Here is a 57,671-nt window from a genome sequence, read left to right as displayed (position 1 = left end):
CAGCCGCCTCCCTGAGCAAGCGCTCGATCATTTTTTAGCCGGCCAAGAGGACAACTGATAATCCAGCGGTTGAGCCTGCGACTGGTCATTTTATTCCTTATCTTACAGAGAAAAACAGATTGAGAATGTCACCTTCTGAGCTGTGAGGGTCTTTAAAACTGACCCTCGACTTTTTCATTTACTTATAGATCAATGATCACTCAATCTCTACATCTGATCAGCTTTGCTACAGAACATCAACTTCATGGGATTGTAATCGACTGGGAAAACTGATTATTGTTTTCATCGGTTTCGGCAAAGCGGTTTATGTCGTCAGCCTTAACCGTAATCGTGTGCGTGCCCGTTGGAATGATAAAGGCCTTGCAGCCGGAGCCGATGGTTGCAGTGGCGCCTGCAGCCAGGGGACCATCTACCGCGCCGCATGTTTGCTTGACCCCATCCACCAGGTAGGCTACGCCGACGAGCGTGCCTTCGGGCGTTGCTGCCGTGCCCTGGTTTTTCACCGTGCTGGTGAAAAGGCCATTCGCATAAGTCACCGAGGTGGCAATGACATCAGGTAGATCTGGCGGCGCAGCGCCTACCGTAATCGACTGAGAAAACTGATTATTGCTTTCATCCGATTCCGCAAAGCGGTTTATGTCATCCACATAAGCCGAAATCGTGTGCGTGCCGGATGGAATCGTATAGGCTGGACAGCTGGTGCTAATGGTCACAGAGGAGCCTGCGGCCAGGGGACCGTCTACTACACCACAAGTTCTCCACACATCATCCACCAGGTAGCCTACGCCGATAATGGTACCTGCGGGCGTTGCTGCCGTGCCCTGGTTTTTCACCGTACTGGTGAAGATGTTGTTTGCATACGAGACCGAGGTGACGATGACATCAGGTAGATCTGGCCCTACCGTAATCGACTGGGAAAACTGATTATTGCTTTCATCCGATTCCGCAAAGCGGTTTATGTCATCCACATAAGCCGAAATCGTGTGCGTGCCGGATGGAATCGTATAGGCTGGACAGCTGGTGCTAATGGTCACAGAGGAGCCTGCGGCCAGGGGACCGTCTACTACACCACAAGTTCTCCACACATCATCCACCAGGTAGCCTACGCCGATAATGGTACCTGCGGGCGTTGCTGCCGTGCCCTGGTTTTTCACCGTACTGGTGAAGATGTTGTTTGCATACGAGAGCGAAGAAATAATGACGTCGGGGAAAATCGGCGGCGGCGAATCGCCGCCGAGCTGGACCACCTTCGCGACCGATGGAACACCACTCTCATTCAGGATAAATAGCAGGTAGTGGCCCGGAGGAGCAACCCTGCTATTGGGAGGGGCTATGATAGTAAGGCCGCCCGCGGCTTGTGAAAAGGTTAACGGATTGATGTATGTGCTCATGTTAAATGCGTGAGTCACGGAGGAAAGTCTTAGCATCGTGACTTTAAAAGTTGCTATGGCATCCGGTGATTTAATGAAGAAAGACTGCCCATAGCTGACGCTGGGCGGCGCCGAGGTAATCGTCGGCCTGGCTCCCTTGAAAAGATAAGGCGGAGAAAAGATCTCAGTATCGGGGTAGCCGTTACCGCCTGTGCTCAAGACCCGCCCATCCGGCAGCAGGAGCGCCGTAGAATGATACACGCGCGGAATTCCCGAGCTGCTGGCGAGCGTCGTCCAGTTTTCGGTTGCAGGATCCCACAACTCAGCCGCATCCACATGGCCGGTGGCATCGTTGAAGCCGGGCGCGGCAGTGCCGCCGGTGACCAGTACCTTACCATCGGGCAATTGCGTTGCATTGACTTGACGCCGGACATATTGCATAGAGCCGACAGCGCGCCAACTCGGCGCCGGCTGATTGAGGTCAATGACCTCGGCCGTATTCGTGGGCGGATCGCCGCCGCCCATTACCAGTACCTTGCCTGGCGCATACATTACCGCAGACCCGAAGTCACGGAATCCACCGATCCTATTCGCCACGAAGCTCCATGCCCCCGTTCCCGCAGTATCGAGATAGCGGGTTGTCCGCGACGGCGATGCATCGAACACCTTGCCATTCGGCGCCACCATCATTCTGGGATATAGATCCTGCCCAAGAGAGGCGTTAGTGAGGCTGCGAAGCGTCCCCGTCGATGCCTCAAACACCTGGGGCAGCGCGTTGTTGCCAAGCGTTAGATCAATACTGCCCGAGACCACCAAAACATCGCCATTAGGCAGGGTTGTGGTGGTCGGGTACCAGCGGCCGGCATTCATGTCGGGCAAGCCGCTCCACGTGTCGGTGACGGAATTGTACTTGCTCATCCGCGACAGACCTACACTATTGGCGATGTGGCCGCCGGCTACGAAAAGCTCGCCATCTGCCAGAAAGGTGTGACCGCTGCAGAAGAGGTCGTAGCCCGGCTTGGTCAGGCTCGACACATTCTCACTGGCGGGATCCCATGACCAGGGATTGTCCCCCGATACACCGCCATCGCCCGGCCAGATCATCATTTTTCCCGTAGGCAGCAGGTGGCTGTGAACGGGGAAAAAAGGCAGCGGATTGACAAGTGCCCACTGCCCGACGACATCGGCAGTCGGTGCAGCGCTGCTCGGGGCGTCGAAACTGCCCAACATTAGGAGGCCCATAAGGAAGAGAACCGGATGTTTATGAATCGGATGTTTATATTTCATGGATATGGGCTCACTGAGTGGCTGGCACAAGGCGGAAAATCCTGGTTTGAAGATCGTGTTCGTGCTTTTCTCCCTCAGCAACTTCGTCCATGCCGATTGCGAGTATCTCGCCCTTGGCATTTATCGAGACTGCTTGGGTAAGCACAAAGCCGGATCGCAACGTGAGCAGGTCATTCAGATCCTGCATACCCTTTATGAGCGTCCACAGAAAAGCGTGATACCCGGCGCTGCTGTGCGACGTCCCGACCACCGCGCTATTATTGTTGATACTGAGCGCCCTGCTCGAAGTCCCGCCCTGAAGAGTGCCAAGCTCCAGAATTGTGTCCCCGCGCGGGGACCAGATAACGGCCCGGGTCTGTTCATTAGGGTTCCCGGAAGAACCGACTATCTCGCCTTTGCCATTTATATCCAGCGCTTCGCTCGCTCGGTCGCCCGGGAGGGCTCCAAGATCCAGTACATCTCCTCCGCTCTCCCAGAGCACTGCACGGGGACCAGGCGGGATCTCGGATACACCGATGACATCTCCCCGATCGTTGAGCGCAAAACCTCGGCTCGAGATGCTAATGGGAAGATTTGGCAGCGCCTTGATTGAACCTGCGCGGTTCCAGATAACCGCTCGAACACCGGCTTTTCCACTTGAATAACCGACCGCTTCTCCTTGTTGATTAATGGCCATAGCTGCGCTGCTGCTGTCACCTGGCAACGTGCCAAGGTTAACGATCCCGGCTGTCCGCCGCGAGCGGAAGGCTCGCATTCCCGTGTGAATATTCGAGGCGCCCACTACTTCGCCGTTACCGTTGATACCGAACGCGACGCTATAATCACTATTTGGCAAACCATCAATGTTCTGCCGGCCGCGGTCTTTCGCTAATATTCCTCGTTGGCGGCCGCTGACCCGCGCGCCTCCCACAACTTCGCCGTTATCATTCATTTTCCTCACAACAGAAACGGATTCTTCTGGCAGTGAAGACAATTCAGTGGCCACATAGTCGGCATGGGTTGGTATAGAAGCCAGCACGAGCCCAGCGAATAGCATAAGAGCTGCTAAAAAAGGGGTTAGCCACGACAAGCCAAGGAGCTTCAGCAGTGGCGATGCACGCTGGCCAATGTTTTGCATAACAGTTGGCAAAGAACAGAGCGAAGCATCGCTTTTTTTACCGCTCGAGTTGATGCGAGCATTTGACAGCGTTGCCAGTCGCCAATCAGTAACTATTTTTTGCCTACCAAATCTTAATGGCCGCTGATATGTTTTAATGTATCGGCGACCTTGGATATGTATAACGTCAGGGGAATGTATATCTTGTCGCGTTCTGTAGTAAAGCCATTCGTAAATGTTCTGGCTCCTATGTATTATGCTTGTGTTTCCTGTATGACATTTTAGATCTAGACTATATGCTGATCCATAGTAGGTTCTAGGACGACTACCGTTCAGAAACCATTGCAGGAAGGGGATTCTACAATGTTCTCCATGCCAAGCTTCCTTATCTGAAAATATATTCATAATCATGCCTCAAGGTTTAAAACCGGCTAATATCAGGCGAGCGCACTAACGAGATTCTTGATGCGCTCCATTAACTGCTTATTGATAATGAAGCACTATTAAATGCAATAACGCTTTCTTACCTGTTTATAATGATGTTGTCGGAAATGTAGAGGCAATTCCTGGCGAATAATCTTATTTTCCAGAGCAGCATTAATATCTCCCCGTCCTCCCTGTCGCAGCTCACTGACAATTTCGCCAGCATCGCAACGATAATCGAGAAAACGGACGTTCTTTGCGTGCTTCTGATCAAGAAGCCGCAATGTACAAAACGCATAGGATTTCATTTATTAATCTCCAGGATGAAACCGCGATCAGGGTTGTAGGCTCAAACAATCAATGTAAAACTTAAGAAAACGACCTTTTTAGTACTACCCAGTGATGTTATCAATACGGCTGAAGGTGAGGTAGCCACCGTAACCCGCTACTTTTCCTTTTACTATTCAATTACTTGCACAGATAAACCGCTTATTTATAACGCTTACTCATAAAGTTAATAATTTGCATTAATTAACCAAACAGGAGTAATCCTGAACCAGGCGCCAGATACTCTCAGGTGTTAATAGGCATTTTGTCCTATGATTACGACAAAGATTGTTTTTAAAATAATCTTTAAATCGAGGGTGATTGACCAATTATTGATATAATCAATATCGTAGTCGACGCGTTTTTGGATTTTTTCTTCGGTATCAGTATCCCCTCGCCAACCATTTATTTGAGCCCAGCCTGTGATCCCAGGTTTTACCTTGTGCCGTGCCGCATACTGATACACTACGTCCTCATACATCAAGCCAGCTGCCTTCGCTTCCATTGCATGTGGTCTTGGGCCAACAATGGACATTTCACCTGTCAATACATTAAGAAATTGTGGAAGCTCATCCAGACTGGTTCTTCGTAAAAAATGTCCTAATTTCGTGACTCGCGGATCATCTCTAGTAGTTAACTGCCTGGCATTGTCATCCTGTTGATTGATATACATAGACCGAAATTTGTACATATTAATCAGTTGATTGTTAAATCCATATCGCTTTTGGCGGAAAAGTACAGGTCCAGGGCTGTCCAGCTTGATGAGAACTGCAATTATCATTAATAGAGGAGCAATAAGAATAAGGACAAAAAGGGCGAATATCTTATCTTCAATGGTTTTTAATACAAGATTCCACCCTGATAGCGGTTTATCTAAGATATTTAAAGTGGCAATTCCATTGCAATAGCTATAGCCCATTTTAGGGCGCATATAACAAATGCTTTCCGGGCATAACCGAATATTTACAGGAAGAACTTGAAGCTTATGTAATATTGATAATATTCTCTCTTCAGCTCCCCAAGGCAAAGCTACAAGAATTTCGTCTATGCGTCCTACCCTCGCCATTAATATAAGGCTATCTACACTGCCTAACCTATGCTTTTGGTCTATAGCCTCGGAGATTCTGTCAGACCTATCATCAAATACCCCAACGATTTGTACCCAGGGGTGTTGCTGTTTCCTGACTTGTTCAATCATCAGAGCACCTTGGGTACTAGCTCCTACAATAGCAATATTCCGTGTAAGCTGCCCTCTTTGCACCCATGTCAATAAACACTGACGTGCCAGCAATCGAACCAGATATATCCCACTCAATGATGAGATAAACCAGTAAAATGCCCAAGCGGGCGAAAAGGAACTTGAAATTTTTAATACAAAGGCCAAAACCAAAATGACCATAAGTGTAAATATGCAAAATAGAAATATCTTTGAGAAGGATTTTCGTCGCTCAATTATCGATTCAACCTTGTATAAATTACCAAAATAAAATAATGCAATTGAAAACAGTGAGTAAGGCACGATGGCTGGAAGATCCATTGAAAGAGGCTCAATCGTTGCAAGAGGAGTACTTACTAAAATGAAGTAACCGGTATATAACAAAAGCATTGTGTCTGAGAATGCTACTAAACCAGCAATAATCCCAGGAGCTAGAGTAAAGCTAGGACGGTTGGATCTAATAATCTTACATCCTGCAAACGAACTGTTCATAGCGTTCATTAGAAGTCTCCAATAGTAGATCAATAACAATTTAAGGTTATAAATACCCAAAGCCTTATCTGATTACTACTCTGAAAAATAAACAGATAGGTTAATATGATTTAACTTCCTCCGACCCTTTGAGAATCTTTCTAGGCGGGTTTTGTTTTTGTTCCTTTTTAATATTCGGGATGAAGAGACGGCTGACAGTGGCTAGCCCGTAGAAAACCTCCTGCTTTTTTAACTCCGCTTTTTCGCTCTAGGCAATAACTGATTTTGTAATAGATGGCGAACATTAGCGGTTTAATTTCAATTTGTAGTGAAAAGCTATAAGCACATTTTATACCAAAATTTTTTTAGCCTGGAAAACTTGAATTTTATGTATATTCTGCTATAAGTCGCCTCCTCAAAAGGCTATTATCTGGTGCGCCTCTGTATAAATTTGGTGCGCATAACTACTATATTGGTTCTGGAGAAGGGCACCGAATGCGTAAAACCGCTATTAAAATATCGGCGTAAAAATTGCTTGACTATAAATATGCCAGTTTATTCTTCAGTGAACACATGTTGAAAAATTAACTCTGGTTTTAGAAAAATCTACAATCTGAAACGGGAGCGTATATGAACTACTGGACAGCAATTGAACAGCTTATGGACATTGTCGCTCCAGTAATCGAGTCCAATTGCTGGTTATGGAGTGTAATGGCCTGCGCCGTAACTCCTGATCATCGTTTCCTGTAGACTCAGGAAAATCTAATCAATAGTCTGTGCAGTAATAGTCTGTGCAGTAATAGTCTGTGCAGTAATAGTCTGCGCAGTGAATTTTTAACGCCGTGAGGATATTTATTTTTATAGATCGCCACACATTACGGAAATAGCACCAGGTCAGTCAGTGAAACAATTTATTGTTACAAAAAAATAGAATAATTACTCTAGATCTTGGATAGAGAGGCTATCGCAAAGTGGTCAGTTGCAGTCACCAGTAACATATGCGAGTGAATAAAAAGTCGGAGGATATATTCCAAGGGGCTCAGAGGCCAAACAATGGCATTCATGCAAGTCCAGGACACTCAGGGTCTGCGGCAGTAGTGAGAAATCAAAGCCTTCCCACTTATCGCAATCTGGAGATCATTAATTGCTTGCATAGGTGGGGTTGTTGGGGTGACGTATTCACCTTAAAAACTAATACCCGGATTGAACAGAATCATGGATTTCTCACGAAAATCACCCTTCTATAAGGGCATTTGACACCGTCCCTTCGCCCAGGCCGTTAGGGAGAATCTTAACTTGATTTGAAAGAACAACGGACTGATGAAGATATACCGTCTTATGCAGTTGGCTTTAGCAGACCAGCAGCGCCCTGGAGTTAAGCACTTTATGAAAAAGCGCGAAAGAACCTTTATTGATCACATGAAAATCAGCAGTAATTGTCAAGGATAAAAATGCGCGTTACCACAAGATTGCATGGATATGAAAAATACTATTCGTTGTGGCTGGCTTTATTGTTACTGGCGTCTATTCAGCCAAGCACGGCAGCCAATAACATTGGGCCGGACGATGTTATACGCATCTCTGTATATGGATATGAAGATTTAAAAACTGAAACCAGCGTTTCGACCGATGGGCGAATTACCTTTCCGTTAATCGGTGAAGTAGAGGCGAGCGGCAAAACAAGCAGAGAGCTGGAAAAAGCCATTGCAGGGAGTCTGATTGATAAGGGTTTTATTCAGGATGCCCAAGTAAGTGTCACCGTATTGGAGCATATCAGTCAACAGATTTCAGTGCTGGGCTATATCAATAAACCAGGGCGTTATACCCTGAACTCTGATAGTTCAGTAGTTGATTTAATCGCCATGGCCGGAGGCATTAATGATATGGGAGACAGCAAGGCAATAATAACCCGCAGTGTCGGCGGCAAACTGCAAAAGTACGAATTGAATTTGCGCGTTTATCTTGAAGATGCCGAAAGTATCCCGCCATTTAAGATACAGCAAGGGGATGTGGTGTACCTGCCTAAAGCGCCGATGTTTTATATATACGGCGAAGTGCAGCATCCGGGAGGTTATCGTTTAGAGCCTGATATTACGGTAGTGAAAGCTTTGCCAATCGCTGGTGGTCTGACCTTGAGCGGTACTGAAAACGGCATGGTTATTAAACGCAAGAACGAAAGCGGGGCTTTGCAGGAAATTGATGTGGATTTAAGCGATGCTGTATTAAAAGATGACGTGATTTATGTCGACAAACGTTGGTTTTAACATGTATCAAATCCTACTGCCTATTTATATTACTTTATATCAGTTGCTCAGGTCGAGGCAATAAAACAACGGAGCTGCATGAATTTTCATCAATTTATTAACATTCTCTGGGCGCGCAAATCTATTGCTCTGTCGGTATTGATGATGACGTCAATCATTACCCTTGCGGTGAATCTCTTGTTACCCAGGCAATACGTCGCCACAACTTCAATAGTAGTTGATCAACGCAGTATTGATCCGATGACGGGACTAAGCTTGCCGCTACAACAGCAGCCGGGATATATGGCGACGCAGGTTGATGTGATTACCAGTCATAATGTAGCTCGCAAAGTGGTGGAAAAATTGAAACTCAGCGAGAACCCGCAAATGCAGAAAGACTTTGCAGAAGCCGAGAGCAGCGCTGACATCAGGGACTGGGCTGCCGATTTATTGCTGAAAAAAAGCCTGGAAATCAGACCTTCACGCGAGAGTAGCCTGATTCAAGTTGACTTTACCTCAACCGACCCCGAATTTGCCGCGATTGCTGCAAATGCCTTTTCTGATGCCTACATACAAACCAGCATCGAATTGCATGCCCAACCGGCCAAATTGAATGCAGACTGGTTCGACTCGCAGATGGCTTCATTGCGAGGGCGCCTGGAGCGTGCGCAGTCTATACTGTCTAATTATCAACAACTACACGGCATCGTTGCGACCGATGATCGTCTTGACCTAGAGAATTCCCGTCTGGCTGAACTATCAAGACAATTGGTAGAAAGCCAGGTAAACACCAGCGAATTACAATCCAGAAAAGATTTACTGACGACCAACTTCGCAGCAGGCGGTTCATCCAAGTCGTTGCAGGAAGTATTGAACAGCTCATTGATTCAATCGCTCAAGACGGAATTAGCGCGAGCAGAAGCTAGGTTTGCCGAATTGTCCAAAGGGGTTGCTATAAATCATCCACAATATAAGCAAGCAAAAGCCGAAGTTGACAGCCTGCAACAGAAAATTCAGTCCGAAATAAAAATGATTTTAAGCAGTATCGCAAGTGGGCTTAGCTCCTCCTCCCAACGTAACAAATTATTGGCCGATGCACTGGCTGAACAGAAAGCCAAAGTGCTGGAGCTGAAAAAGCAGCGTAATGAAATAGCTGTGTTTAATCGTGAGGTGGAAAACGCCCAGCGAGCATACGATAGCGCCATGCAGCGTGCGATACAAACCCGTATGGAAAGCGAAATGAACCAAACCAATATTTCCATACTTAATTCTGCCCTTCCCCCGGCAAAATCCGCCAAGCCCAAAGTGCTATTAAACATAGTGCTGTCGATTTTTCTTGGCAGCATGTTAGGGGTATGCTTGGCGTTATGGGCAGAAGTTATGGATCGTCGAGTGCGATCTGCTTTTGATATTTCGGAAAGGTTAGCCGTTCCTGTTTTGGCCGTCGTTTCTTCCTCGGCCTCCAAGTCAAAGCAAATACCCCAACTGTTTAATCGTGACAACACCAGCGGTGACTCTAACAATCAAGCCCGCGAAATAATTAAAACAGCTAAATCTGCTACTATTGGCGCGCTATTACTGAATGAAGGAAAAATCAGTGCCAGCGATATTGAACGTATTCTCGTCTTGAAAAAACAAAAAGGCCTGCGCTTTGGCGAGGCAGCGAAGGCGCTCGGATTAATCAACGATGACGATATACAAAAAGCCTTATCGCGACAATTTGATTTTCCATTCCTGACATCAGGCGAAGAGAGTTTCAGCCGGGAACTGATTGCAGCTTATCAACCTTTTAGTGCTCAAGTGGAAGCACTGCGAGCTGTGAGGGGGCAATTGATACTAGGCTGGTTTATTGATGTTCATAAAACTTTGGCTGTAGTCAGCAGTTGCGGTGAAGGACGTAGCTACATGACGGCCAATCTGGCGATAGTTTTTTCTCAGCTTGGCGAACGTACCTTATTAATCGATGCGGATCTACGCCATCCGCGACAGCATGAATTATTCAAGTTACAAGATGACTACGGCCTGGCCGACGTATTAGCAGAGCGCACTGATCTAAAGGTTATTACACGAATTCCGGCGTTTCGGGACTTATCAATATTGCCAGCAGGCACAATACCCCCCAATCCCGCCGAATTGATCAGTCGAGGCTTAAAAAACTGTCTGCAACAATTGCAAACACAATTTGACGTAATCCTGATCGACACACCATCAGCAGAGCAGGCGATAGATGTGCAGATTATTGCCTCTTTGTGTGGCGGCGTCCTTTTATTGGCACGGCAAAATAAAACCCGGCTAAATGATTTACAACATTTAAAAGAAGCTTTGCAAAACACGGAAAGTCAATGCCTCGGCGCTGTATTGACAGATTTAACACCTTAAAAATAAGGATAAAACATTGTTATGAACAGGACCAACGCTCCCAGAGCCATTGTATTGCTTGGCTTATCGGTATCATAGCTGTGGCGGCAAAAACATATAGTCAGCGCCTTAATTATCAAATATTGCTGAACCAACGAGTTATGGTTTACAAAATTATTCACGATCCAAAAATTATATGAGTGCAATCAAACATATCAAGCGGCAGATATTGGCTCAGGCTGGGTTCAACAAGGTCATCCGTAACATGGGCCGACCTTCCGCACAAGGAATTGAGCAATATTATCAAGCGCACCCCCAGTCGCTATGTGCCCAGCATAATGCCTTTAAACTAAAAGAGGTTTTGATTGCTAAAATTGACGATAAAGGCAAGGACAAAGCAATTAATAAAAGCATTAACGACTTAATACCCTAAGGGTGTAGATAACGGTGCTTTTATGTTTGAGGTATGTACCGGATGGCAACAAAAAAAATTCCACTATAAATCGGTGCTTATTCTCATGTTTTATGCTACTGATAGGGGGAGAAATGCCAAGTAAAAGCTATGCTATACAGTTGCAAGATAGTACCTTTAAACCCTATGTTGCTTTCAACATGCTATATGATAGCAATTTTTTACGCCTATCTAACAATGTCGAGCCGGTACTGATTGATGAAAAAAGCGACAAAAACGAATTCATCAAACAGGTTTCAGCCGGATTTGATATGGATTGGACTATCAGCAGACAGCATATCATCATCAAAGCAAATGCTAATCAGAACTGGTTTCAAAATTTCACCACCCTGGATTATATCGGATGGAACACTCAGGCTCAATGGAACTGGCAAGCTGGAAATGATCTTAATGGAGAAATCGGTTACGCCAACATTCAAACCTTGGGCAGTTTTGCTTATTTGAATACCCTAGAATCCAACCTGCAAAATAACCAGCACTTTTTTGCCAATGCTGGATATTTATTTCATCCCAACGGCAAGATCAAGTTGGGGTTGTTTAGAAACGAGATACAATTTAATAATAAAAGTCGACAATTCAGCAATAACATAGAAGACAACGCCGAATTCAACCTGCAATATCTAAGCCCTACCGGCAGTATTTTGGGATTGCGGCTACTCTTAACCGATGGCCAATATCCACAACATCATTTTACTGCTAGCGATACCCAGGATAACGCCTACATGCGCTTCAACTATGCGCTGAACTGGGATTGGCATGCCTCCAACAAAACCCACTTCGATGGATCTTTTGGCTATATCCACCAACACTATTTGCATCTCAGCATTCGCGATTTTGATGGCATAATTGGAGGACTTAATCTGCACTGGCAAGCCAGCGACAAAATGCTGCTTGAGTTGTCCGCAATCCGCGATATTTATCAATCCCAAAATCTATCAGCCAACTTTTTGTTAATCCAGGGCGTGGGCTTTAATCTCATATGGCGGTCTAATCGCCATATTGCCTTGAAGTGGCTTATGTCTTACCAACAGCAACAATATTTAGGTAACGTTGGCACTAACGTCGTTGATTTTGAACAACAAAAAGATACTGTCGGCAATATCGGCTTTAATTTGATGTATTCTCCATCAGATAACATCAGCATCGGCACTATCCTGAACTACGAAAAGCGTGATTCCAACGACCCATTCAGATCCTACGAAACCCGGTCAGCCGGGTTAAATTTACAAGCGACTTTTTAGAATTCGAGTCTCGTAAAGCAGTAGCAAGTGTTTTATGCCAGTGTATCTGCCTATTCTGGTCCAATCTAAGCAGCTGTTTGAAAATTTCCCTCAAGCCAGGCGATTCCACATAATGCATGTCAGGGCGATGCAAATCCGGGTTGCGTCATGGTGAGTAAGCCGTTAATAGTTATTGCAGAGGCGCCGTGAGGGGTTTAGCCAAAGCGAAGGCGTGCTCAATCGCCCCACGGCGAGCCGCCAGCACCCATTCCTGGGTTTGCTTGAGACGCCATAGGACTGCCAGATAGAACTTGAAACGTTCGACGAGCCAGTCCACCTGATGACCGATATAACCAACCTTGACTTAAATCGTGCGTAATTTTTTACCGTGGGGGCGATGACTAACAGCCAGCGTATACCGTCCCGTTCTTGCACGTTCGCCGCGGTAACTACCACGGACTTGAGCTATCCGTGATATTCACGAGGAGATGGCATTTGCGGACATTGATTAGTTTCACAACCTCGAAACCGCCCACCCCGGCAACCGCGATGTACTTGATAATTGGCTATCCAGGCAAACCTGGCGCAAACTCATTTTGTGGGGAATGTCCAGGGCCGATAACGACAGATGCAGCTTCAGGTAACGTCCGCCATTACTCAGATTACTCCGATAATGCTTCTCGCTTCCTCCGCTTTTTTGTGCATCATCAGGTCAACCAATTCTAAAAATATCTATACAGTGAATTCAAAAACCGGAGTTTTCAAACAGCCTCTAAATGAGTTAGGTAGAGAGTGATTATCGTCCCCCTCTAAATTTGCCCTCAAATCCTTACCGTCACTATAAATAAAAATAGCAGAAAACCTAGCGTGTCGTCAAAGGAATTTCGTATACATGTATTTCCCATTGCAACACACGCACAACTTTACTCGTCAACTTCCTCAAATCAATACCGTCCGCAGTAAAAGCGCCCTGAGAGTCAGCTTGGTCAACTTCGCTGACAATAGCAGATGGATGATATTTAGTGAGAATATCACGATCGTTGAAATAATCTTTCCATACAGGCAGGGTGATAGCGCCAGTACCCCAAAATAAAGTTGGAGCCCAGGGTCCCATTACAACTTTTCTTTTCCACTTCCCATCTTTGGCAAACAAAGTTTGCGCATTAACAATTGTATAGCTTCGCTCCTGAAAAGCGCGCTGATAAAGTATTATATTAACTGTAAATGACAAGATTAAGGCTATAGCGCATACTCCATAAAACCACTGCCAAGTACTCGTAATATGCGATTTTTTAAACATAGACAGCCCTGCCGCCCCGAGCATTGCGAGTGCGATATAAAAAGAGACCAGGTAACGGCTCGGAAGATAAGGTAGAATAAATTTGTGGGATTCAAGCATCAACCATGCCAATAAGGGAGCTACCAGTGCAATCCAGGTTTGCCGAGATTCTTTATTATTCGTCAATGACCACCATTCTTGGCATGCCATAACTAGTGCAAACGGGAGTACTATGAAAATTGGCCAGTTACGAATATCACCTATCAATTTCAATAAATTGTTATAAACAACTTTGCGGATATTTGTTGCTGTTCGTTCTCCAACTTGATGAAAAATTGAGGAAGTCCAAAATTCATAATTTGGTAAAATCCATATCATAAAATATATTAAGGCAAAAATGCAGGCTAGAAAAATCGAGATTATTAAGTTAATCCAATCATTTCGTTCTGGACGTATGCCGCATGACATTTTAAAAATCATTGCCAAAAAAATTGTTAGCGAAGGAATCAAGGCAGCATATATAAATTGAATTTTACAAGCGTATGCTATAAAGATTAGAAAACTTGACAAAAACAATGTCTGCCATCTGCTACTCAATCCAGACAAATGGAAATATAATAACCTGCAGGCTGCCAGAATAATTAATGAGCAGAGTATTTCAGTCATGGCAAAATGACTATAGTGAAAGATGTAGAAACTAAGAAACCCTAGCGGAATTGCAATCAGAACCGTTCTAGAAAAGGCTCCGAAACCAGTAGCTAAAAATGCTAGCAAAAATGCCGATGAGATTATTACGGCACCTCGGCAAGACAACATTGAATCAACCAAATAATGGGTTACTAACCACATCCCTATGGCAAATAAAGGTTCTTTGATAATGCCGTCCATTTGAGTCAAGTCAAGATGCCCGGTGATCGTGGCATTACGAAACTGGGCGGTATAAAGGCCTTCGTCTGTAAAAGGTCCACGACTTCCGGAAAGATGATGGTCTGCATCGGCCGTCAGGAAAGGCAGTTGCAGTAATACTAAACCAAGAAATATTACCAACCAACGAAGAGAAGGAAAAAAGACTGATAAGTTAAATGGATTAATATATTTCATCTTAAAATTTTCTCAAAAAATTAATAATTATTATTCACTAAATAGTTTTCTCGATGATGTAACGAGGACGACGTTTAGTTTCTGAGTAAATTTTAGCTAGATATTCACCCATGATTCCGAGACTTAGTAGCTGTATACCGCCAAGGAAATAGATAGGCAAAACGGTGGATGCCCAACCTGGTATCGCATCTTGGGTAAACAAACGCACCGCGATTGCCCAAACCGTAATCAAGAAACTGATCAGAGATACTAGCAGCCCTAAACCTGTAATAAAGCGCAAAGGTAAATCCGAGAAGGAGGTAATGCCTTGCCACGCGAATGAGAGCATTTTTTTTAAGGGGTATTTTGATTCGCCGGCATAACGTTCGGCCCGGTCGTAGTATACAAGAGCATATGAAAATCCCAATTGTGGAATCATGCCGCGAAGGAACAAATTAACTTCACCGAATCCTCTTAGCGACTCAATGGCTTGCCGGCCCATCAAACGGTAGTCAGCATGGTTGTAGATGATTTCCACGCCCATGGCCCTTAACAGACGGTAATAGATTTTTGCTGTAAAACTCTTAAATAAGGTATCGGTCTTGCGGGAATCTCGAACGCCATAAACAATATCGTAGCCTTTCGCATAGCATTCAATCATTTTTTTAATGGCAGACAAATCATCTTGCAGGTCGGCGTCCACGCTGATTATTGCCTCTCCTTCTGCCGTTAACAGGCCGGCCAATAAGGCATTTTGATGGCCGCGATTACGTGACAACTTGATTCCGTGAACAAATTCGCGGGTTTCCGCTAGAGACTCTATGAGCGCCCATGTACGGTCACGGCTTCCATCATCCACATAGTACACACGGCTATTTGGCGTAATCCTGCCTTCAATGATAAGTTGCTGTAACAACTCTGACAATTGGCGGGTGGTTTCCATTAACACCGCTTCTTCGTTATAGCAGGGCACAACAATGCCAATATCTATCATTCGGAATATTGCACGTTTCTTGTTAAAAGCCGGCTCACTGAGCTCACTGACTACAGGATTTGTTGCCGCTTCCCTACGCTCCTCTGTACGAAAAGCGAAATAACGGCTGCCCATAAAGCCTATCGCTGTATAGGGTATAATACCTAGGGCTTGAGCCATGTAATGATTTAAATCGAAATGTGAGCTTACCAATACAACTGTAGCTAAATTAGCCGCGTAGGCTATGACAATCACCAGTAAATAGCGCAGGAAACTAGTCAAGACATAGCCCCGACTGTTAAAAGTCCAAATCTTGTTCAAAGCGAACCCTAGCAAAATGCCTATTGCATAGCCAATAGCATTGGCCTTCACCATATCGAGTTGGAAAAAATACATAGCAACATAAATAATGCTCAATCCGATCAATGTGTTGGCAACACCGACAATCAGGAATCGTACGAGACGCATTAAACCTCCTATGGCTTGGTGGCATGAACAAAATATTGAGCACCAACCGGACACCAGTGCAACCATCGTTCTAGCGGGCGTAGCGCTCGGAGCGCGCCTGGCACGAATAGCCTGTAGCGCAAGCCAACACTCTGAAAACCTGCTCTTTGCAATTCTTTTCGGAGCAGGGATCCACGAATCAATTCGGCATTTTCATCGAAGGGACAGGTGTTTACAGCGTTCACCGTAAGCGGATTAAGCGGATTATGTTCGAAAATAATTGCTGTTCCGCCTGGCTTTATAATTCGGAGCCACTCCCGGAGAAGGCCAGAGTGGGCGGCATGAGGAATGTGATGAAAGACGCAGGCAGCGAAAACTAGATCGAAGGTATTATCGGGATAAGGAATACACTTTCCATCGAAGGATTGGAAATTGGCAAGGCCTGAGAAATGGGATCGGCCTACATCAAGACTTTTTTCTGACACATCCAGACAGGTCAAGGATACCTCAGGAAAAAATTTCATAAAATGAGGTATTGAGGTGCCAACGCCCGCACCAAAATCCAGTATTTGTTGAGGTTTGTAACTAGCTACTCGAGTCGTCAGGAGTTCAAAAACATCTTTGATTTTATACTCGGCAAAGAACTCGGTAGATTCACCGGAGAGCCGGATATTTTTCTGATGCAGGGTCTGATATTCCTCTGCAAATTTATCGAATTCGGCTTTATGCATAAATTAATAACCAATTAATTAAAAAGAAATTTTGTCCAGGAAACTATGTGGCAATTATCGATTCAAGCCAAACGGTACAGCATGTTACGCACTTTAACTTTGATTCATCGCCGCTAACCATTTGGAGGGTCAGTTTATGGTAAAGCAGCCGGATCAGGCTTAGGTCGACGCATCCCTGTATTCATACTCGGGAAGGCTGGCTATATCTGGCGGTGGTGATTGATCCGTATTCTCCACAAGTGGTCGGCCGGCCGATGGCAGAACATAGGCCGCCTAAACTGGTGATGGATGCGTTAATAGACTGGCTGCGTCCAGGTCACTAAAACGTCTTGCTCTTGATAATTCCCTTGGTTCACCCATGCAGCAATAAAAATCCTGGTGATAGTCGATCATAGTCACAATTCTCTCTTCTGAAGGTATTGTTCTGCTACGGAGGATAAGCTAGAAAAAATAAATCATCGATATTTCACCATAGCACAACCTCACATAGCATAGAAAGTTTTTGTTTAAGGCTTTAGGAGGCGGGAAGTAGAGCCACATATGAAGAGTTGCTGAAAATTCTCGCTTGGGAAAATCCAGGCAAGGATTTTTGTGGCTTTGTTTATTTCGGATTGCTTAACGCGGCATCCGCACTGCAACTCTCCTTGCTATTCGGCTTAACGCCAGCATGTCCCGCTAAGTACGTTACGGCGTATTGCCTTTAAGAATAAATTTGTTCGAAGAGACCGTCCTTCAGCATTTAAATGCAAATTGGTATTAAAAAAGTATTTCCTGTCAAAAATAAGATCTTTACGTTTATCTATAATGCATCCGATATGGGCAAATTCGTTACGAAAACTTGATTCGCCTCTTCTTAAGGTGTCCAAACCAGCCTTTGAAGCGATGTAGGGAATGTTCGCGAAATAGACTTGCACTCCCTTTTTTCTCATGGTATGTACAAAATTAATTAGCTGGCCTGCTGTTTTTTCGCACACATGGCTGGGATTGTTGACATCAATGCCTTGACCCTTGAACCTACAACCTTCTGTTCGCAGCATGTCGCCATGATTGTTGAGGTTATATGCGGAGTATTCAAAAACAGCAGGCATCGGCCGAACACGAAATTTAGCCAAGACTAAAGAATTTTCAAGCGCATTTAGGCGCTCAGAAATTATAGCTGGATAAAACTCTCTCAGGATTTTAGCAACAAACATTTGACCGAGCAGCGATGGCGAAACCAATGAAATAAATTCACTCTTTTCCAAGTAACTCATTTCCTTCAAAGTATCATGATCCCAGCCGACAATGTTAGCAACCTGCCATGAGTTCATTTTAGTATTGCAGCCGTAATATCCCGGTTCTAATGGGAGGATCAGAAAATCGCCAGGCTCAACCACAGCACTCACTACTTGTAGGATTTTTTCTAAATTTAATCCTGCGTGCAACCCAAAATTAATTACCGGCATATCCAGCTGCTCACTAGCATGCTCAGCATTAATTCCGAATAAAGTACTTGATCCGCCTGCCACGATTATTTTTCTTTTTCCAGCGTACTCCTTAACTAAATTTTTCTTGATGGTAATCATTTCAGCAACCCAGTATTCAGCCGGCACCGGCGCGTCGATTAATATCAATACGGCGGAATAATCCACTACGCAAGCCACAAGAGCAGAAACAAAAAATGATTTCATGAATCTCATAATCAGAACTGAAAGTAGAGGAATTCCGATTTGCTTGCTGATGCCATGCAACTTAGTAATATAAAAAACAGTACTCCGTAAAAGGCACCTTGCAATCTCGAAGGGCGCCACCTAAGAACACGAAACCATCGGCTTGATCTGAAAGTGTCAGCCTTATGCACCTGCTCGGCATTCTCACTATCTTCACAGGTCGAATGATAGTTCGCGAACAGTTGCCGCATATTCGGCAAACCCCAAGCAATAACAAAGCCGATTATCAAAAAAGTCAAAGCCTTCCTGGTTTTTAGCGAAGCTAAAGGGATCAATTGGTCAAAAACGACTTTATCATGATGTAGAAAATACTTTCCAAGTTGGCCTTCCAGCGAACCCGGAAGAGAAATCCCATTTATTCCCAGCATGCCATATAGCATAGCCATCGCCGAAGAAAAGCTATCCGCCCGAAAGAACACCCAGCCCACTACCACCGCTATAAAGGTCAGTGCTCCTGCGCCAAGATTAGCTAATCGACCACCATCACTCCAACCCATGCGCTCTTTTAAGTTTCGCCAGGCGTGGTTTACCAGCAAGTATAAGCCGTGCAATCCCCCCCAGATGACATAAGTCCATCCCGCTCCATGCCATAGACCACCGAGCAACATTGTGATCATCAGGTTCAAATAACGCCGGGATTTACCATTGCGGCTGCCCCCCAGCGGGATGTACAGGTAATCGCGCAAAAAGCGTGACAAGGTGATGTGCCAGCGTCGCCAAAATTCAATGATGCTGGTAGCTTTGTAGGGGGAATTGAAGTTCATCGGCAAGCGCACATTGAACATCAGAGATAAACCAATCGCCATGTCGGAATAAGCCGAGAAATCAAAGTACAATTGGAGTGTGTAAGCCAGCGCGCTGATCCATGCTTCAAACAGCATCGGTTGACCTCCCGCTGCGACCGCACTGAAAATTGGTGTGGAGAAATCAGCCAACGTATCGGCAATGAACACTTTTTTAGCCAATCCCAGTACGAAAATGCTCAAACCAACGGAGACGTTATCCCAGTTGATGTGGCAAACGTTACGCTTGGCGAATTGCGGCATCATTTCTGTGTGATGTAATACCGGCCCTGCAATCAGGTGCGGGAAGTAGGTGACAAACAGTAAGTAGTGAACGAAGTTAAATTCCTTCGCTTTGCCTTGGCAGGTATCAACCAGAAATGCGATTTGCGTGAAAGTGAAGAAAGAGATGCCAAGCGGAAGAATGACTTCACCGATGGACAGTGAAGTACCAGCGAAATGGTTTAGATTGTCAGCAAGGAAATTGATGTATTTGAAATATACCAAAAGAACTAGATTGACCGTAATCGCACCAGCCAGCAAAATTTTTGACTGACTGCCTGACTGACGAGCAACACTATGACCAATCAAATAGCCTGCACCATAATTGAATACAACAGAACCAAGCAGCAAACTTACATAGCGCACATCCCACCAGCCGTAGAAAAATAACGAGGCGGTTGCAAGCCATAGAGAAGCTAACGCATGGCTGTGTTTACCAATGCGAAAAAACCCGAAAAACACAATCGGAAGGAAGGTGAAAATAAAAATGTATGAATTAAAAAGCATTGATCATATCCCTGATTTCTTTATTGGTGTTGAGAGCTAGCCACTGAAGCTCACCTTCACTAATAAAAAATGTCAAGTCTATTATTCATAATCCCCGGATTCTAAAATAATTACACCGCTATCACTTGTGCTTGTTTAGCGATGCGGCTCGCCAGGGCTTACCGCATCCTGCGACTTGAAGTTAAATTTACCCCTTCAAGGCCTTCAACACTTCCTGCAACGTCGCATTGGCGTCGCCAAACAGCATGCGCGTGTTGTCCATGACGAACAACGGATTGCCGATGCCGGCATAGCCGGATGCCATGCTGCGCTTAAGCACGATTGTCGTTCCGCCTTTCCAGCATTCCAGCACCGGCATTCCGGCAATCGGGCTGTTGGGGTCATTCAGGGCCGACGGATTGACAATGTCATTGGCGCCGATGACGATCGACACGTCAACATGAGGAAAATCCTCATTGACCTCATCCATCTCAAAAACGATGTCGTAAGGCACTTTGGCTTCCGCCAGCAAGACATTCATATGCCCCGGCATGCGTCCGGCCACCGGATGAATGGCGAAACGGACTTTTTTGCCTTTTTCCCTTAACAGCCTGGTGATTTCATTGACGGTATGTTGAGCCTGGGCCACCGCCATGCCATAGCCTGGAATAATCACGAGGTTTTTTGCAGCCAGCAGCAATTCAGCGGTTTCTGCCGGAGTGACAGGCTGTACTTCGCCTTCAATGGCGGCCGCTTCACCGCCCGAAGCCGTGCCAAAACCACCGGCAATAACGCTGATAAAATTCCGGTTCATGGCGCGGCACATAATATAACTCAAGATGGCCCCGCTGCTGCCGACCAAAGCGCCGGTAACAATCAGTAAATCGTTGCTTAACATAAAACCCGTTGCCGCGGCAGCCCATCCGGAATAACTGTTGAGCATGGAGATGACTACCGGCATATCAGCGCCGCCTATGGCCATGACCATGTGTATGCCGAAAATCAGGGCAATGCCGGTCATTATTAACAGCGGAACAATACCGCTACCGGTTTCCGCTTGTTGTAAAAATAGCCGGCCCAGGAAGATAGCCGCAATCAATAATCCCAGATTGAACCAATGCCGGCCAGGCAACAATAGCGGCTTGCCGCTGATTCTTTCACTGAGCTTGCCGAATGCAATCACAGAGCCTGAAAAAGTAACGGCCCCGATTAATACGCCCACGTAAATCTCTACTTCGTGGATAGTTTTCTCCACCCCGATAAGAGTGGCAGACGGATCCATAAAATTGGCATAACCGACTAAAACCGCGGCCATACCGACCAGGCTGTGCATAATGGCAACCAGTTCCGGCATTTGCGTCATTTCGACCTTGAAAGCAGCTGTTACGCCAATAGCGCCGCCAATCAGTAAAGCGATGATTAAAATGACATAGGCATTAAAGGAACCGTTAAGAGCCGTTGCAATAATGGCAATCGCCATTCCGAGCATGCCGTAATAATTGCCGCGCCGTGCTGTTTCCTGATGACTTAAACCGCTCAGGCTAAGAATGAACAGAATGGTGGCGACGATGTAAGACATCGTAATTAAACTTTGAGACATCATTTTCCCCTATTATTTTCTGAACATTTCCAACATGCGGCGGGTAACCAGAAAGCCGCCCACGATATTGATGGATGCAATGAGCAAGGCCAAGCCGGCAAGAATTCTGACGAGATTGCCGGATGCGGAAAGCTGAACCAGTGCGCCGATGACTATGATGCCGCTAATGGCATTGGTGACGCTCATTAAAGGGGTATGCAGCGACGGGGACACATTCCAAATCACCTGGTAACCGATAAAGCAGGCCAGGATAAAGACGGTAAAGTGCGACATGAACGAGGCAGGCGCAACAGCGCCTATACCGAACAACGCCAGTCCGCCAATAATAAGCGGCAAAAGTTGTTTAACAGCCGGAGTGAGATACGATTTTTTTTGTTGTTCCGGCTCGGAAGGATAAGCAGGGGCTTCGGTTTGTGGAGGCGGGGCCGCAGAGAGTTTAGGCGGTGGCGGCGGCCACGTGATTTTACCTTCTTTTATGACGGTTGTGCCGCGTATCACCTCATCGTCCATATTGACGTTAATAACGCCGTTTTTTTCAGGGCAAAGTTCGGTTAACAAATGCCGCAGGTTGGTGGCATAAAGCTGGCTGGACTGGTTGGCCAGCCGGCTGGGTAAATTGGTATAGCCGATAAGGGTTACCTCATGTTTCACGACCACCTTGTCTTTCTCTGTCAATTCGCAGTTGCCGCCTTGCTCTGCCGCCAAATCCACAATCACGCTGCCCGGCTTCATCGATTCAACCATGCCCTTCGTGATTAATTTCGGGGCCGGTTTGCCCGGAATCAGCGCTGTCGTCACGATAATGTCCACGTCCATCGCTTGTCTTGCAAACAAGGCCATTTCAGCCTCAATGAACTCCTTGGACATGGTTTTGGCATAGCCTCCTGTCCCTGAACCTTCTTCCTTGAAATCGAGCATCAAAAATTCAGCATCCATGCTTTCAATCTGTTCTTTCACTTCAGGCCGGGTATCAAAAGCCCTGACTATAGCGCCCATGCCTTTTGCCGTACCAATAGCGGCAAGCCCTGCAACACCGGCGCCGATCACCAGCACTTTAGCGGGCGGAATTTTACCGGCGGCGGTAATCTGGCCGGTGAAAAAACGCCCGAAATGCTGGGCTGCCTCAATAATGGCGCGGTAACCTGCAATATTGGCCATGGAACTGAGCGCGTCCAGTTTCTGCGCTCTCGAGATGCGCGGCACGCTATCCATGGCCAGCACAGTGGCTTGTTTGGCGGACAGTTTTTGCATTAAATCGGAATTTTGCGCAGGCCAGATAAAACTGATTAAATAGCCGCCATTCGGCAACAGGTCAATTTCATCTATTGCCAGTTCCGGGTGTTGTTCGGGCGCGCGAACTTTCATGACGATATCGGATTGCTTCCAAAGCGTTTTGGCATCGGCTGCGACTTCAACACCGACGGCTTTATAGGCTTCATCAGAAATATTTGCGCCCGCCCCCGCGCCGCTTTCGATGCTGACGGAAAATCCCAGTTTTATTATTTGTGCGGCCGCCTCCGGAGTCGTGGCAACGCGCTGTTCACCCTCATGAATTTCTTTGGGTATACCAATCTTCATACGGTCTCCTGTGTTAGTGATTTGAAGTCTGAGAGGCAAAGTTTTTGATTTTCAGTCATAACCTTGCGCGTGGAGCATAGAAGATTAGTCCATGAGTTTCAATAAAAAAAGCTGAACCTATATTTAAAGTGTTTTTAACAAGGCCTATAGAATTTAGATAAGTTAATATATTGCAGTTACCCTTCTTTCAGCTTTTAAACCAAACAATGAAAATTTCCGATGTAAAGCACCCAGTTACCGGGTTAACACAACATGAAAGCGGCTGATGTTTTTGCCAAGGATTTTATTGAGACAGAGGAAGGTCTGATTTTCGCTGTCGTTGCACAGGGTACTGAACAGAATAAAGTGTTGTGTTTTTTACGCTATGTTTATAAAACGCCTTGCTGGATAAAATATCAGACGGCGGAAGCCAATATCTTTCTGGAACAAAATTACCCGGCTTACCTGCATTATTCCACAGAACTGGATGCGCATTTGCATGCGGTATCAGCGGACCGGATCGTCAACCATTATCAACCCCGGCAAAGATTGCTACAGATCATGCAGGCAAAGCGCCATGATCATGTTGAGCAGGATGTATTTCAGCTTTGTAAATGGTATCAACAGCACGGACTGGACTTATCTCAAGCCGGAATCACCGGCTCAATACTAATCGGCGCCCAGCAACCAGGCTCCGATATTGATCTGGTCTGCTATGAAAGAAATCTCTTCCACGCCTGCAGGACGGTTACCCAGGAACTGATCAGCCTGGGACAATTGCAAGCGTTAAACGGCAAGGACTGGCTTCAGTCCTATGAGCGCCGCTCATGCGCCTTAAATCTTGCAGACTATGTGCGGCATGAACAGCGAAAATACAACAAGGCCATGATTAACGCGCGAAAATTTGATTTGAGTTTCATTGACCTTTCGGTAAATCCCAAGCCGGTAAATTATCAAAAATGCGGTTCGATTACGTTGCAGAGCAAAATAATCGATGACACCCGCGCTTTTGATTATCCGGCGGAATATAAAATTGACCATGCGCATATCAGCTCCATTGTCAGCTTTACTGCAACCTATGCAGGACAGGCCATAAACGGCGAGACGGTGGAGGCCTCAGGCATGCTCGAGCAGACAGCACAGGGAAATAAACGCCTGGTAGTCGGCTCCAGCCGTGAAGCGCCCGGCGAATATATCAAAGTCGTTCAGGGTTAAAGCAATGCTCAAGTCGGCGGATTTTTCAGCAGTTGTATTTGATATGGACGGTCTGGTTCTGGATACCGAGGCCGGTTACATCCTAGCCTGGCGACAGGCTGCCGGCGCAATGGGGTATGAGTTGCCTGAACACGCGTGGCGGTCGCTGTCAGGCTTGCATTATGCTGAATTAAAACAAAAACTTATTACCTGGTACGGCCCAGGTTTTAACCTGGAAGAATTTAATCAGACGGCCGGCCGCTTTTGGCGTGAGCAGGTCAATAGCCATGGTATAGAAGTTAAACACGGCTTCAGGGAATTGCTTGAAGTCATCACTGAGCAAAAAATACCTTTTTGCCTCGCAACAAACAGTCTGGAGGGTAATGCCCGGGAATGTCTTGATCTGGCAGGTTTAAAAGATATTTTTTCAACCATCATCGCTCGTAATCACGTTCAACATGCCAAACCGGAACCGGATATTTTTTTAAAGGCTGCGGCACTGTTGCACGTTGAAATCAACCGGTGTCTGGTTATTGAGGATTCCCATGCCGGTATTGAAGCGGCGTCCAGAGCCGGCGCATTTTCGGTATTCATCCCATCGGTATTTCCTGTTAATCCGCTGACAGCCGATCTTTGTGATCTGCTGATGAATGATCTGGCGCAGCTGGCTGATGCCATGCGCGCTTAACTCACTTGCGCCCAGCGGATACTGTATAATTTTCACCCTTTCCTTGTCTTCTGCACATCCATAACATTTGTTAGTTCAATATTCTAAAGTCTCTGTTATCGCTCCCGCCCGACTGCATATGGGGTTTATTGATTTAAGCGGATCATTAGGCCGTCATTTTGGCAGCATCGGTATTGCGCTTAATGAGCACGCGATTCGATTATCGGTCTCCGGTGCTGCGCATCGCCTCATCACCGGTCCTTCTGCACAGAGAGCAGAGAACTGCCTGACGTTATTGTGTCAAGCCCTGGACGTGTCCGATAAGCTGAAGATAACCATTGAAACTTCTATTCCGGAGCATGTCGGCCTGGGCTCTGGCACGCAAATGTCGCTGGCTTTGGGCGCGGCGCTTAATGAAATTTATGGATTGGGGCTTACCGTGCGGGATATTGCCTCGGTAATGGATAGGGGCTTGCGTTCAGGGATAGGTATTGGCGTATTTGAACAGGGCGGACTGGTGGTCGATGGCGGGCGCGGTGAAAACACTATAACGCCGCCGGTTCTGGTTCATATGGATGTGCCTGACAATTGGCGTTTTATCCTGGTTTTTGATCAGCGCGGCCAGGGATTACATGGACAGCAGGAAATAACGGCGTTTAAAAACCTGCCGGCTTTCCCGCAACAGGAAGCCGCGCGCTTGTGTTATTTATTGTTAATGCAGGGATTGCCTGCGGTCGCCGAGAAAGACATTTTTAAATTCGGCGAAGTTATTACCCAATTGCAACGTTCCGTAGGTGAGCATTTTGCCTCCGCGCAAGGCGGAGTTTTTGCCAGCCCTGAAGTGGCTCAAGTCATGCAATGGCTGGGCCGCCGTGGCACAGTCGCCATAGGCCAGACCTCATGGGGGCCAACCGGGTTTTGCGCCATTGAAGGAGCGCAACCGGCCGAATCGATTACCCGTCAGGCCAGACAGCAATTTGCGCATCTTGATCAGTTGAGTTTTGTTACCGCCAGTGCGCGAAATAGCGGCGGGGATGTTTTTGTTGTGTAGGAAGCATTTTGTTATCGAGCGCATTTGTACTTATCATTGCCGGTTCAGGCCGTATGCTGGCCCAGGCTGCCAGAAACGCCGGCCTGAAGCCGTTAGTCATCGATCTGTTTGCCGACCTTGACACGCAATCTTACACTGAGGCTTTTTTCCAAATACCTTCACTGGCAAAAGAGCAGGTAACGCCTGCTGTAGAGTATTTCATTAAGCGCTATGCCGTAACGCATGTTATTTATGGCAGCGGTTTGGAATATTATCCCGAAAGCCTCAATTACCTTGACAGTCGGATGATTATTCTCGGCAATCATCCCGAGACGTTTGCAAGGCTGCAAAATAAGCAGGCGTTTTTTTCCGTACTGGATGAGTTGAACATCCCTTATCCTGAAGTGGCTTTCAGCGCGCCTGAGCATACGGATAATTGGCTGCTTAAACCGTTACAGGGCTATGGCGGCATCGGGGTCAAGCATTGCCATAAGAATGATAATGCAGGCTCAGGGATTTATTGGCAGAAATATCAGGCAGGCACACAAAATTCCGTATTATTCCTCGCTGATGGACAGCGAGTAGAAATCATAGGGTTTAATACCCAGTCGATCATCAGGCTGAGCGAAACTCAGGAGTTTGTGTTTGGAGGCGTCATCAATAGCAGCGAATTGCTGAATGAACAAAAAGCGCTGATAACGGACTGGCTAAACAGACTTGTGCCCATATTCGCGCTTAAGGGATTGAATACCCTGGATTTTATACAATCAGATAATTGCAGTTATGTCCTGGAAATTAATCCGCGCCCTTCTGCAAGCATGCAATTGTATGATGAGGATTTGCTGGTTAGGCATATTCAAGCGTGTGCAGGAGCGACTTTAGCCGCCTTCGGAACAGGGAATAAGCGGCTAAAGCCATCCCTGCAGCCGGGCTATACAGGCTATCAGATTGTTTATGCGGAACACGCTCTGATCATTCCCGATAAATTCGATTGGCCTGAATGGTGTAGGGATTTACCTGAATCCGGTTCATTAATTCGCACCGGACAGCCGGTTTGCAGTATCATTGTTCACCAAAAACAGTCATCGCAAATCGCAGAACTGCTGCTGAGTAGACAGCAGATAATTATTAATAAAATAAAAGGTTTCAAGTTCATGGAATATAAAGCCAGCATTAATAAATTGGCCCAGCCCTTGGTAAAACGACTGCTTGACAATGCTGACAAATTAAGACTTGGCGTAGAAAAGCTGAATAATGGCTGCACTATCGTTGATGCGGGCATTAAAGTACCGGGCGGTATTGAAGCGGGCCGGCTTATTGCTGAAGTCTGTCTGGGCGGCATGGGCACCGTAACCATCAGCCACAGCTCCTATACCGCCAACTGGCCATTGTCAGTCAATGTATATACCGCCAATCCGGTTCTGGCTTGTCTTGGAAGCCAATACGCGGGCTGGAGCTTATCCCATGAGAAATATTACGCACTGGGTTCAGGCCCCGCCCGCGCCCTGGCAAGCAAGGAAAAAAACGGACAGCAGGAGCCGGTTGAAGAGCTTTACAAGGATCTGGGCTATCAGGATGAGGCCGATTCGACTGTTTTAGTGATTGAAAATGATGCCCTCCCACCCCTTCAGATCGTTGAAAAAGTCGCTGCCGCCTGCAATATCGATCCATCCAGATTAACCATTATTGTCACGCCGACCAGCAGTCTTGCGGGCGGCGTGCAGGTTGTCTCCCGCGTCCTGGAAGTGGCGATGCACAAAGCCCATGCGCTGCATTTTCCGCTGGAAAACATTATCGACGGCAGCGGCAGTGCGCCCATTTGTCCGCCGCATCCAAAATTTGTCAAGGCGATGGGCCGCACCAATGACGCCATCCTGTTTGCCGGTCAAGTGCATTTATTTGTAAAAGGCGGCGATGAAGCGGCGGAAAAACTGGCCGAAGAACTGCCCAGTTCAACTTCCAAGGATTACGGCAGGCCTTTCGCTGAAATTTTTAAACAGTATGAATATGATTTCTTTAAAATTGATCCCATGCTGTTCAGCCCGGCCAGCGTCATTGTCACAGCCGTGGATTCAGGCAAAAGTTTTTGTGCCGGAAAACTCGATAACAACTTGCTGAACCTGTCTTTTAATGCCTGATATTCGTGTATTTCATCACGCAGGCCTGGCTCGAAAGTAAGGGGATATTGTTGAGAATGGATTACCTCTCCTCCGCCGCTCCGGGGATTATTTTATAGGAAAGTCCACTTTGGCTTATTGCGTTATTATTAATACTTTAAGGCAGGCAGAGTCTTAAAGAGTGTAGGGATGAACGGCCTCAAAGCCATGTACTTTGGCTTTAGTCGTAAATACAGGCGGCGACCACTCGTTCTGTTCCTGCCCCGCCATGAACCCTGCCAGCCAGAATGCCTGACTGCGAATGGGTAAAATATAGGCATAAAGTTTTCCATTCGGCAACTCGGCTATATCACCCACGGCATAAATATTATTATCAGTCGTTTGCAGATACTGGTTAACCTTAATGCCCCGGCCTGTTTCAAGACCTGCTTTTTCAGCCAGTCCGGTGCGCGGTTTAAAGCCGCAAGCGACAATCACGCCGTCAAATCCCGTAGACACATCGGTTTTTACGCAAACCTTTTCCTCCTGTTTGGCAAACCCCTGGACATTCTGATTCAGCAATACTTTAATTCCAGAATCTGTCAGCACCTTAAGCAATAAAGCTGAATCCTCTGCCGCCAGCTGGCGTTCCATCAGCCTGTCCATGGCATGAAAAAGCGTCACGCTGTCGCCGGCAACGGCTAAATCGGAAGCCACTTCACAGCCGATTAAACCGCCTCCGACAATTGCCCAGTCAGGATTCCTGTTTTCATTTAAAAAGCCTTGCCGGAATCTTCGCAAGGCTTTTAAATCGGCGAGACTGTTCAGGCAAAAAAACAGCTGATTATAAGGTTTAAAGGGAGGCGGAATGAAGGCGGCGGAACCTTGGGAAATTACCAGCTTATCATACGGCAATGATTGTTCCTGACCCGAACCCGCAACCGCAACTGTTTGGTTTTTACGATTGATGGACGTCGCCTCGGCGCTGATAACAATATGGATGCCGTTTTCCCGCAGCTTATCGAACGGTTTCAGGATAATGGACTGCTCTATATCATTTTTGCTAAAACCGCGCGAGAGCAGCGGCCGAGAATAATATCCGTCATTTTCCCGGGTTATCAGGGTAATCTTCGCAGCCGGCGTTAATAAGCGATATTTCTCCGCAAAGCTGACGCCGGCTATCCCCGAGCCAATTATAACAGTGTCCATGCGGTGTTCTTCCATGAAGATTATTAATTATCCGAGCAGTACATACTCGCTTTTTTCCACGCCGCATTCAGGGCAGCGCCAATCCTCAGGGACATCCTTCCATAACGTGCCGGGCGCAATGCCGGAATCAGGATCGCCTTCGGCTTCATCGTAAATATGGCCGCAAACGCTGCATTCGTATTTTTTATATTCAGACATCATCTTTTCTCTCTCAACATATTAAGGCACCCCGGTGTTCCAGGGGTAGGCCTGACTGTAGCAGGTCTATATTATTTTTCCAACAAAGCGCGTTATTTTTTAAAAGGCAGATAGGTTGACGCCTCCTGTTTATAAAGCTGCACGGCTTGCTGTTCTTCGGTTAAAAAATGCTCAATGGCTTTAGCGAATTGCTCATCTCTAAGCCAATGCGCCGAATAGGTAGTGACCGGCTCAAAACCGCGGGAAATTTTATGCTCCCCCTGAGCGCCGGAATCAAAACGCTTTAAGCCATGTTCTATGCAATAGTCCAGGCCCTGATAATAACAAGCCTCAAAATGAAGCGCATTATACTCTTCAAGACATCCCCAGTACCGGCCGTAGAGCGTATCGGTACCGACAAAACTTAGCGCGGCTCCGACATAGCTATTGTCCTTGACTGCCAGCACCAGCAATAAGCGATCGCTCATTGTTGCCGCGCAGGCCAAAAAAAACTCCAGGTTCAGATAGGGCCGAGATCCTCTTTTTATATAGGTCATCGTGTAAAACCGAAAAAAAATCCGCCATTGCAATTCGCTGACATCTCGTCCGGCCAAGCGGATCATTTCAACGCCCTGTTCACTCACCTTTCGGCGTTCACGCTTTACCATCTTGCGTTTACTGGCATTCAAAGTTTGCAGAAAATCACCAAAATCCCGATAGCCTTTGTTAAACCATTGAAACTGTACGCCTTCCCGAATTCCAAGCCCTAAGGCGCGAAACAGTTCAACCTGCTGCTGATCAGGAAACAGGCAGTGCCAGGACGAAATTTCTTTTTGTGCAGCGTTTTCCTTTATATAGACAAACAGCAAGCGTGAGACTTCAAGCTGGTCAACATGCTCACTAATGCAAATACGCGGGCCCTGGCAGGGGGTAAATGGTATGGCGGCAAGCCATTTGGGATAATAGCGCAGGCCAAACTGGTGATAGGCATGCGCCCACTGATTATCGAACACATACTCGCCGCGAGAATGGTTTTTAAGGTACAGCGGCATAAAGGCAAGCAGTTCGTTTTCCTTCATTACCAGCAAATGCGAAGACCGCCAGCCGGTTTGCTCGGCTACCGAACCGCTTTGTTCCAGCGCCATCAAAAACTCATGGCGTAAAAACGGATAGGCAGTGCCTGCAAGTTTATTCCAGGCCACACTATCAACTTGCGTCAAGCTGTTGATCTGTTTTACTTTCATCAGAGGAAACGGGCGAAAAGTTGCTGCAATAATTTATATCCAAATCAATGCTAATTCGATTAACAGAGCCGGCAGATTAACGAATCACCTAAAGGCCTTTGCTGTGATTTTCCATACGTCTTAAAAATTCAGTCATAATCAGGCGATAGAGTTCCTCACCGAGATATTTATCTTCAATGCCGCTGTCAATGTTCGGGTTGTCATTGACTTCTATCACATAGCCTCTGCCGTCCTTTTCCTTGACATCCACCCCATATAAACCGTTGCCTATGGTCTGCGTTGCTTTTAAGGCCGCTTCGAGCACGGCTTTAGGCACTTCAAAGGTGGGCAAGGTATCGCATTGACCGGTATCGGTGCGGCTTTCGCCGTAGCGGTAAATCTGCCAGTGGTTTTTAACCATGTAATAGCGGCAGGCGTATAAGGGCTTGTTGTCAAAAACGCCGATCCGCCAGTCAAACTTGGTATAAAGAAACTCCTGCGCAAGCAGCAGCGCGGATTTTTGAAACAGCTCATCGACTTTAAGCTCAAGCTCCCGGCGATTATGCACCTTGACTATGCCGCGGGAAAATGAGCCGTCCGGAATCTTTATCACCACCGGAAAGCCGGCTTCGACTTCCAGATTATCAAGATGATCGGCATTGCCCTTGTGGAGCAGCCAGGTTCTTGGCGACGGCACGCGATGCGTGCGAAACAGATCGGCAAGATAGACCTTATTAGTACAACGCAGCATCGAGGTCGGATCATCGACAACCACCAGCCCCTCGGCTTCGGCTTTTTTGGAAAACCGGTAGGTATGATGATCTATAGCCGTGGTTTCGCGAATAAACAGGCCGTCAAATTCAGGCAGCCGTACATAATGCTGCTGAGTTATCAATTCGACATCAATACCCAACTGCCTGCCGATGCTGATAAATTTTTTCAGCGCGCTGCGATTGCTGGGCGGCAGCTCTTCGTTGGGATTGACCAGTATGGCAAGATCGTAGCGGGCGGCTTTGCGCGCACGTCCCTTGCGCCAGACTTTTTTGCTGAATTTGTCCAGCGCTTCGGCAAATACGGTTTCCTTGGCTTCATCGAGATCGCGATGGGAGACGGCCTTCAAGTCAGTAACTTCCCATTGCTGTCGAAAGTTCAGCGTCACTTCGAGGACAGGGCAGGAGAAACGTTCGAATAACAGCCTGGCGAGTTCCTGAAAAGCCGGATCGGGCGTAGTGCCGAAATAACTCAGCAAGGTAATTTCATTTTCGGTATTTTGACTTTTAACGGTGCGCGCAAGGGCTTCGGACAAATCTTCAAGCTGCAGCCGGTATAAGGCTTTTTTGCCCAGATCATTAAGCACTTTAACAGATGGAATGACATGGTGGCCTCTCGCCTCTGCGAGCAAAGAACAGTAATATCCGTCTGACAAATAACGATAACTGCTGCAAAGATTGATAACGCGGACACGTCCTTCAGATTCACTTTGTTCAGTAGCAAGATAAGTTTCAAAGGTAATGACCTGATCACTCGGATAATAAGGGTTCCAGTCCGAAAGATCATCAACCACCAGAATGGTACGCGCCATAGCTAAAAAATCCTGAAATAAAATAAATTATAATTTTGGAACCAGACCGTTATTTATACAAGGTGTTTCTGTGGGCATGGGAAAATATTTCAAAATTACTCTAACTGGCGTTATGCTACGGAAAATAGTCAGGTAATCTCTTATGTCTTACAGTCTTCCTTTTGCCGTTATAGATCCCAGTGTTTTTCCTGCCAGCTACGCCTGCGGCAGACAATCCTGGCTTGCACGCCTGGCTCAGCTGCCCATTCCTGTGCAAAGTGTGCCTTATTATTGCCCCGGCGCCGGGCCTGAAGGTGAATCACTGAGCACCGATACGGCATGGATTGGCGATGAAAACGCCTCAAAAATAGTGGTTCTGATCGGCGGCACTCATGGCATAGAGGGATTTGCCGGCAGCGCTGTACAAATAGATCATTTGCAGTTGATTGGCTCCAGCCTTCTTCCTGTTCCGGCCGATACCGCGGTATTAATGGTACATGCCTTGACGCCGTGGGGTTATGCGTGGCAGCGGCGCTGCGATGCCGACGGCGTTGATCTTAATCGCAATGCGGTCGATTTCACAGCGCCATTGCCGGAAAATCCCGGCTATGAACTGCTCAGACCGGCGTTTTTTTTAGCTGATGCAAAACAGCGAAAAACAGCCTTTGCCGAATTCGAGCAACAGCATGGCCGTGAGGCGCTTGAAAAGGCTATCAGCGCCGGACAGTATAGCGACCCGGCCGGCCCTTTTTATGGCGGGCATGCGCCTGCGCACGGAAGACGGGTCACGGAAGAACTTATTGCTAAATATTCCCTGCATGAACGGGATTTGGCGGTAATTGATATTCATACCGGCCTGGGGCCTTACGGCTACGGTGAAATCATTTGCGACCACGCCCCCGATAGTGCCGGAACAGCTGCCGCTTATAAACTGTACGGCGATTCAGTAACCTTGCCGTTGCTGGGCACGTCAAGTTCGGTTCCTAAAACAGGTTTACTGGATTATGCCTGGCACGCCGTCATGAATGCACGAAGCTGCTATATTACCCTGGAGTTCGGCACGTTCAGAACCGATCAGTTGTTCGAAATCCTGCTGCGCGATCATCAACTTTGGGCGCTACCGGATAATCTCCAGGCTCGCTCGCAGCATAGTAAGGTTATGCGGCATCATTTCTGTCCGGCTGATCAGGCCTGGAAGGAAATGGTCCTGTTTCGTGCGCGCCAGGTTATAGCACAGGCATTGCATGGACTATCAGCTTGAGGAATATCGACAATATTCTGATTCGTCAGGCCCGGCTGGAAGATCTTGATGAACTGGTGGAGCTTGAACAAGCCGGCTTTGAAGCCGATAGATTAAGCCGGCGCAGTTTCCGACATTGGCTAATGGCGGAGCATTGCGCCTTGCTGGTCGCCGAAGTAGAAAAGGCTGTCGCCGGCTATGTGCTGATTATTTACCACCCCGGTACGCGGCTGGCCAGAGTTTATTCGCTGGCAGTGTCGCCGCAACTAAGAGGCTCAGGCATTGCCAAACTGCTCATGACGGCAGGTGAACAAGCCGCTAATGATGACGGCCGGCTCTACTTGCGTCTTGAAGTCAGTATCGATAATACCCCGGCCATTGGCCTTTATGAAGCGCTGGGCTATCAGCTTTTCGGCATATACCGCGATTATTATGAAGATCACAAAGACGCCTTGCGCTACCAGAAACGCATCCGCCATTATCGTGATAGTTTGCAACACCGAACCGTACACTGGTTGAGACAAACTACCCCTTTTACCTGCGGCCCGGTGGCATTGATGATGGCCATGCATGGGCTTAACAAAGCTTATTTGCCGTCCCGCGAAGAAGAAATCAACCTGTGGCGGGAAGCCACTACCATTTTCATGACCGCCGGTCATGGCGGCTGCCATCCGCTAGGGCTTGCCCTGGCCGCAAGGCGGCGTCATTTTAAAGTTGAAGTCTGGATTAACCAGACCGGCGCCCTGTTTATTGACGGCGTTCGCAATGAAGAAAAAAAACAGATCATGGAACTGGTTGACAACTGCTTTAAACGGCAAGCCAAAGAACAGGACATCAAAATTTTTTATGCCGATATTACCCAGAATGAGCTGATTACCGCCTTTAATGCCGGGGCGATACCGCTGATACTGATAAGCACTTTCCTTATAAATCGCAAAAAAACCCCGCACTGGGTAGTCATGAGCGGTTTTGATGATGATTGCCTGTATATGCACGACCCGGACCCGGACGATAGCCGCCAAAGCGAACTGGACTGCCAGTTTATCCCCATTGCCCGCGAAGATTTTGGCCGGATGTCCTGCTTCGGTAAAAACCGCTTGCGCAGCGCGGTGATTGTCTGGCCGGGCTAGAACACATCTGCAAGCAAGCGTTCCGCCGGACAGATTTTTACTTTTGCTTTAAATGCGCCCCATGATATTTATCTCTGCAACAATCATAGCCTGCCTTCTGACACCGCATTATTTATTTTCTTAATTGCTGCAGGTGTATTAACATTGCTATTTTCTGTAAGCCTCACTCATGTTTTTAAAGTCGATTTATGTGTAAAACTTCAGACTTGAGCTGGCAATATTGAAAATTATTGAGAATAAATCCTGACAACTGATAACTTCAACCGACTAACAAGAGATATTTAAAGAATTGAAAACAAGCTTACAATCGGAGAAGTTAATAAATGACAGAGCAAAGCTGCTTTTGCCTCAGATTCCATCAACGTCTTCTTTACAAGCTGCGTACAATTGGGATCTTTCTGTTTTTGATGCACAGCAATGGGTAATAAATCTCTTTGCCAAACCTCGTGCCACCCGTTACCCAATCAAGATGCTGCGTTATTGGTTTATGTACCATCTGATTCGAGAAGAGCAGATTCGACTAGGTCGTTCATTGCGCGTATGCGAGATTGGCGTTGACCGAGGCCAGATGCTGCGCTTTATGCGCGATGCGGGATTTACCGATATTGCCTGCTGGGTTGCAGTGGATTATAAATTACAGCCGGAATTAGCAGAGTCTGGTTATACCAGACAGATTGAAGCCAATGTTGACTCGCCGGATTTTTGCCTGGATGAACAATATGATGTGATCATCGTACTTCATTTGCTTGAACATTTATTTGACCCAGAAAGGTTAGTTCACCGGTTAAGCGCTGGATTAGTGCCCAATGGAGTTGTAATAGGGGGTTTTCCTGTCACAGTAGAATGGCTTGTAGCGTATTGGCAAAAGCGAATTCGGCTTACCGCTTCGAAATTTGGCCATGTCAGTGTATTTTCACCGCAACGCATAAGGAATATGGCGACAAGCAGCGGACTATATTTGAATTTTATCTCTGGAGCCTTTTTTCTTCGTAAAAGCGGATTATTCCTTGAGAATATTAAAGGCTGGTTACGGTTTAATTTGTTATGGGGTGCTTTTTTCCCTGCGCTAGGCGGCGAAATCTACTGGTGTATGCGCAAATCAATCGCCACGACGAATTAAATAGGGTCAAGGGGTAAGCCCCGAATGTGGATTTTGCTCTTTGCTGTCGCCGGCGCCTGACTCCCCTCTCCCTAAACGTTCGGCCTTTCAAAGTTATCTAATTCAATTAGGCACTGACTTATCGTAAACTCCTCTTCAATCCTCTTAACAAAGGGGATCATTCTGACGCCGTGAAAGTGAGAGGAACCAATATTATCAATCTTACTCAGACCCGGACGATAACCGTCAAAGCGAACTGGACTGCCAGTTTGTCCCCATTGCCCGCGAAGATTTTGGCCGGATGTCCTGCTTTGGCAAAAACCGCTTGCGCAGCGCGGTGATTGTCTGGCCGGACTAGAGCCCATTTATACGTTAATCCCGGCTTAACTTATTGAGTATGTAGAAATAATCTCAATATTCGTCGATAAAACCCTATTGGCTTGGGCCAGCGTAAATGGGCTACCAGGGCTATTGAACGCCTGGCTTTCCTTGCTTAAGGTTATCCAGCCTTGCCAATCAAACTCCTGAGTTAATCGAACGGCTCCTGTCTTCAAGTTTTTTATTGCCGGGTTTTGCTTACCTCCTTAAACAACATGGGTTAGCCCAAATAAATGTGTCCACAATGAAATATTCCCTACCAAAAAATATTCAGCTCAAATAAATCGCAGAAGTTTTATTGCTAAAAATGCGTGGCATATCCTGGATATAATTTATTATTTATAGCAATAGGAAAATTCTTTACCGCATATGCTTGGGAACTTTTAATAACATGGGTAAGACTATCACTTAACTATAATGCATATAGTTTGTATAACTTTAATAATGTTAAGGACTTATCTATGCGCTTTGATAAAAAAGTTTGCCTTGTTACCGGCGCGGCGTCGGGTATAGGTAAAGTCACGGCAATGCAAATGGCATCAGAAGGCGGTCTTGTTATAGTAATTGATCGTGATCCTGAAAAAGGCCAAAAAACCGTTGATGATATTGGAAAAGCAAAAGGCATCGCATTATTTAGTCAAGCCGATGTAGGAAAAGAAGACGAAATTAAAGCTGCTGTGAATCTTGCTTTGCAGCATTGGGGAAAAGTGGATGTTCTTGTGAATAATGCGGCAATGATGACGTTTAAAAAGATCATCGATCTTACTGCTGCAGAATGGGATCAGGTCATGGCCGTGAACCTTCGTTCGGTGTTTCTTTTCTCTAAATATTGCCTACCGCATATGAAGAAGGGCGCTATCGTCAATATCAGTTCGGTTCATGCCCACGAAAGCACCGCGAACGTGATCCCTTATGCTAGCAGTAAAGGCGCCATGGAAGCTTTTGCACGAGGCGTAAGTCTTGAATATTCGCATAGCCAGGTAAGAATAAATTGTGTAGCACCCGGGGCAGTGGATACACCAATGTTGTGGAATAATCCTAATGTTAAAGACGGCAAAGAAAGGATAAAAGGCGAAGTGGGCAAACCTGAAGAAGTGGCTGCGGCTATTTGTTTTCTTGCCTCCGATGAAGCAAGCTATATAAATGGAACCACACTTGTCGTCGATGGTGGAAGGCTGGATATCTTATAAGGAAAGTATGAGCATGTTTACGCACAGCTTCATGTTTGCGACCGGAATCGAAAACAGTTACCCGACGATTGCATTGCCTGACGGAGCGGTGAGGCGCGTTGATGAAATGGAAAAAACCAGACATTATGAGCATTGGCAAACAGATCTTGAACTGGTCAAAGAGCTAGATATTTCTTATTTAAGATACGGACCGCCTTATTACAAAACCCATCTGGCTCCGGGTAAATATGATTGGGCGTTCACGGACCAGACTTTCCATACGTTAAGGCAGCTAGACATCACTCCTATTGTCGATCTTTGTCACTTTGGCGTCCCTGACTGGATAGGTAATTTCCAAAACCCTGATTTTCCCAACTATTTCGCCGAATACGCTAAAGCCTTCGCAGAACGCTTCCCTTATCTTACCCACTATACTCCCGTCAATGAAATATTCATCGCCGCGACTTTTTCAGCCCAGTATGGCTGGTGGAATGAACGGCTGACTACAGATAAAGCCTTTGTAACAGCTATCAAGCATCTGTGCCAGGCCAATGTTTTAGCCATGCATGCAATTCTTGAAGTACAGCCGCAGGCTATTTTCATTCAAAGCGAATCGTCGGAATATTTCCATCCGGTAAACCCGAATGCGCAGCATATCGCTAATTTTTATAATGAAAAACGCTTCTTGTCACTCGATCTTGTATACGGCTACCCCTTGAACGTAAGAATGTATGAGTACCTGTTGGATAACGGCATGACGCGCAAAGAATACCATTGGTTTGAAGAGCACCAGGTTATAGCACGTTGCATTATGGGTAACGATTACTATGTTACCAATGAGCATCTTGTACATCCCGATGGAAGCACTGAACCGTCAGGAGAAATCTTTGGCTACTATGTAATAACCAAACAATATTATAGCCGTTATAAATTGCCGATTATGCATACAGAAACCAATATGAGAATGCCCGACTCGCTGAACTGGTTTTGGAAAGAATGGGCAAATGTGCATCGACTTAAACAGGACGGCATCCCTATTTTCGGTTTTACCTGGTACAGTTTGTTGCACCAAGTAGACTGGGATTCCGCCTTACGAGAAGATGCAGGCCGGGTAAACGAACTTGGCTTATTTGATCTTGATCGCAAAATAACGCCAGTCGGTGCAGCTTACAAAAAACTCATTGGGCAATGGGAAGATGTTCTTGCAGAAGAGCGTTATGGCTTGCATTATTAGAGAATGGAAAAATCTGAATAAACCGCCGTTAAATTAAATTCGGCTTTCACAGCCGTAAACTGGCTGATAGCCCTGCCAATAAAACTTTTAGACGACACGCGGTTTTAAGGCAATGAAGCCGGTATCCAATTTTGTTTTACCTGAATTTTAAAAAATCAAGCCTGTAGTTTTACGACTTCCGCTTGTTATTTTTTTTAATTCGCAATGGGCCCCTCAGATCAGTCAAAATCCCAATTTAGTTTTCACGGAAATTATTTTATCCCGGCTTGTATTATTAAGTTTATTCAACGATAATACTTCTCCTTTAGCCAGTACGGCTTTTGTATAATGGTAATCGTATCGGTCCTCCCGCAACGATACGCTGTAAATCCCGCCAGGCCCGGAAGGGAGCAACGGTAGCAGCAGATTCGTGTGCCGGGATGCGGCTGGTGCGATTGCCGCCCACTACAGTCACTGCCTTTCGAGCCTGCAATGAACTACCAGGTTCTCGCCAGAAAATGGCGTCCCCATAATTTCACGGAAGTTGTCGGACAAGAGCATGTCGTCAAATCGTTAATGAACGCTTTGCAGCATGGCAGGCTTCATCACGCCTATTTATTCACCGGAACCCGCGGCGTAGGCAAAACCACAATAGCCAGGATTTTAGCCAAGGCTATTAACTGCGAAAACCTTCAGGATTTTAATCCTTGCGGCGTGTGCAGGGTTTGCCGGGATCTGGATGAAGGACGCTTTGTGGATTTAATCGAAGTCGACGCAGCCTCCCGAACCAAAGTCGATGACACTCGGGAGTTAATGGACAATGTCCAATATGCGCCCAGTCACGGGCGCTATAAAGTCTATTTGATCGACGAGGTGCACATGCTGTCCGGGCATAGCTTCAATGCCTTGCTGAAGACGCTGGAAGAACCGCCCCCGCATGTAAAATTCCTGTTAGCCACTACAGATCCCCAGAAAATTCCTGTAACCGTGCTGTCTCGCTGTCTTCAGTTTAATCTGAAACGCTTGCTGCCAGGCCAGATATTCAACCAGATGGAATTTATACTCAAGCAGGAAAGTGTTGACTTTGAAGCTGCTGCATTAAAATTATTGTCTCGAGCTGCTGACGGCAGCATGCGTGATGGCTTGAGTCTACTGGATCAGGCAATTGTGTATGGCAATGGCAAAGTAACGGCGGAGGATGTCAGGGCCATGCTGGGCACAGTGGCGCAGCAGCCTGTTGAGGACATATTAGCGGCTTTGGCCAAAGGTAATGCGGCCGCGATTCTCGATAAAATAAATGAAATAGCGAATCTGACTCCGGATTTCAGCGAGGTATTACAGCAGATATTGCAAATCCTGCATCGCATTGCACTGGTTCAGCAAATACCGGCAGCCATAGATCATGATTTTGATGCCGATATGATTGCCGATTTGTCGCCCCTGTTTACGCCCGAAGATGTTCAGCTTTATTATCAGATAGGCTTGGTAGGGCAAAGAGATCTTGACCTGGCCCCCGATCCACGCAGCGGTTTTGAAATGGTCATGCTGCGCATGCTGACTTTCAGGCCGGCCGCTGTGGAATCCGCGCCTGTCAAGCAGGCCCAGATTCGCCGGACACTCAGCAGAATTGATACGCAACCTGATTATTCCAAAGACAATAGTGAGGCTCCCGCTGTTATTGCTGAAAAAATCCCTGAGGAAAAAATTATTCCCAGGCCGGATGATAATTGGGTGAATATGATTGCAGCAATGAAGATTAACGGCTTGACCAGGGAACTGGCTAATAATTGCGTTCTGGAAAATATTGATGATACAGTTTGCACTTTACTACTGGATCCAGGCCATAAACAATTGCGTAGTGCGCGCACGGAAGAAAACTTGCGAAAAGCTCTGCAGGCCTATCGGGGAACATCGCTGAAGCTGGTAATTAACGCAAAGCAAACAACCATCGACACGCCCGCCGTTCAACTGACTAAAGCGCGCGAAGATAAGCAGCTCGCCGCTATTGAAGCCATTAATTCAGACGAAAACATTCAGGCTTTAAAAGAACACTTTGACGCCAGGGTAATGCCCGGTACCATAGAGCCCGTATAAATTATAGAATGGAGTGTAGAAAATGAAAAATGCACTGGGCAATATCATGCAACAAGCTCAAAAAATGCAGGAAGACCTCAAAAAAGCTCAGGAAGAGCTTTCTGCCGTAGAGATTACCGGGGAATCAGGCGGCGGTTTGGTAAAGATTATAATGACAGGCAAGCGGGAAGCCAGGAAAGTCACAATTGATAATTCCTTGCTTGGCGAAGACAAGGATATGCTGGAAGATTTGGTCGCTTCCGCTATCAATGACGCCGTAAACAAAGTAGCCAGAATGAAAAAGGAAAAAATGACTGCCATCACAGCAGGAATCCCGCTGCCTCCGGGTTTCCAAATGCCTTTCTAGCATGCATAAAAAAGGCCTGTTAGGACAATTAATACAGAGTTTTTGCTGTTTGCCCGGAGTCGGCCCGAAGACAGCGCAGCGCATGGTTTTTCAGCTGTTGCAGCGCGACCGCAACAGCGCAAAAGCGCTGGCTGAAACCCTGCTGCAAGCAATTAAAGAAATTGGCTATTGCCAACAGTGCCGCACCTTAACCGAATACAGTCTATGCGAGATTTGTGCTGACAAATCAAGGGATGACTCGACCATTTGCATAGTGGAAAGCCCCGCCGATGCCTGGATTGTCGATCAGGCTACGGCCTTCAAAGGACACTATTTTGTATTGCACGGGCGTTTATCCCCCCTCGATGGCATAGGGCCTGATGAACTCGGCCTGAATATTCTGGAACAACGCCTGGCAAGCGGCAATATTAAAGAGCTGATTCTGGCCACCAACTCAACGGTAGAAGGCGAGGCAACCGCGTATTTTATCGGCGAACTGGCCGCAAAACATCATGTCCAAGCCAGCAGAATCGCCCATGGTGTACCGATGGGTGGTGAACTGGAATTTACCGATAGCAGTACGTTATTGCATGCCTTCAATGGACGAAGAAATTTAGATACTAATGTAGCTTGAAAGCTCTTACTTGCTTGTTACTGCTTTTAGACGAGTAGATTATAAAGGTGAACCTATGACTGACTGTTTATTTTGCAAGATGGCGGCCGGTGAAATTAAACCGGATGTAGTGTTTGAAGATGATAACGTGCTGGCTTTTAGAGATCTGAGCCCCCAGGCCCCTGTTCATATCCTGATTATCCCGAAACGGCACATCCCGACATTAAATCATCTCGATGATACGTCATTGGCAGGTCAATTATTACAAACCGCGGTAAAACTGGCTGAACAGGAAGGATTATCTGAAGAAGGCTACAGAACAGTGTTTAACTGCAACAAGAACGGCGGACAGGCCATTTATCACCTGCATCTGCACCTGTTGGGCGGACGCCGAATGCATTGGCCGCCGGGATAGGCCTGGAGATTTTCTGAAATCATTTATAAGAATTTTTTAAAGGATCGGAAATATTCTCGGCTTATAAGGCCCCCCCGATTTCTTGCATAATCAAATTGGTGAGTTACCGACTCAAGATGAGCTATCATTCGCCGGATTATCATCGTAATACCGCAGCCTGATCTTATCTTAAAAATATTCATACTTCCCTGACTGCTCCTGATTATCAATCCTTAATGCTGTTCTTCAGTTGTCATCAGATCAGCAAGAACATAAATTCAGGGGCATTGCCGAACCACTTGCGGAAATATTTTTACTATCAGATGTAGAAACAGGCGCATGGATTGATAAAGTGATTTCAATTTTTAAATTAAAAGCGCCAGATCAAGTTTGAAGTATGGCAATAAAAAAACGGAGCCCGAAGGCTCCGTTTTTTTATTCCTGAGCTGCAACATTAATTTTCTTGGGTTTAACGGACTCCCGCTTGGGTATAACGATCTCCAGAACGCCATTTTTTGATTTGGCGTTGATGGCATCGGCATTTGCAGTATCGGGCAGGCTGAAGCGCCGGTAAAAAGAACCATAGGTTCTTTCCACGCGTTTGTAGCCTTCCCTTTCTGTATTAGCTTCGGTTTTCTTTTCACCTTTAATGGTAAGAACGCCGTTTTCCATGCTAACTTCAATTTCTTCAGGTTTTACACCGGGAATATCCGCGTGCAGCACAAACTTGTCATTTTCTTCCTTTATATCCACGGCGGGCGCCCATTCTGCAGTCGCAATTGATCCCTCGCCGCCATTTCCTTCATGAGCCCGTTCCAGTTCTCTTTGTAATTGATTCAATAAACCCCATGGTTGATAACGAGTAATAGCCATATCAGTCTCCAGATAAAAATAAATAGTGAATCATATACCGAACAACCGTTCCATCCGGTATTCAATAAAAATATGGGGAACAGTAATGAATATTTCAAGCTAATTGTGCGATAAACTTAAGGAAATAATCGTATTACCATCAAAATGCAAACATTACCAACAAAAGATAGACAGCTCCGGCTGTGACAACGAACAGTTTAATTTTCTCCAGGGGAGTTAACTGATTCCAGTAGATCAAAAAACGCGTTTTTTTATCCGAATAAAGCTCAAGCAGGCTTTCCTTGCAGAGGCGATAAAGAGGGGGCACCATCAGCCAAAGGGAATAGAGAGCGGCAATGGCTAAAAATAGCAGCAGATAGAAGACAATAACCTGGGTTTCATGAAGGCCGGTTTGGAAAATTTGTTCGACAAGAGTATCTAGGGCGATCTCAATTGACTCAAACAGGACATGGGTGAATTCCAGCAATAAGTTAACTAATACATCGGGTATCGTGATAATCAGGATAAGGGTTATCACGACTAAGCCGTAAATGATTTTTCGATAAGCCGGTGAAATTTTCATGGCGCCCATAATCCATAATCAGTAGCACTTAATATAACGGCATAGACTAAAACAGCATAGTAGCTGTTCGACAGGGAGTTGATTTCATTAAAACCCGGTTATTGAAAGTCCGCCCAGACCCGCGCATTTCTGAACAGGCGCATCCACGGGCCATAATCTCCCCATTCGCCCGGATGCCATGAGTTTTGCAGCGTTCTGAAGCAACGCTCGGGATGCGGCATCATGATTGTAAAGCGCCCGTCCGTTGTGGTCAAACCGGTAATACCGCATGGTGAACCATTAGGGTTCGCAGGAAATTCACTGGTGACAGATCCATAATTGTCAACATAACACAAGGTGACTGTTTGTGCTTCAAGAGCAAGCGCAGGGGCACTGGAAAATGCTGCACGTCCTTCCCCGTGCGCAATCGCAACCGGCATTCTCGAGCCCTCCATGCCTGCAAACAGGATTGACGGCGATTTTTGTACTTGAACCAAAGCCACTCTGGCTTCAAATTGTTCGGAGGCGTTACGCATAAAGCGCGGCCAATGTTCAGCGCCGGGAATAATTTTCTTTAAGCCGGACATCATCTGGCATCCATTACAAACGCCCAGGGCAAAACTGTCCTTGCGCTGGAAAAATGCTGCAAATTCATCCCTGGCGCGGGGATTAAACAGAATGGATTTGGCCCATCCGCCGCCTGCGCCAAGTACATCCCCATACGAAAAACCACCGCAGGCAGCCAGGCCGCTAAAATCACTCAGACTTACCCGTCCCTGAATAATATCGCTCATGTGTACATCGATGCTGGTAAAGCCGGCGCGGTCAAATGCCGCCGCCATTTCTACATGACCATTGACGCCTTGCTCCCTAAGAATAGCGACTTTAGGTCTTGCCGATAAAATAAACGGCGCCGTCACATCCTCATTGCTATCAAAAGTTAATGCCATATTTAAACCTGGGTCATTATCATCAGCAATGCGTTCAAACTGTTGCAAGGCGCAATCCGGATTATCACGTTGCGCCTGCATTCTGTAGCTGACTTCAGACCAGTGGGCCTGCATGTGCGCCCGGCTGGAAGAATAAATCACCTTACCCTCATGGCTGACAGTCAGTTGCTGATTTTCAACGACTTTACCGATTACTTGCACACAACCTGCCAATCCTGATTGATTTAACAGATTAATGACATGATCACAGTCTTTCCGGCGAACCTGCACCACGGCGCCGAGTTCTTCATTAAACAGCGAAGCCAGCACATCATCGCCCAGACTATCGAGGGTTAATGACACGCCCATTCTGCCCGCAAACATCATTTCTGCCACAGTTGCAAGCAAACCGCCGTCAGATCGGTCATGGTAGCTAAGTAATTTAGCCTGATGGTTGAGAGTCTGGATGACCTCGAAGCAGCTTTTTAATAACGCAGGCTTGTCCAGGTCAGGACACTTATTGCCCATTTGCCGGTAAACCTGGGCCAGTACCGAGCCGCCCAGACGGTTTTTGCCGGCGCCCAAATCAATCAGAATCAATACGCTGTCTTCAATACGCTGTAACTGCGGCGTCAGCGTTTTACTGATGTCTATAACAGGCGCAAAGGCGGTAATAATCAGCGACAACGGGGCCGTCATGCTCTTTTCGTCCGTGTTGTCTTTCCAGACAGTTTTCATCGACAGTGAATCTTTACCGACAGGAATGGCAATTCCCAGCTCGGGACATAATTCCATACCGATGGCTTTAACCGTATCAAATAAAGCGGCATCTTCACCAGGATGTCCTGCCGCCGCCATCCAGTTGGCGGACAGCTTAATTTTTTTCAGCGATTCAATTCGGGCCGCTGCAAGATTGGTTAATGCTTCGCCTATCGCCATACGCCCCGATGCAGGCGCATCAATAACAGCAATCGGCGCGCGCTCGCCCATGGCCATTGCCTCACCTGTTAGCGCATAAAAACCCGATGCGGTTACTGCGACATCGGCTACCGGAACCTGCCAGGGACCGACCATTTGATCCCTTGCAACCAAACCGGTAACAGACCGATCGCCAATGTGAATCAGAAAACTTTTATCGGCGACGGCGGGAAACGACAAAACGCGTTTAATGGCTTCGTTGATATCAACACCGCTAAAATCCAGTGGCCGGGATTTTACTGGCGCATGCTGAACATGCCGGTGCATTTTCGGCGCTTTGCCGAATAACACTGACATGGGGATAGCTACGGGCGTATCGCCTAGTAAAGCATCATTGAGCACCAGTTGCTCTTCTTCAGTCGCTTCGCCGATGACCCCATACAAACAATGTTCGCGTTTACAAAAGCCCGTAAACAAGGCTAATGATTCCGGCTTGATGGCGACGACATAGCGCTCCTGCGCTTCATTACACCAGATTTGCATCGGCGACAGGCCTTTGTCCGCATTCTGCACCTGCCGTAATTCAAAACGGCCGCCCCGGCCGCAGTCGTGAATAATTTCCGGCACGGCATTGGACAATCCCCCAGCGCCAATATCATGAATAGATACAATCGGCGTGTCATCGCCCATCGCATTGCAACGATTAATGACTTCCTGACAGCGGCGCTCCATTTCCGGATTTTCCCGTTGCACCGAGGCAAAATCCAGTTCTTCGGAGCCTTCGCCTGAAGCCTGCGATGAAGCCGCGCCGCCACCCAAACCAATCAACATCGCAGGGCCGCCCAGGATAATAATCAGGGAACCTGCGGGTATAGTATGTTTTTTAACCAGCATCGGGCGAATATTACCCATGCCGCCGGCAATCATGACAGGTTTGTGATAACCCTTGAATTCATTGCCGCTGCTGCCGGGCACGGCTTGCTCAAAGCTGCGGAAGTAGCCTGCCAGATTAGGCCGCCCGAATTCATTATTAAAGGCTGCGGCGCCCAGCGGGCCTTCCAGCATAATAGTCAAAGCCGAGGCAATACGTTCCGGTTTGCCGTTGTCCTCTTCCCAGGGCCGGGGAAATCCCGGAATTTTTAAATGGGATACGGAAAATCCGGTTAAACCCGCTTTAGTGGCCGAACCGCGCCCCGTTGCCCCTTCATCGCGAATTTCACCGCCGGAACCGGTAGCCGCGCCCGGGAAAGGAGAAATGGCGGTCGGATGGTTATGAGTCTCTACTTTCATCAGTAAATGCGCGGCTTCTTCGACATAGCCATATTCGCCGTTCAGGGCATTGCGTATCAAGACTTGCGCAGTTGAACCTTCAGCCACCGAGGCATTATCACTGTAGGCAGATAAAATCCCGTCCGGATTTTTTTCGGCCGTATTGCGAATCATGCTGAATAATGACCGTGACTGCTTTTCGCCGTCAATAGTCCAGCCGGCATTAAAAATCTTGTGCCGGCAATGTTCCGAATTGGCCTGGGCAAACATCATCAGCTCAACATCGGACGGGTTCCGGCCCAGTTTCTTGAAGCTTTCGGCCAGGTAGTCAATCTCGTCATCAGACAATGCCAGGCCGAGTTCCGAATTTGCTATAAGCAGCGCTTCGCGGCCCTGCTCGATAACAGCAATCTTCAAAAAAGGTAAAGGCTGATGCTGCGTAAACAAATCCGGTTCGGTATTACCGAACAGAACTGTCTGCGTCATACGGTCGTATAATAAATCGGCTACTGGTTTTTTAACGGCGTCCGATAATGAGGTATCCGGCATTAATGAATATTCGATACCCCGCTCAATACGAATAACTGCTGACAGGCCGCACCGCTGAGCAATCTCTGTCGCTTTACTGGACCAGGGTGAAATCGTGCCTGGCCGCGGCACCACGAGCAGACGTTCTCCCTTCGCATCAATTGATTGCCCGGAACCGTAAGAAAGCAACTGATTTAAAATGGCTGCTTGACTGTCATTCCAGCTTTTTTCAATATCAACAAAGTAAATGAATCGTGCTGAAACCGCCTTGATATCTGCTTCTATACATTGCAGTTGAACAAGCAGTTTTTTAAGACGAAAGTCGGAAAGCGCGGAGGTTCCAGGGATTTTTAACATGGAGAAACGTAAAAAATTTCTTGAGCTTGTTATTTATTGGCCTGATCAGCTTTAATGGTATCAAGCAAAAGCGTCAGCAACTTTAGTCCGGGGCCTTCAGATACAGGTTTTCGATCTTCATCCAGAACAATAACATTGCTATAGGGGTTATTTTCTACCAGCTTGAGTACATACTCTTTTTCATTGCCCTGAAATCCCGTGAATATAAAGACAACTTCATCCCATAACGACCCGTCTTCCACTTTCTTTTCATCGGGATCATACTGAACCTGATACAGACTTTCTTCCTGATCACGCCTGGTTACTTCAATTGAGTTTCGGCTTAATGCTTTACCCACGATGCGCCAGGCCTGGGCAAGGGGAGCTTCTATCCGTAGCTGGTCTGCTCCCGCCTCGGAGTTAACCAGCTCAACTTTAATTAGCTCAGGCCTTGCTTCTGCGGTATTTTCAGGCGTGTCAACAGGCGCTGAATCAGTTGTAGAGGAGGTCTCAACGCCAGAATTAGGGGAATCATCAGTAGGAGCGCCTAAAAAAGAGTTTCCTTTCAAGTCAGGAGGTAAATTCAGCGGGGCTATCTCTGTGGTGTACTGATAATCTTTTTCCTTATCGGGAAATAGATTTTTTATATAAGTGCATGCCGACAGGTTAACCAGCGCAAAAATAAACATGTAAATTTTAAATTTCATTTAAATAACTTCGGCCAAATGCATGGCGTCGCGTACCGCATCAAAACAATCCTGGGTCAGCCAGGTTAATGGCAAGCGTATGCCTTTACCCATCAAGCCGAGTTCCGCCACTGCCCATTTAACCGGAATAGGATTGGATTGAATAAACAGGTTCTTATGCAGCCCAGCCAGTTTTGTATCAATGGCCAAGGCGGTTTCACGATCGCCTTCAATTGCCGCTATAATCATTTCGTGCACTAACCGTGGCGCAACATTGCCGGTTACGGTAATAGTGCCATTGCCGCCGAGCAGGCAAAACTCGCGGCTGCTGGCGTCATCACCGGTATAAATGGCAAAATCATCACCCGTTAAGTCGCGAATCTTTTTAACCCTGGACAAATCTCCCGTCGCCTCTTTAACGCCGACTATATGGTCAATATGAGACAGGCGGCCTACTGTTTCTGGCCGCATATCGCAAGCCGTGCGACCCGGTACATTGTATAAAATCTGGGGAATATCGACAGCTTCCGCGATAGCCTGGTAATGAAGAAACAAACCTTCCTGGGTAGGCTTATTATAATAAGGCGTTACGATCAGGCAGGCGTCAGCGCCTGCTTCCTTAGCCAGTCGGGTCAGGGTAATCGCTTCAGTGGTGGAGTTTGCACCGGTTCCGGCAATAACCGGTATTCGAGCGCCGACATAGTTAACGACAGACCTGATGACGTCACAGTGTTCCTCTTCATCCAGGGTAGCCGATTCGCCGGTTGTGCCCACCGCAACAAGCGCATCTGTGCCTTGTTCAATATGATATTCAACCAGTTTTTTGAGGCTTTCCTTATCTACAGCACCGCTTTCATACATCGGTGTTACTAACGCTACGATACTACCTTGAATCATAAAACCTCTCGATCGGAATTAATACAGCTACAAATCGTTGCCATTATAGCAAGCGATTACCTCAGCCTGAACACTCAAATTGGACTATTAAAGAAAGAAAAAGAAATCTTCAAAAACATTATAGTCCGGCTATTACCTTTTCCCGGGCTAAAATTATCCGGTGTCAAATGCCTGGGAATTTGGGTAAAAGACAGAAAATAATTATGGCTTAGCCTTTATTGCATAATATATTGTAAATTTTAATGGAAAGTATGGTCGCAGCTAATATCAAGGTTATGGAGTTGGCAAAAATTATCGCCTTATCCGCTATGGATAAGCCATAGATCAGCCAAAATAACACGCCTAAGGTAAACAACGCATACATGCTTAAAGAGAGAGATTTTGTATCTTTGGTTTTTATCGTCAATATGGCCTGAGGTAAAAACGAGGCTGTTGTGAGTATCGCGGCTAAATAACCAATAATATCCTGCATAGTCGTCATGGGTATTATTCCAGGTTTCCTTTGGTTCGACGATAAGGGGTATTTCAGATCAAGTATAATTTTGTCTGCCGATTATTATTAAAAAATTTGAGAAAGGAAAGCATCTTAACTTTAGCAGGAACATTATACACTTTCGTGCCTTTCTGATTCTGTCAGTGGCTGAAGGTTGGCTGCATAGGACTTTAATAAAAACAAAAAATTAGTCATAAATAACCCTGAAGCAGATATCATTTGCTGAGTTATGCACAAAATCTGTTGATAACTTTGTGGATAGTTTGTTTTATCGATTGCTTAACTGCGGTTTTTATTAAGCTTTTTTTTAAATCGTATAAAAATAAGTCAATTTAATAGCCTTTTATATAATCAATAACTTAAGGATTTCTAGTTAATTTTGACCGATTAATGCAGAGCAAATCAAGATTATTGATTATTTCTGTTACAAATAATATTGACTAAAAAGCGTTATTATCAAGCTCCGTTGCTTCCAGCATTAGTAACTGACGCAGGCAGAATAAAGACAATTGGAGTTAAAAGCCAAGTACCTGGGTTCTCAAAGGAGGTATCGACGATTAAATCCTTGGCAGCTGCTAAATTGCTATCGAAAGACACAGGGTCGAATTCGCGCTGCCTATTGTAAAACACACAAACTCTGCCGGGCTGGTTTTTGCTGCCGATCAGATCGGCCAATCATGAGATTATTCTGAAACTGTTTTTATAGGTATTGGACAGGTTATGCAGTTAGATAATGTAGTCTTAAAGCTATTCTTGTCAGTTATAATAAAAAAACGGTATAAGCTATCCAGGCATAGAAACAAGTTGTTGGACGTCAGAATGAAGCGAGGTCGGAACATGAAAAAGCTTATTACCACTCGCGCCAATTCGCCGCATTTCTCCCTCGGTGCGTCGTGCTTGGGAGTTGCTCATACTTCGGTCCACACCAAACGTTGAAGGCCACGAGCAAAGCATGACTTACCGCATAGGAACAGTGTGTGCCAAGGCCGAGACAGGAATTTGAAATAGGAAAAGGCGCCACATTGTACAGCCTTAGGCGCTCTATCTCAGCAGTATATGAACGCCGGCAATGGCAAACCGGATGCGCCGGTAGAAGTTGAAATCGACTTCAAACGCTTAAAGAGCCATGTCTGGATGGCGCTTGTGCGGTCCGAAAGCAAAGAACCAGCGTTACTTAGAATCCGGTAGCTGACATTCGGCTGTTCAAAAAGCCAACCTCTTGGAGCAAAGGCCGCCAAGTATCTGAAAAGCCTGATTTAACTTTATATAATGGCGCTGAAGAAACGCAGGGAACAATGGGCGGCTGGACATGGACTTCTAAAAATGGAAAATGGGTCAATGTTATTGATGACGTTGCCATGGGTGAAGATATGAAGCAATGTGGACTTTTTCTTCGATTGCTGTTTAATAGCGATTTAAAGAGTTCAACTAAACTTAATCAAATAAAATAAAGCGGCCGCAATGCTTCCACCTTGTATTCTACCTGTCACAGGATGAGTTAAACAACGGGCAGCCCATCAATCCGGTACTCAGGCTGCGTTCCTCAGTCATACTACCCAGAGGGAAACTCAAATGTCCGCTTCGGGCCCCTGCTGGCTATAAATGCCTCATGTGATCTGTCAAAGTTCCCTATTAAATGTAAAGTTTTATGGATAAAACGGGGAAATTTTTATTAGCGGCGGCTTCCTTGTTGATGAAGTTCCGAAAGAAACGTTGCTTCATCCATAACCCTGACGCCTAATGCTTCCGCTTTGGTCAATTTGGTGCCGGCATCGCGGCCGGCCACTACACAACTGGTTTTGCCGGAGACCGAACCGGCTACTTTTGCTCCCAGGCTTTCAAGAAATGCTTTAGCCTCATTGCGGGACATATGTTCCAGCGTACCGGTTAAAACCCAGGTCTGACCGGCAAGTATTCGCTCGCGCGGATGCTCATCGTTTTCATCTGGCCAGTTAACTCCGGCCTTGATGATTTTATCGATGATAGTTTTATTTCTATCCTCGCTAAAAAAATCGACCAGGTTTTTAGCTGTAACCGGGCCTACATCAGGAACTTGCAGGAATTGTTCAAAAGATGCGGATTTGATGGCATCCAGATTTTTAAAATACCAGGCAATGTTTTTTGCTCCTTCTTCGCCCACTTCCGGAATGCCCAATGCGCAGAGGAATACATCCAGCCGGGTTGTTTTTGAAGTCTCAATGGAATCAAGAACATTACGAGCGCTCTTTTCCCCGTGCCCTTCAAGCGAGGCAATATCGCTGAGCTTGATGCTGTAAATATCGGCAATGTTTTTAATGATGCCCTGACTATAAAGCACCTCAATAAGCTTAACGCCCAGGTGGGTAATATTCATGCATTTGCGCGATGCGTAATGCCTGATATGTTCAGCAGCCTGAGCAGCGCAGACCAATGCTCCCGTGCAGCGGTAGGCGGCTTGACCGATCGTTCTTTCGACTTTGGAACCGCAAACAGGACAGTTAGCAGGCATAACTATCGGCTTTCTGTGTTCACCTTGTTCCACCACTCTGACAACTTTGGGAATGACATCCCCTGCCCGGTGAATTTCCAGGCGATCGCCGATGCAAAGCCCCAGCCGTTCGATTTCATCCATATTATGCAGGGTGGCATTGCTTACCGTCACGCCGCCTACAAAAACAGGCTCCAATCTTGATACCGGTGTTAAAACACCTGTCCTTCCTACCTGAAACTCAACATCAACAAGCCGGGTGCTTACATTTTTGGCCGGAAACTTTCTTGCGACTGCCCATTTAGGGGAACGGGCAATAAATCCCAAGGATTTTTGCAACTGCAAGGAATTTATTTTATAGACAATGCCGTCAATTTCCATGGGCATGTCTTCCCGGGCCTGCTCCATAATATGATAATTTTTTTCAAACTCATCAGGACTGCCTAAAAAAGCGTAGGAGTGGGGATTTTTTCTAAATCCCAAAGTAATCAGGTAATCGATAATGTCCGACTGCAGTTTAAAATGCTGTTCGCCTTCATACTCGCCAATGCCGTACGGTATAAAACGCAGATCGCGGCTCGCTGCAATTTTAGGATTCATCTGCCTTACTGTTCCGGCTGCTGCATTTCTGGGGTTGACAAAAACTTTACCGCCATTTTGCAGGGCTAGCTGGTTAAGCTTTTCAAACGCCGCTTTGGGCATGAAAACCTCTCCGCGCACATCCAGTTTTAGGGGTGGATCAGAAGTAGCCAGCTTGATAGGTATGGAGCGTACGGTTTTTATGTTATGAGACACATCTTCACCGACCTGGCCATCCCCGCGGGTAACGGCATAGCTAAATATCCCGTTATCATAATGGATGGATATCGCCAAACCATCAAGCTTGGGCTCACTGAAAATTTGCACTGAAGAGCGGTTTAAATTCAGTTCTTTAGCGGCTCTCTCAAAGAAAGCATAGGTTTCTTTGAGAGAAAACGCATTAGCCAGGGAAAGCATCCTGACTTTATGCGCGACCTTTTTGAATTCAGCAATCGGTTTTGCGCCAACCCGTTGAGAGGGAGATTCCGGGCTTATTAATTCAGGATTTGCCGCTTCCAGCTCCAGCAATTTTCTGAACGCCTGATCATATTCCGCATCCGGGACAGAAGGGTTATCGAGGGCATAATATTCATGGTCCCATTGATTGATCCTGGCAATGAGCTGATTATAAACACGAGACAAATCTGAACGGGCGAATTCATTCGCCATTGGCTACTTTCCGGTCTGGCGCCTTGCGGCTTTAGCTTTTAGCCCTGGGTGTTTCACAGGCTTTGACGTATTAATTGAATAGTAGCGTCCGTTAGCGGCTGGCTTTGATGATCACGGACAACCCCACCCAGTTGTGTAGCCAGCAACTGAATGGTTTCTATGTAATCGTCAAAAACCGCCTGGGCATTATCCAGTTCCCCGGGCTGCATGAAAAATACTAGTCCCGGACAATAGAAGGATTCCAGGTTTTTATCCGGAAAAGTGCCTGGCGCAACCATGCAGGCCACGCCGAAATCCACTAAGCGGTTGGCATCCACGCGCTCAAATATTTTTAAATTGCCATATTCAAGGCCAACCAGCTCAAAGGCATTAACCAAGTCGGTGCCCTTAAACCCCTGCTCGGCTTTGGCGACAAGGCTGAACTGAATGATGGCGGGAGCAACAAAGCGTGGCGGCGGCTCAATTTCTTCGGCTTCCGGCGCCTCATAATCGTCATGATGCCCATAATATCTCTTGGATTTGTCACCTCCGCTACTGTGTTTCGCAGACCCTAACGGCACAATGTCAAAGTCATCGTTATCAGTATGAACTTTTAACGATTCATCAATATGGCTAACGGTGTCGTTGTCACTAAAAAAATCCAGATCCCGCCGTGATTTTTTATTTTTCAGGTAAGCCCATAACAACATGCCGATAATGACTACAAGACCGGTTGCAATGATTACAATTCTCAATATTTCTTTATCCATCAGCTTTCCGCCAGACTCACTGCTTCTTCAATATCAACTGCGACCATCCGGGACACACCCGGTTCTTTCATAGTAACACCTGCCAGTTGTTTTGCAATTTCCATTGTCGCCTTGTTATGAGAAATATATAAAAATTGAACTGATGCCGACATTTCTTCAACCATTTTTGAAAACCGCCCGACATTGGCATCATCAAGAGGCGCATCGACCTCATCCAGAAGGCAAAAAGGCGCCGGATTAAGTTCAAAAATTGAAAACACCAGCGCCACGGCTGTTAAGGCTTTTTCTCCACCCGACAATAAATGAATGGAGCTATTCCTTTTGCCGGGAGGTCTGGCAATAATATTAACTCCCGCTTCCAATAGGTCCTGTTCGGTCAATTCCAGATAAGCCTGGCCGCCGCCGAATAATTTAGGGAATTTTTCCCTCAAACCGCTGTTTATTTTATCGAAGGTTTCTCTAAAACGCAGCCTGCTTTCCTTATCAATCTTATTAATCGCCTGATCCAGCATTTGTAATGCTTCCATCAAATCCGCATGCTGGGCATTAAGAAAGTTCATTCGTTCGGATTGCAATTTATATTCTTCAATCGCTGTCAGGTTGATGGTACCCAGGCGTTCAATTTGACCGCTTAAATCGTCGGCTTTTCTTTTCCAGCTTTGCTCATCGGCCTGTTCAGGCAGGGTTTTCAATACCTGTTCGGCATCGGCATCGATTTCCTTTAGCTGCTCGCCGACTGTCTGTTGACGAACCTTACTTTCCTGAAGTTCAAAACGCCGGTTGTCCAGCGCGTCTTTCTGTCTTCCCAGGGTCTGCTGTACCCGGGCATGTTCTTCAGATAACTGCGTTAGCGCAGATTCGATTTCTTCCTGAAGCATACGCTGCTGTTTTAACCTGAGCTCCAGCTGATTTTTGTCTGTAACTGCCTGTTCCAGTTTATTTTTTTCTTCCTGCAACGGCGTCGAAGTTTGTTGCAGCTTATCCTCCAGTTCAGCAATGCGCACAGTGAATTGCTGATACTGAATCTGTAATCGAGCAATTTGTTTTGCAGTTGAGGCTTCAGAAGAGCGCAGCGACTCAATCCGGGTTTTAACGGCATACACCTGCTGTCTTGCTTCATTAACGGTTTGCTCGGTGCGCTGTTGCTGGGCCTGCAGCTCCTGATTTTGCGCTTCCAGGCTTTGCCTTTTTTGCTCCTGCTGCTGTATCACCTGTTCGGCTTCTTCCTGCAGCAATCGGCACGCGGCTAACAGTTCAGCATTTTCACCGGTTTCCGCGAGTATGTCTTCTATTTCATTATCAACCTGATCCAGACGGCGCTGCTGTTGCTCCAGGCGCGCCGAATGCGCGCTGAGTTCAGAATTTCTTGCCGACAGCTCGCTGCTTAAAATAGCGTCCTGCTGCTGGATGGCTTCGCGATTAACTTCGGCATCTTTCAGGCTCGCTTCTGTAGTCTCCAGCTGCTCTTCAAACGCTGCAATTTCATCCTGCAACTGCTGCTGCCGCTGCCTTAATAAGCCTAGCTCCTTCTCACGCTGCAAAATACCGGTTTTACTGTCCCTGGTTCGAAGAATTTTTACCCAGCCAGGCCCAAACCAGGCGCCGTCCGGGCTAATAATCGACTCATGCAGTTTTAGCTGGACTGATAATTCCCGGGCCGTTTTACTATCCGCTGCACAATAAACGCCCGTCAATAAATTGCTTAAATCCCGGTGTGCGGCTATCTTATCGAGCAATGGGCTAAGCCGGCTGTCCGATCCGGAAATGGCTCCTGGTCCGGTTTCAAATAGCGTCACCGATGCATCTATTATGCGCTCCAGATGCGGGATTATCTGATCGGCGCTTTCCAGGCAAACAGCTTCCAGATAGCTGCCTAGAACGGTTTCAACGGCGCTTTCCCAGCCGGCTTCCACATCCAGGAATTCCGCCAGCCGCGTATTATCGGTCAGACCCACGGATTGCAGCCACATTCCCAGATTTTTATTGTCTTTGCCCATGGCGTGTTGCTGCAATAGTTCCAGCGAAGTAATTTTACCTTTCACCGTGTGTATTTCGGAACGCCGGTCATGCAATTCATCATGAAGCTGCTTTAGCTGCTGGCGATGGTCGCGAATCTGCTGATGCAGCTGTTCGAGCTGGCTTTGTAGATCGGCTCGCTGCGATTCAATGGTTTCAATAGCGCCATCCAGCACCTCAATCTCGCTTTGCAAGCGGCTGGATGACAGCTCATTGCGCTCGTTATGTAATTTATCCAGGCGAATTTGCAACTGCCGGTTCTGGTTTTCCAGCTGCGCCGTTTTGACCCGCTGCACTTCAGCCTGTTCCTTGTATTTTGAACTTAACGTCCGGTAGGCTTCCCATTGCTCCTGCCAGGCAGTCCTTTGCTGCCGGGTTTGCTGCTGATGCTGTAAAATCTCCGTTTGTCTTTCCTCGGCATTAATCAAGTCTGCTTCGGCTTCGAACAAGGCCGCTTTGATTTCTTCCAGTTGCTGCAAATCGGTTTGAAGCTCAGCCAGTGAGTGGCTTGACTGCTCATGTGAGCGGCTTATTTCAAGCCGGGTAGACTGATGGTTGCTTTCATTGTGTTTAATCGTCTGTTCCAGGCTGCCGACTTCTGCAACAATATGGTAATAATCGCCCTGCAGGCTGTTTAATTGCCGCTGTTGCGTTTTATGTTCAGCGCGTTTTTCCTCCAGCGCATTATCGATGTTCAGTAATTGAACAAACAAGCGATTATGTTCAGCAGCGGCTTCCTGCAATTTTATTTCCAGCTGTTGCGCGGCCTGATGATAGCTGCTCCAGCGCATCGCCAACAGCTCTAGTTTGAACTGACGCTCCTGCTTTTTCAGTTGCGTATATTTTTCCGCTTTTTCCGCTTGCTTTTGCAAATGTTTAAGCTGTTTTTCAACTTCCTCTTGCAAATCAGCCAGCCGCTCCAGATTTTCCCGGGTGTGCTTCATACGGGTTTCAGTCTCGCTGCGCCGTTCCTTGTATTTGGAAATGCCGGCCGCTTCTTCGATATGAATTCTTAATTCCTCCGGCTTCGCTTCAACCATTCTCGATATAGTGCCCTGCTCGATAATGGCGTAGCTTCTGGAACCTAAACCCGTGCCAAGAAAAATATCGGTAATATCCTTGCGCCGGCAGCGGGCGCCATTCAGCAAAAACAGGGACTGTCCATCGCGACTGACTTGCCGTTTAATCGCAATGGTGCTGTACTGGGAATATTCGCCGCCCGCCTTGCCTGCGCTGTTATCAAAAACCAGCTCTACCGAAGCCGTGCTCACCGGCTTGCGGGTAGAGGAACCGTTAAAGATAACATCGGCCATGCTGCCGCCGCGCAGATGTTTGGCGGAACTTTCGCCCATTACCCAGCGTACGGCATCAATAATATTGGATTTGCCGCAGCCATTGGGCCCGACAATCGCTGTCAAATTACCGGTAACAGGAATTATCGTCTGATCAACAAAGGATTTAAACCCTGCAAGTTTGATTTTTTCCAGCTTCATATCCGGC

45 protein-coding genes, 1 other RNA gene and 3 pseudogenes are annotated in these 57,671 nt (G+C 46.7%); 24 read left to right on the top strand and 25 right to left on the bottom strand.

Features of this window, described 5'->3' with window-relative positions; all coding sequences use genetic code 11:
• Positions 1-242 precede the first annotated feature (242 nt).
• The 4 genes from HUX64_RS10970 to HUX64_RS10955 all read right to left on the bottom strand — a co-directional run bounded on the left by HUX64_RS10970 (position 243) and on the right by HUX64_RS10955 (position 6,220).
• A complete protein-coding gene (locus HUX64_RS10970) occupies positions 243-2,657 on the bottom strand; it encodes a CARDB domain-containing protein (RefSeq protein ID WP_174626273.1) in 2,415 nt (804 codons plus the stop codon).
• Positions 2,658-2,667: 10 nt separating this feature from the next.
• Complete coding sequence (locus tag HUX64_RS10965; RefSeq protein WP_174626272.1) at positions 2,668-3,693, bottom strand: hypothetical protein; 1,026 nt, start codon at positions 3,691-3,693, stop codon at positions 2,668-2,670.
• Between the two features lie 563 nt (positions 3,694-4,256).
• Positions 4,257-4,484, bottom strand: coding sequence for a hypothetical protein (locus tag HUX64_RS10960; protein ID WP_174626271.1), 228 nt, complete (start codon positions 4,482-4,484; stop codon positions 4,257-4,259).
• A 272-nt stretch (positions 4,485-4,756) separates the two neighbouring features.
• On the bottom strand, positions 4,757-6,220 hold the full coding sequence (locus tag HUX64_RS10955; protein WP_174626270.1) for an undecaprenyl-phosphate glucose phosphotransferase: 1,464 nt from the start codon (positions 6,218-6,220) through the stop codon (positions 4,757-4,759).
• 1,421 nt (positions 6,221-7,641) lie between these two features.
• Between HUX64_RS10955 and HUX64_RS10950 the strand changes: the two genes are divergently transcribed.
• The 4 genes from HUX64_RS10950 (at position 7,642) to epsL (ending at position 12,504) form a co-directional block, all read left to right on the top strand.
• Positions 7,642-8,454, top strand: a complete 813-nt coding sequence (locus HUX64_RS10950; RefSeq protein WP_174626269.1) for a polysaccharide biosynthesis/export family protein — start codon at positions 7,642-7,644, stop codon at positions 8,452-8,454.
• A 78-nt stretch (positions 8,455-8,532) separates the two neighbouring features.
• A complete protein-coding gene (gene epsF / locus HUX64_RS19705; RefSeq protein ID WP_246246994.1) occupies positions 8,533-10,812 on the top strand; it encodes a chain length determinant protein EpsF in 2,280 nt (759 codons plus the stop codon).
• A 175-nt stretch (positions 10,813-10,987) separates the two neighbouring features.
• Entirely contained in the window at positions 10,988-11,224 is a 237-nt protein-coding gene (locus HUX64_RS10935; RefSeq protein ID WP_174626268.1) for a hypothetical protein, read from the top strand.
• Between the two features lie 113 nt (positions 11,225-11,337).
• A complete protein-coding gene (gene epsL, locus HUX64_RS10930; protein ID WP_174626267.1) occupies positions 11,338-12,504 on the top strand; it encodes an XrtB/PEP-CTERM-associated polysaccharide biosynthesis outer membrane protein EpsL in 1,167 nt (388 codons plus the stop codon).
• An 841-nt stretch (positions 12,505-13,345) separates the two neighbouring features.
• Here epsL and HUX64_RS10925 read toward each other — a convergent pair.
• The 3 genes from HUX64_RS10925 to HUX64_RS10915 are packed head-to-tail and all read right to left on the bottom strand — an operon-like array spanning position 13,346 to position 16,993.
• Positions 13,346-14,863: a hypothetical protein gene (locus HUX64_RS10925; protein ID WP_174626266.1), complete on the bottom strand. Its 1,518-nt coding sequence runs from the start codon at positions 14,861-14,863 to the stop codon at positions 13,346-13,348.
• Between the two features lie 37 nt (positions 14,864-14,900).
• A complete protein-coding gene (locus HUX64_RS10920; RefSeq protein WP_174626265.1) occupies positions 14,901-16,283 on the bottom strand; it encodes a glycosyltransferase in 1,383 nt (460 codons plus the stop codon).
• A gap of 8 nt (positions 16,284-16,291) precedes the next feature.
• The gene (locus HUX64_RS10915) at positions 16,292-16,993 is read right to left on the bottom strand and encodes a class I SAM-dependent methyltransferase (protein WP_174626264.1); all 702 of its coding nucleotides are present in this window, start codon (positions 16,991-16,993) and stop codon (positions 16,292-16,294) included.
• Between the two features lie 176 nt (positions 16,994-17,169).
• Here HUX64_RS10915 and HUX64_RS19700 point away from each other — a divergent pair.
• A pseudogene (locus tag HUX64_RS19700) lies at positions 17,170-17,289 on the top strand (IS3 family transposase); the annotation flags it as partial.
• 360 nt (positions 17,290-17,649) lie between these two features.
• On the opposite strand, the gene HUX64_RS10910 reads toward HUX64_RS19700, so the two are convergent.
• From HUX64_RS10910 to HUX64_RS10895, 4 genes are all read right to left on the bottom strand, one after another.
• Complete coding sequence (locus tag HUX64_RS10910; protein WP_174626263.1) at positions 17,650-18,663, bottom strand: hypothetical protein; 1,014 nt, start codon at positions 18,661-18,663, stop codon at positions 17,650-17,652.
• A gap of 11 nt (positions 18,664-18,674) precedes the next feature.
• Positions 18,675-20,273 carry an MBOAT family O-acyltransferase gene (locus HUX64_RS10905; RefSeq protein ID WP_174626262.1) on the bottom strand — a complete coding sequence of 533 codons (1,599 nt, stop codon included), beginning with the start codon at positions 20,271-20,273 and terminating at the stop codon, positions 18,675-18,677.
• A 187-nt stretch (positions 20,274-20,460) separates the two neighbouring features.
• Positions 20,461-21,852: a Re/Si-specific NAD(P)(+) transhydrogenase subunit beta gene (gene pntB, locus HUX64_RS10900; RefSeq protein WP_174626261.1), complete on the bottom strand. Its 1,392-nt coding sequence runs from the start codon at positions 21,850-21,852 to the stop codon at positions 20,461-20,463.
• A 12-nt stretch (positions 21,853-21,864) separates the two neighbouring features.
• Complete coding sequence (locus HUX64_RS10895; RefSeq protein ID WP_174626260.1) at positions 21,865-23,430, bottom strand: Re/Si-specific NAD(P)(+) transhydrogenase subunit alpha; 1,566 nt, start codon at positions 23,428-23,430, stop codon at positions 21,865-21,867.
• A 252-nt stretch (positions 23,431-23,682) separates the two neighbouring features.
• On the opposite strand from HUX64_RS10895, the gene HUX64_RS10890 reads away from it, so the two are divergent.
• The 5 genes and pseudogenes from HUX64_RS10890 (at position 23,683) to mch (ending at position 28,438) form a co-directional block, all read left to right on the top strand.
• Complete coding sequence (locus HUX64_RS10890; RefSeq protein ID WP_174626259.1) at positions 23,683-24,624, top strand: hypothetical protein; 942 nt, start codon at positions 23,683-23,685, stop codon at positions 24,622-24,624.
• A gap of 4 nt (positions 24,625-24,628) precedes the next feature.
• Entirely contained in the window at positions 24,629-25,291 is a 663-nt protein-coding gene (locus HUX64_RS10885; protein WP_174626258.1) for an HAD family hydrolase, read from the top strand.
• Positions 25,292-25,358: 67 nt separating this feature from the next.
• A complete protein-coding gene (locus HUX64_RS10880) occupies positions 25,359-26,321 on the top strand; it encodes a beta-ribofuranosylaminobenzene 5'-phosphate synthase family protein (protein WP_174626257.1) in 963 nt (320 codons plus the stop codon).
• A 53-nt stretch (positions 26,322-26,374) separates the two neighbouring features.
• A pseudogene (locus tag HUX64_RS20265) lies at positions 26,375-27,106 on the top strand (ATP-grasp domain-containing protein); the annotation flags it as partial.
• A gap of 348 nt (positions 27,107-27,454) precedes the next feature.
• Positions 27,455-28,438 (top strand): methenyltetrahydromethanopterin cyclohydrolase, encoded by a 984-nt coding sequence (mch, locus tag HUX64_RS20260; protein WP_174626286.1) that lies wholly within the window; start codon positions 27,455-27,457, stop codon positions 28,436-28,438.
• 153 nt (positions 28,439-28,591) lie between these two features.
• Here mch and HUX64_RS10865 read toward each other — a convergent pair whose 3' ends face one another.
• The 4 genes from HUX64_RS10865 to HUX64_RS10850 all read right to left on the bottom strand — a co-directional run bounded on the left by HUX64_RS10865 (position 28,592) and on the right by HUX64_RS10850 (position 32,587).
• Entirely contained in the window at positions 28,592-29,605 is a 1,014-nt protein-coding gene (locus tag HUX64_RS10865) for an NAD(P)/FAD-dependent oxidoreductase (protein WP_174626256.1), read from the bottom strand.
• Between the two features lie 27 nt (positions 29,606-29,632).
• Complete coding sequence (locus HUX64_RS10860; RefSeq protein ID WP_174626255.1) at positions 29,633-29,803, bottom strand: rubredoxin; 171 nt, start codon at positions 29,801-29,803, stop codon at positions 29,633-29,635.
• Between the two features lie 92 nt (positions 29,804-29,895).
• Entirely contained in the window at positions 29,896-31,026 is a 1,131-nt protein-coding gene (locus tag HUX64_RS10855) for a GNAT family N-acetyltransferase (RefSeq protein ID WP_174626254.1), read from the bottom strand.
• A gap of 88 nt (positions 31,027-31,114) precedes the next feature.
• Entirely contained in the window at positions 31,115-32,587 is a 1,473-nt protein-coding gene (locus tag HUX64_RS10850; protein WP_174626253.1) for a RimK family protein, read from the bottom strand.
• Positions 32,588-32,729: 142 nt separating this feature from the next.
• On the opposite strand from HUX64_RS10850, the gene HUX64_RS10845 reads away from it, so the two are divergent.
• The 12 genes and pseudogenes from HUX64_RS10845 to HUX64_RS10790 all read left to right on the top strand — a co-directional run bounded on the left by HUX64_RS10845 (position 32,730) and on the right by HUX64_RS10790 (position 42,615).
• Positions 32,730-33,827, top strand: coding sequence for a DUF2817 domain-containing protein (locus HUX64_RS10845; RefSeq protein ID WP_174626252.1), 1,098 nt, complete (start codon positions 32,730-32,732; stop codon positions 33,825-33,827).
• Positions 33,824-34,936 (top strand): GNAT family N-acetyltransferase/peptidase C39 family protein, encoded by a 1,113-nt coding sequence (locus HUX64_RS10840; protein WP_217426505.1) that lies wholly within the window; start codon positions 33,824-33,826, stop codon positions 34,934-34,936. Before HUX64_RS10845 ends, HUX64_RS10840 begins: the two co-directional genes overlap by 4 nt.
• Positions 34,937-35,279: 343 nt before the next feature.
• Positions 35,280-36,056 (top strand): class I SAM-dependent methyltransferase, encoded by a 777-nt coding sequence (locus HUX64_RS10835; protein ID WP_174626251.1) that lies wholly within the window; start codon positions 35,280-35,282, stop codon positions 36,054-36,056.
• Positions 36,057-36,273: 217 nt separating this feature from the next.
• Positions 36,274-36,393 (top strand): annotated as a pseudogene (locus tag HUX64_RS19690) (peptidase C39 family protein); the annotation flags it as partial.
• A gap of 331 nt (positions 36,394-36,724) precedes the next feature.
• Positions 36,725-37,603: an SDR family NAD(P)-dependent oxidoreductase gene (locus tag HUX64_RS10825; RefSeq protein WP_217426504.1), complete on the top strand. Its 879-nt coding sequence runs from the start codon at positions 36,725-36,727 to the stop codon at positions 37,601-37,603.
• Positions 37,557-38,816 carry a family 1 glycosylhydrolase gene (locus HUX64_RS10820; RefSeq protein WP_217426503.1) on the top strand — a complete coding sequence of 420 codons (1,260 nt, stop codon included), beginning with the start codon at positions 37,557-37,559 and terminating at the stop codon, positions 38,814-38,816. Before HUX64_RS10825 ends, HUX64_RS10820 begins: the two co-directional genes overlap by 47 nt.
• Positions 38,817-39,153: 337 nt before the next feature.
• An RNA gene (gene ffs / locus HUX64_RS10815) (signal recognition particle sRNA small type) lies at positions 39,154-39,250 on the top strand.
• Between the two features lie 37 nt (positions 39,251-39,287).
• Positions 39,288-40,889 carry a DNA polymerase III subunit gamma/tau gene (gene dnaX, locus HUX64_RS10810; RefSeq protein ID WP_174626250.1) on the top strand — a complete coding sequence of 534 codons (1,602 nt, stop codon included), beginning with the start codon at positions 39,288-39,290 and terminating at the stop codon, positions 40,887-40,889.
• A gap of 22 nt (positions 40,890-40,911) precedes the next feature.
• Positions 40,912-41,235, top strand: a complete 324-nt coding sequence (locus tag HUX64_RS10805) for a YbaB/EbfC family nucleoid-associated protein (protein ID WP_174626249.1) — start codon at positions 40,912-40,914, stop codon at positions 41,233-41,235.
• 1 nt (position 41,236) lies between these two features.
• A complete protein-coding gene (gene recR / locus HUX64_RS10800) occupies positions 41,237-41,848 on the top strand; it encodes a recombination mediator RecR (protein WP_174626248.1) in 612 nt (203 codons plus the stop codon).
• 55 nt (positions 41,849-41,903) lie between these two features.
• Entirely contained in the window at positions 41,904-42,242 is a 339-nt protein-coding gene (locus HUX64_RS10795) for a histidine triad nucleotide-binding protein (protein WP_174626247.1), read from the top strand.
• A 229-nt stretch (positions 42,243-42,471) separates the two neighbouring features.
• The gene (locus tag HUX64_RS10790) at positions 42,472-42,615 is read left to right on the top strand and encodes a hypothetical protein (protein ID WP_174626246.1); all 144 of its coding nucleotides are present in this window, start codon (positions 42,472-42,474) and stop codon (positions 42,613-42,615) included.
• A 41-nt stretch (positions 42,616-42,656) separates the two neighbouring features.
• Here the strand turns inward: HUX64_RS10790 and HUX64_RS10785 are convergent, their stop codons facing one another.
• From HUX64_RS10785 to HUX64_RS10755, 7 genes are all read right to left on the bottom strand, one after another.
• A complete protein-coding gene (locus HUX64_RS10785) occupies positions 42,657-43,094 on the bottom strand; it encodes an Hsp20/alpha crystallin family protein (protein WP_174626245.1) in 438 nt (145 codons plus the stop codon).
• A gap of 139 nt (positions 43,095-43,233) precedes the next feature.
• Positions 43,234-43,656: a hypothetical protein gene (locus HUX64_RS10780; protein WP_174626244.1), complete on the bottom strand. Its 423-nt coding sequence runs from the start codon at positions 43,654-43,656 to the stop codon at positions 43,234-43,236.
• Positions 43,657-43,754: 98 nt separating this feature from the next.
• Positions 43,755-47,636: a phosphoribosylformylglycinamidine synthase gene (gene purL / locus HUX64_RS10775; protein ID WP_174626243.1), complete on the bottom strand. Its 3,882-nt coding sequence runs from the start codon at positions 47,634-47,636 to the stop codon at positions 43,755-43,757.
• A 29-nt stretch (positions 47,637-47,665) separates the two neighbouring features.
• Positions 47,666-48,322, bottom strand: coding sequence for an outer membrane protein assembly factor BamC (gene bamC, locus HUX64_RS10770; RefSeq protein WP_174626242.1), 657 nt, complete (start codon positions 48,320-48,322; stop codon positions 47,666-47,668).
• On the bottom strand, positions 48,323-49,198 hold the full coding sequence (dapA, locus tag HUX64_RS10765) for a 4-hydroxy-tetrahydrodipicolinate synthase (protein WP_174626241.1): 876 nt from the start codon (positions 49,196-49,198) through the stop codon (positions 48,323-48,325).
• 208 nt (positions 49,199-49,406) lie between these two features.
• Positions 49,407-49,679, bottom strand: coding sequence for a SemiSWEET transporter (locus HUX64_RS10760; RefSeq protein WP_174626240.1), 273 nt, complete (start codon positions 49,677-49,679; stop codon positions 49,407-49,409).
• Between the two features lie 468 nt (positions 49,680-50,147).
• Positions 50,148-50,366: a hypothetical protein gene (locus HUX64_RS10755; protein ID WP_174626239.1), complete on the bottom strand. Its 219-nt coding sequence runs from the start codon at positions 50,364-50,366 to the stop codon at positions 50,148-50,150.
• Positions 50,367-50,747: 381 nt separating this feature from the next.
• Between HUX64_RS10755 and HUX64_RS20115 the strand changes: the two genes are divergently transcribed.
• On the top strand, positions 50,748-50,879 hold the full coding sequence (locus tag HUX64_RS20115) for a hypothetical protein (protein WP_281355269.1): 132 nt from the start codon (positions 50,748-50,750) through the stop codon (positions 50,877-50,879).
• Positions 50,880-50,986: 107 nt separating this feature from the next.
• On the top strand, positions 50,987-51,142 hold the full coding sequence (locus HUX64_RS10750) for a hypothetical protein (protein WP_174626238.1): 156 nt from the start codon (positions 50,987-50,989) through the stop codon (positions 51,140-51,142).
• A gap of 221 nt (positions 51,143-51,363) precedes the next feature.
• Here the strand turns inward: HUX64_RS10750 and ligA are convergent, their stop codons facing one another.
• Genes ligA through smc form a run of 3 tightly spaced genes read right to left on the bottom strand, consistent with a single transcriptional unit; the run spans position 51,364 to position 57,664 of the window.
• Positions 51,364-53,406 (bottom strand): NAD-dependent DNA ligase LigA, encoded by a 2,043-nt coding sequence (gene ligA, locus HUX64_RS10745; protein WP_174626237.1) that lies wholly within the window; start codon positions 53,404-53,406, stop codon positions 51,364-51,366.
• Positions 53,407-53,459: 53 nt separating this feature from the next.
• The gene (locus tag HUX64_RS10740) at positions 53,460-54,155 is read right to left on the bottom strand and encodes a cell division protein ZipA C-terminal FtsZ-binding domain-containing protein (RefSeq protein WP_174626236.1); all 696 of its coding nucleotides are present in this window, start codon (positions 54,153-54,155) and stop codon (positions 53,460-53,462) included.
• Entirely contained in the window at positions 54,155-57,664 is a 3,510-nt protein-coding gene (gene smc / locus HUX64_RS10735) for a chromosome segregation protein SMC (protein ID WP_174626235.1), read from the bottom strand. The genes HUX64_RS10740 and smc overlap by 1 nt, the downstream gene beginning before the upstream one ends.
• Positions 57,665-57,671: the final 7 nt, after the last annotated feature.

The sequence above is a fragment of the Candidatus Methylobacter favarea genome (genome assembly GCF_902806695.1).
In the GTDB taxonomy this organism is placed as follows: Bacteria; Pseudomonadota; Gammaproteobacteria; order Methylococcales; family Methylomonadaceae; genus Methylobacter_B; species Methylobacter_B favarea.
The sequence above is the reverse complement of the archived record's forward strand: the minus strand, read 5'-3'. Positions and strand labels throughout refer to the sequence as shown.

Excerpts from the sequence above, each read along its gene's own strand:
- HUX64_RS10795 (WP_174626247.1), top strand. The coding sequence starts at position 41,904 with ATGACTGACTGTTTATTTTGCAAGATGGCGGCCGGTGAAATTAAACCG.
- HUX64_RS10805 (WP_174626249.1), top strand. The coding sequence starts at position 40,912 with ATGAAAAATGCACTGGGCAATATCATGCAACAAGCTCAAAAAATGCAG.
- HUX64_RS10860 (WP_174626255.1), bottom strand. The coding sequence starts at position 29,803 with ATGTCTGAATATAAAAAATACGAATGCAGCGTTTGCGGCCATATTTAC.
- HUX64_RS10955 (WP_174626270.1), bottom strand. The coding sequence starts at position 6,220 with ATGAACGCTATGAACAGTTCGTTTGCAGGATGTAAGATTATTAGATCC.
- HUX64_RS10970 (WP_174626273.1), bottom strand. The coding sequence starts at position 2,657 with ATGAAATATAAACATCCGATTCATAAACATCCGGTTCTCTTCCTTATG.
- purL (WP_174626243.1), bottom strand. The coding sequence starts at position 47,636 with ATGTTAAAAATCCCTGGAACCTCCGCGCTTTCCGACTTTCGTCTTAAA.
- recR (WP_174626248.1), top strand. The coding sequence starts at position 41,237 with ATGCATAAAAAAGGCCTGTTAGGACAATTAATACAGAGTTTTTGCTGT.
- HUX64_RS10935 (WP_174626268.1), top strand. The coding sequence starts at position 10,988 with ATGAGTGCAATCAAACATATCAAGCGGCAGATATTGGCTCAGGCTGGG.
- HUX64_RS10950 (WP_174626269.1), top strand. The coding sequence starts at position 7,642 with ATGCGCGTTACCACAAGATTGCATGGATATGAAAAATACTATTCGTTG.
- HUX64_RS10920 (WP_174626265.1), bottom strand. The coding sequence starts at position 16,283 with ATGCGTCTCGTACGATTCCTGATTGTCGGTGTTGCCAACACATTGATC.
- HUX64_RS10760 (WP_174626240.1), bottom strand. The coding sequence starts at position 49,679 with ATGACGACTATGCAGGATATTATTGGTTATTTAGCCGCGATACTCACA.
- HUX64_RS10905 (WP_174626262.1), bottom strand. The coding sequence starts at position 20,273 with ATGCTTTTTAATTCATACATTTTTATTTTCACCTTCCTTCCGATTGTG.
- smc (WP_174626235.1), bottom strand. The coding sequence starts at position 57,664 with ATGAAGCTGGAAAAAATCAAACTTGCAGGGTTTAAATCCTTTGTTGAT.
- HUX64_RS10915 (WP_174626264.1), bottom strand. The coding sequence starts at position 16,993 with ATGCATAAAGCCGAATTCGATAAATTTGCAGAGGAATATCAGACCCTG.
- dnaX (WP_174626250.1), top strand. The coding sequence starts at position 39,288 with ATGAACTACCAGGTTCTCGCCAGAAAATGGCGTCCCCATAATTTCACG.
- HUX64_RS10855 (WP_174626254.1), bottom strand. The coding sequence starts at position 31,026 with ATGAAAGTAAAACAGATCAACAGCTTGACGCAAGTTGATAGTGTGGCC.
- pntB (WP_174626261.1), bottom strand. The coding sequence starts at position 21,852 with ATGTCTCAAAGTTTAATTACGATGTCTTACATCGTCGCCACCATTCTG.
- HUX64_RS20115 (WP_281355269.1), top strand. The coding sequence starts at position 50,748 with ATGAACGCCGGCAATGGCAAACCGGATGCGCCGGTAGAAGTTGAAATC.
- epsF (WP_246246994.1), top strand. The coding sequence starts at position 8,533 with ATGAATTTTCATCAATTTATTAACATTCTCTGGGCGCGCAAATCTATT.
- dapA (WP_174626241.1), bottom strand. The coding sequence starts at position 49,198 with ATGATTCAAGGTAGTATCGTAGCGTTAGTAACACCGATGTATGAAAGC.
- HUX64_RS10750 (WP_174626238.1), top strand. The coding sequence starts at position 50,987 with ATGGGCGGCTGGACATGGACTTCTAAAAATGGAAAATGGGTCAATGTT.
- epsL (WP_174626267.1), top strand. The coding sequence starts at position 11,338 with ATGCCAAGTAAAAGCTATGCTATACAGTTGCAAGATAGTACCTTTAAA.
- HUX64_RS10890 (WP_174626259.1), top strand. The coding sequence starts at position 23,683 with ATGAAAGCGGCTGATGTTTTTGCCAAGGATTTTATTGAGACAGAGGAA.
- HUX64_RS10850 (WP_174626253.1), bottom strand. The coding sequence starts at position 32,587 with ATGGCGCGTACCATTCTGGTGGTTGATGATCTTTCGGACTGGAACCCT.
- HUX64_RS10965 (WP_174626272.1), bottom strand. The coding sequence starts at position 3,693 with ATGCTATTCGCTGGGCTCGTGCTGGCTTCTATACCAACCCATGCCGAC.
- HUX64_RS10925 (WP_174626266.1), bottom strand. The coding sequence starts at position 14,863 with ATGAAATATATTAATCCATTTAACTTATCAGTCTTTTTTCCTTCTCTT.
- HUX64_RS10820 (WP_217426503.1), top strand. The coding sequence starts at position 37,557 with ATGGAACCACACTTGTCGTCGATGGTGGAAGGCTGGATATCTTATAAG.
- HUX64_RS10885 (WP_174626258.1), top strand. The coding sequence starts at position 24,629 with ATGCTCAAGTCGGCGGATTTTTCAGCAGTTGTATTTGATATGGACGGT.
- HUX64_RS10785 (WP_174626245.1), bottom strand. The coding sequence starts at position 43,094 with ATGGCTATTACTCGTTATCAACCATGGGGTTTATTGAATCAATTACAA.
- HUX64_RS10845 (WP_174626252.1), top strand. The coding sequence starts at position 32,730 with ATGTCTTACAGTCTTCCTTTTGCCGTTATAGATCCCAGTGTTTTTCCT.
- HUX64_RS10910 (WP_174626263.1), bottom strand. The coding sequence starts at position 18,663 with ATGAAATCATTTTTTGTTTCTGCTCTTGTGGCTTGCGTAGTGGATTAT.
- HUX64_RS10780 (WP_174626244.1), bottom strand. The coding sequence starts at position 43,656 with ATGAAAATTTCACCGGCTTATCGAAAAATCATTTACGGCTTAGTCGTG.
- mch (WP_174626286.1), top strand. The coding sequence starts at position 27,455 with ATGGAATATAAAGCCAGCATTAATAAATTGGCCCAGCCCTTGGTAAAA.
- HUX64_RS10960 (WP_174626271.1), bottom strand. The coding sequence starts at position 4,484 with ATGAAATCCTATGCGTTTTGTACATTGCGGCTTCTTGATCAGAAGCAC.
- HUX64_RS10865 (WP_174626256.1), bottom strand. The coding sequence starts at position 29,605 with ATGGACACTGTTATAATTGGCTCGGGGATAGCCGGCGTCAGCTTTGCG.
- bamC (WP_174626242.1), bottom strand. The coding sequence starts at position 48,322 with ATGAAATTTAAAATTTACATGTTTATTTTTGCGCTGGTTAACCTGTCG.
- HUX64_RS10895 (WP_174626260.1), bottom strand. The coding sequence starts at position 23,430 with ATGAAGATTGGTATACCCAAAGAAATTCATGAGGGTGAACAGCGCGTT.
- ligA (WP_174626237.1), bottom strand. The coding sequence starts at position 53,406 with ATGGCGAATGAATTCGCCCGTTCAGATTTGTCTCGTGTTTATAATCAG.
- HUX64_RS10740 (WP_174626236.1), bottom strand. The coding sequence starts at position 54,155 with ATGGATAAAGAAATATTGAGAATTGTAATCATTGCAACCGGTCTTGTA.